Raw genomic sequence first — 57,671 nt, forward strand, 5'->3', positions numbered from 1 at the left:
CGGGCCCGGCCGGGGCGTCCGCCGGGAACCGGGGGTCCGGTACCGGCACGGTTTCGCGGCCCGCCGCCGGCTCGCCCGCCCTCGGACCCTCGGCCGGGAGGCCGGGCGTTCGCCGGTCGCCGGGCCGGGCTGCGGCCGGCTGCTCGCGCGCGGTCCCTTGGTCCCGGCCCTGCGGTGTGCGCGAGACCGCTCCGGGCGCGCGGCCGTCCGCGCCCGCGGGCAGGGCACCCTTCAGCAGCGCGGTCGGCAGCAGCACCACCGCAGTGCTGCCGCCGTAGGGAGAGGTGCGCAGCTGCGCCTTGATGCCGTGACGGGAGGCGAGGCGGCTGACGACGAACAGCCCGAGGCGGTCGCTGTCGAAGAGGTCCAGTGCCTCGGACTCCTCCAGCTTCCGGTTGGCCTCGGCCAGGGCTTCCGTCCCCATGCCCAGCCCGCGGTCCTCGATCTCCAGCGCGTAGCCGTTGCCGACGTATTCGCCGGTGATGCGGACCTTGGTGTGCGGCGGGGAGAACTGGGCGGCGTTCTCCACGAGTTCGGCGAGCAGGTGGGTGATGTCGGCGACGGCCGCGCCGAGGACGGCCGTCTCGGGCAGCTGCCGGACCTCCACGCGCGCGTAGTCCTCGATCTCGGAGACGGCTGCGCGCACGACGCTGGTCAGAGGGACGGGTCTGCTCCACGCACGGCCGGGTGCGGCGCCGGACAGGATGATCAGGCTCTCGGCATGGCGGCGCATCCGCGTGGTGAGGTGGTCGAGGCGGAAGAGGTCGCCGAGTTCGCCGGGGTCGTCGGCGCGGCGCTCCATGGCGTCGAGCAGGGCCAGCTGGCGGTGGACAAGGGTCTGGCTGCGGCGGGCGAGGTTGACGAAGACGCCCGAGATGCCGCCGGCGAGTTCGGCGCGTTCGACGGCGGCGCTGAGCGCCGCCCGGTGCACGGTCGCGAGGGCCTCGCCGACCTGTCCGATCTCGTCGTCGGTCGCGGCGCCGGGCGGTGCCTCGGCCCGGATGTCGATCTGCGCACCGGTGCGCAGCCGGCTCATGGCCTGCGGCAGTTTGCGCCGGGCGATCTCCAGTGCGCTGTTGCGCAGGGAGACGAGTTCGACGACGAGCGCCCGGCCGATGCGCACGGAGATGACGAGGGACACGGCGACGGCGGCGAGGCCGAGGAGCACGGCCGCGCCCGCCGGGGTCAGCAGCCCGGCCGCGACGGGGTCGGCGTCGCTCTTGGCGCTGCGGCGGGCGTCGGTCCCGATGCCGAGGAGCCCGTCGCCGACGGCGGTGCGCGCCTTCGCCCAGGCGTCCGCGGACACGGCCGTGGCCGCCGCACGGCCGGGACGTGCCGCGGCCACGCGCTGCTCCGCGTCGGCCAGTTGCCGGTAGGCGGGCCGGCCGGAGAGTGCGTGCCAGGCCGCGCGTGCGGGGCCCCGCAGATCGGCCACCGCACCGTCGGTGAGTGCCGTGCGGGCCGCCGCCGCGCCGGTGAACATGCGCAGCCGCTGCGCGTCGAAGGAGCCGGTGAGCCGGGCCGAGGTCACGAGAACGTCCTCGCGGGCGAGCATCTCGCCGGCCCGGTCGAGTTCGAGCAGGACGCGGGCGTCGGACGCGCGGCCGCCCTCCTGGACGCCGGCGACGGCACCGCCGACGGCGAGGCCGGCGGTGACGACGTCGTTGTAGGTCTCGTACGCGGTGTTCCAGGCGTTCCTGTCGCCCTCGGCGGCCCTGCGCGCCGGTCCCAGCTTCTCCGCGAGTGCGACGAACGCACCGAGGCGCGCGGCCACTTCGCTCGGCGCCTCGCCTCCCGCGGCGACCGTGTTCCCGCCGTCGAGGCGCAGCCGGCGCGCGGCGTCGTCGGTGCGCCGGGACGCCGACCGGAGTGCGGCGCCGCGGTCGGCGGAGGGGGCGGCGATGCGGTGGAGTGCGGCGCGGCGCTCGGCCTGCACGGCGGCGACGAGGGCGGCGACCGGTTCACCGATCTGCTCGTCGATGCGCTGCGACTGGCGCAGGCGCGCCACATCCTGAGCGGTCGTCACGGTCGCGAAGCCCCAGAGTGCCAGCAGGGACACCACGGGCACCATCAGCAACGAGATGACCTTGGCCCGTACGGTACGGGGCCGCGGGAGGAGGCGTCTTCGGCCGGCGGGACGGGCGGGAGGCCGCGGCTGCCCGGACCGTTGCCCGGTGTGCTCGACCGCGGGCGCCCCGGCGTGTGCGCGCCGTCGGCGGGCCGCCGGCCCGGTGGACGGCGGGGTCGGGGGCCGGGTCTCGTCGCCCGGGCTCCTGCGGGGTGTGCGCATGTCCTCCTCGTTCCGGATGCGGACCGGCGGCTGGGCCGTCGGCCGGTCAGGCGCTCGCCGTGGTGGTCGGGGCGGCAGGGGGTTCGGTGGTGCGTTCGGGCGCCGGGGGAGGTGCTGCGGTGTGCGGGGTGGTCACCGGGGCCGCGGCGCCCTGGCCTTCGTCGGACTCCTCGTACCGGCCGGCCGAGGCGTAGGCGGCGCGTTCGCCTCCTGTCGGGGTGAGCGCCACGAAGGCCGAGGTGACGAAGAGGTAGGAACCGAGCCCCACGGCGAGCGGGAAGATGAACTGCATCGCTCCGGAACCGGGCAGCCGCCCAGCGGCGGGCGTCACCTCCACGGAGACGGCGAGCATCCCGGTGTAGTGCATGCTGCTGACGGCGGCGCCCATGACGAGTGAGGCGACCGCGACGGCGAGGGGCGACTTGATGTTGAGGGCCGCCCACAGGGCCGCCGTGGCGGCGACCACGGCGATGGCGACGGACAGGGCGACCAGCAGGGGGTCGTAGTGCACGCTCCCGTGCAGTCTCAGGGCGGCCATCCCCATGTAGTGCATGCTCGCCACGCCGAGGCCGGTCGACAGGCCGCCGACCAGCAGGGCCCGTAGCCGGTCGCGGCCGTAGCCGACGCAGAACACGCCGGCGCCGACGACGAGCATGGCGACCAGCAGGCTGAGGACGGTCAGCGGCACGTCGTAGCGGATGTCGGTGCCGCGGACGGCGAAGCCGAGCATGGCGACGAAGTGCATCGTCCAGATGCCGGTGCCGATGGCGGACGCGGCGGTGAGCAGCCAGTTCCGGCGGGTCCGGCCGGTCGTGCCCAGGGCGCGCACGGTGCAGCGCAGTCCGAGGGCGGCGCCGATGACGGCCATCAGGTACGACAGCGCAGGCGTCAGCAGGCCGAAGGCGGCGTGGTCCAGGTGTCCCATGGGCCAGGGACGCTAGCCCCCCGGGAGGCGTGCGCCGGGCGCACTTCGCAAGCTGATGGAATATGACGGAGAGATGTTCCTGAACGATCGTGCACCGTCCGAACATGTGCACAGAACGGCCGGGTGACGCGCCGGCCCCTCGTGCCGGATCATGGACGCATGGCCGACGACCACACGAAGGTTCAGGAGTTCTTCGGCGCGCGTGCCGCGGGCTGGGACAGCCGTTTCCCCGACGACGGACCCGCGTACGCCGCCGCCGTCGCGGACCTCGACCTGCGTCCCGGCGACCGGGTGCTCGACGCCGGCTGCGGCACTGGGCGCGCGCTGGAACCGCTGCGCGCCGCCGTGGGTCCGCGCGGCAGCGTCGTCGGCGTCGATCTCACGCCCGAGATGCTGCACGAGGCCGCCCGGGCGGGACGCGGGCGCAGCGGGCTGCTGGTGCTCGGTGACGTGGGCCGCCTTCCGCTGCGCTCCGGATCACTGGACGCCGTGTTCGGCGCGGGGCTGATCTCTCACCTGCCGGACCCGGCGGAGAACCTGCGCGAGCTCGGCCGGGTCGTGAGGCCCGGTGGCGCGCTCGCGCTCTTCCACCCCATCGGACGCGCCGCGCTCGCCGCCCGCCACGGTCGCACGATCACCGACGACGACCTGCGGGCGGAGACCAACCTCCGTCCGCTTCTGGCCGGTTCGGGCTGGCGGCTGACCTCGTACACGGACCGGGACGACCGCTTCCTGGCTCTGGCGGTGCGCGAGACCGGGTCCTGAGGCGGCGGGAGCGGCTCGGCGGCAACGCCCCGTTCGGACACACGCTCCATCCGTTCGAACCGCTTGCGAAAGTGGAACACTTGAGGAGTCGGCGGCATCCGCCGCTCCCTCTCCCAGGGGAAGGTGGTCCGAGTGTTCGACCGGTTCCGCAAGTGGTTCGTCGCCCGTCCCGCGCGCCCGGCCCTGCCGTCCGGCCACGGACGTCCTCCCCAGCACAACGTGTTCGAGGCCGCCGCGACCTATGTGGCGGCGAGCGTCGAGGACGACTGGGACCGGATAGACGAGGCGGCGGGCTGGGTCGCGCCCGACGCGCTGGTCTTCGGCATCAACGAGCTCGCCTGCCGCGCGGTCATCGCCCTCGCCCGTGAGCGGGACGAACCCGTGGAGGCCGTCGCGCGCGGTCTCCTCGGCCTGCCCGGAGCGGAACCGTCCCGGCCGATTTAGTTCCGAGAACCCTCGACGCACCGGTTACCCACTGGTTAAGGTGCGCCGACGAACGATCGGACGGGGAGGTTGCCGTGGCCGGGGCGGAAGAGGCCGTCGACGACGACGCGCTGTATGTGCTGACCGCGGTACTGCTCACACCCGCGCAGTTCCCCAGCGTGCTCGGGGACGACTATCCCGCCGCCTGCGGGGCCCTGGGCCTCGAACCGTACGCCGAGGGGTACGGGCTGGTCCTCGGGCAGGACGCGGACGGCGCCCGCTGGACGGTGGTGGTCGACGACGTGTCCCTCGTCGCGGTGGCCATCGCCTCGTGGGACTGCGGCATGGAGTACGACCTGTCCCCCGACGAGCGCTCGATGGTGGCCGCGCTGCCGGGCTGGCCCCTGGCCGTGGCCGTTGCCGCGCCCAACCTGCCCTCGCCGCACGACCCTGCCCCCGAGGAGGGCGACCGGCCGCCGCTGGCGCCGCCGGACACGCGCCGCTGGGGTCCGGCCCAGCGCAGGCTGGGCGCGGACGAGATCGCCCTGCAGTGGGCGCAGTGGCGCGAACAGACCGGCCTTGCCAGACCGGACGGCGCTGACTCCGCCGGGGCGCCAGGGCCCTCCCGCGCGGCGGAGGCGGGCGCCGGGACGGCATCGGGCGGGCTGAGCGAGGGAGTACGCCGTGCGCTCGGCGAGGCCCGCGCCTACACCGAGTCGGCCCCGCCGCCCGGACGGGTCCGGTCGTCGTTCGCTCCCGGCGGGGCGCGGACGATCCGTGCCGACGGGCCCGGCTGGTCGATGGTCGCGAGGACGGACGACATCGCGTTCGTCCTGCTCGACGAAGAGCCCGGCGAAGTGATCCCGGTGGGACGCGGGCCCGAACTTCCGGGTCTGCTCGAGGGGTTGGAGAAGGTCGCCGTCCACCCCGCGTGACCGCTGCCACGGCCCGGCCTCACCCGCGCGCCGCGGACCTGGGACCGGGCTGACGCCCGGGCCCGTCTCGGGCGCGGCGGTCTCAGACCCGTTCGAGCGGGCGGTGCGGGCCCTCGGGGAGTTCGACGTCGATCAGGTCGCCCGGCCGGACCATGCCCCCGGTCCTGACCACGCCCATGATTCCGGCCTTGCGCACGACTGCACCCGACTCGTCGCGTCCGACGACCTGCTTGAGCAGGCCGTCCTGGAAGGCGTCGATCTGCAGGCAGGGATTGCGCAGGCCGGTCACCTCGACGACCGCTTCCGGGCCGAGCCTCAGCAGTGTGCCGACGGGGAGTGACAGCAGGTCGATCCCCGTGGTGGTCACGTTCTCCCCGAGATCGCCGGGGGTCACCTCGAAACCGGACCGGGCCACCTCGGCGAACAGTTCCTCGTGGATCAGATGCACCTGACGGAGGTTGGGCCGGGTCGGGTCCTGCGCGAGGCGCGACCGGTGCTTGACGGTGACGCCCGCGTGGACGTCGCCCTCCACCCCGAGCCCCGCGAGCAGCGTGATGCTGTCGCGGTTCGGCTTGGTGAACGAGTACTCCCCGTTGCTGCTGACCGCTGCTACTGCCGCACCCATCGTCGAGCTCCCCTCCCGTTGTCGCTGATCTCGCGGGTCAATGATCGTCCACGCCCCTGTCCCTCCGGGAAGCATGACGATCCGCACACGGAAGCGGGCCGCACGGATGCGGCCCGCCCCGCCCCTCGGGGTCTTCGTCCGCCGGTCAGCGGCCGATCTCGCGCCGGGAGACTCGGCGCAGCCTGCGGCGCTGACCCGGGTCGAGCATCAGATACGCCACGGCCGGCACGCCGAGCACCACCAGCAGCGACTGCCAGAATCCGATCAGCGGCATCAGGAGCAGGCCGACAGCCACTCCCCCGATCACGATCTTCGTACGTGTCGACATTTCCGTAGCCTCCTCCGCGGCTGTGGCCGCTCCTGTGGGAGGAACGTTCGCGCCCGGCCGCCGGTTCCCCTGTGCGCCGGTGCGCAGCGGTCACGCGTCGAGGCGCAGGGGCTCGCCCACGTCGCGCAGATGCCCCAGGGCCTGTCGGTACGAGTCGATCAGCCCGGTCTCCGTGTACGGAACCGCCAGGGCGCGGCAGTGGGCACGCACCAGGGGCCGGGCGAGGGCGAGGTGGGGCCGCGGCATGCTCGGAAAGAGATGGTGCTCGATCTGGTAGTTGAGGCCGCCGAGAAACCAGTCGGTGACGGGGCCGCCCCTGATGTTGCGTGAGGTGAGGACCTGGCGGCGCAGATGGCCCCAGTCCTTGCCGTGCTCGCCGTCGGGCATCTCCATGCCCTTGTGGTTGGGAGCGAACGCCATGCCCAGATGGAGCCCGAGGACCATCTGGTGCAGCAAGCCGAAGACGAGGGCCCGGCCGAGCGGCATGGCGGTCAGCAGCAGGGTCGTGTACGCGGTGACATGGGCGAGGAGCAGGGCCGCTTCGACGGCCCGTTCACGCGGGCTCTGGCGGACCGAGGGCGTGCGGGAGAGGACCGCCCGGAATCCGTACACCTTGAGCGCGATGCCTTCGAGGGTGGTCAGCGGGAAGAACAGCCACGCCTGATGCCGGGTGAGCCATCCTCGCAGGCCCTCGCGGCCCGCGGCGTGCGCGGTGGTGAAGACCAGGACGTCGGGCGCGACATCGGGGTCCTTGTCCACGTGGTTGGGGTTGGCGTGATGCCGGTTGTGCTTGTCGTTCCACCATTCCTGGCTCATGCCGAGGAGCAGATTGGCGTGGACGAGCTGGATGAGCCGGCTCCTGCGGCGGTCGCCGGTGATCTGCGCGTGCCCGGCGTCATGGCCGAAGAAGGCGGCGCGGGCGGAGAACAGGGCAAAGAGCGGGGCGAGCAGGAGCACCCACCAGGAACCGCCGGTCAGCGCCATGCCGGTGATCATCGCTGCCAGGGCCAGCAGGTTCACGGTGATGCCGCGGGCGTACCAGCCCGGCCTGCGTTCCAGGAGCCCTTGCTCCTTGACGGTCCGCAGCAGCGGGGCGAACTCGCTCCCCACTGCCGCGGGGCCAGGGGCTGCGACGCCTGCGCCGCGGGTGGGTGGCGCGGCGGCGGGGGCCGCGAGGGTGGCGGTGGGTTGGGGCATGAGGTCTCCGTCTGTGGGTGTGCGGGCTGATGGCTGGGGCGCGAGCTGCTGACGGCCGAAGGGTGGGTCGAGAGAGGGAAGAACCGAGGGGCCGGCCGCCGGCCGCGCAGGGATGTCGGGCGGTCGGTGCCGATCCCACCGCCGCCGCGACCTGCACCCACCGTAGGGATCGCCGTACCCGGTGGGCCATGACGGCACCACCCGGTTCGTTCGGGGGCATGCCCGCCCCCCGGGGTGGTGCCGACTGCACCCTCTGTCGTCACGCGCCGCCCGTCCGTGACCCGTGTCACACCCGGATCGGGCCCGTCCGCAGCTCGCCGTGAGGTACTCTCGGCGGCTCCGGACCTGAGTAGTCAAATTTGAGGAATGCGTCTTCGCTGTGCACATGGCCCCCACGGCAACGCCGTCTCCGCCCGCCGAACTCACGCTCTCCGTATCCGCCGTCTCCGCCCTCGCCCGCTGCCCAGCGCTGTTCCTGGCGGATGATCCGGCCAGGGCCGGACGCGTCGCCTTCCTGCTCCCGGACGGTGACGACGCGCCGGCCACCGAGTACCGAACCGGTGAGCGCGGCACGATCACCGTCGTCACGGAGGCCGTGCACACCGCCGACGCACCGGCACTGCTGCTGTCCGTCGCCGACGCGCTGCCCGTCCTGACCCGCGCACGCGCGCTGTCCGGCGCCTCAGACGCGGCAGCGTTCTGGGGGGCGGCCGCGGTGTTCGCACTGCAACTGACCGCCCGCGGCCTGCTGTTGCCCGGGCTGAGCGCCGCCGACAACGACGCCTGGCGCATGGGGCCGCTCACCCCCGAGGACCTGGACCGGCTGCGAACGCTGGCGGCGTCCATGCCTCCCGCAGCACACGCGGTGCCTCTCGACCCGGCGGCCGACCCGCTGATGCTGCCGGAACCGGAGCGGCTGTTGCGGCAGTTCGTCGACGCCGTGGCCGACGGACTGCCCCGCAGCCCCGCGGCACCGCTCGCGGCAGGCGGCCCGGCGTTCGCGGCACAGGAGCCGCTGCGACTCCCCGACCAGCGGGAGTGGGCCGCCGACATCGCGGCCGGGCACGACGCGGGTGTGCGATTGTCCCTGCGTATCGAGGTCCTGGGCCTCGACACGGCCGACTCGGACGGCGGCACCGGCCCGTCCTTCCGGGCCGTGGTGCAGATGCACAGTGTGAGCGACCCGGCGCTGGCCGCCGACGCGGCGGACGTCTGGGCCGGCACGGGCGCCTCGGCCGCTGCCTTCGGACCCCGCGCCCGGCTGGACGCCCTGCTCGCCCTGCGCCGTGCCGCGCGCGCCTGGCCTCCGCTCGCCCCGCTGCTGCACGCCGCCGTCCCCGACGCGATCGAACTCGCCGACGAGGACATCGCCGAACTGCTCGGCGACGCAACGCGCGCGCTCGCGGCGACCGGGCTCCAGGTGCACTGGCCACGGCAACTGGCCCGGCGTCTCACCGCCCGCGCTGTCGTCGGCCCGGTCGACGGCGACTCGGCGGACAGCGCAGGCGCAGACGCGACGGCCCGGGAGTCCTCCGGGCTGCCGTCCTTCCTGTCGGCCGACGCCCTCCTCGCCTTCAACTGGCGCTTCGCGCTGGGGGACACGCAGCTGACCCGGTCCGAGCTCGACCGGCTCGCCGCGGCGGGCCGGCCTCTGGTGCGCCTGCGCGACGCATGGGTGCTCATCGACCCCGAAGAGGCGCGGCGGGCCCGGGACAGCCAGGACCGCAAGGTGGCACCGATCGACGCGCTCGGCGCCGTGCTCACCGGTTCGGCGGAGGTCGACGGCCGGCGTGTCGAGGTGACGGCGGCCGGTCCCCTTCAACGGCTGCGCGAACGGCTCACCGACCCGGAGGGCGGGCCGCAGGAGGTCGCCCAGCCCGCGGCGCTGGCCGCGACCCTGCGCGACTACCAGCTGAGGGGCCTCAACTGGCTCCACCGAATGACGTCTTCGGGCCTCGGCGGGTGTCTCGCCGACGACATGGGACTCGGCAAGACCATCACCGTCGTCGCGCTCCATCTGCACCGGCAGACGGACCCCTCGGCCGCCGGACCCACCCTCGTCGTCTGCCCCACCTCCCTGATGGGCAACTGGCAGCGGGAGATCGAGCGTTTCGCACCCGGCACGCCGGTGCGCCGATTCCACGGCTCCACCCGCTCGCTCGACGCCCTGGTCGAGGGCGAGGTCGTCCTCACGACGTACGGCACGATGCGGCTGGACGCGGCACGGCTCGCCGAGGTGCCGTGGGGCATGGTCGTCGCCGACGAGGCCCAGCACGTGAAGAACCCGTACTCGGCGACCGCCCGGCAACTGCGGACCATCGGCGCCCAGGCACGCGTCGCGCTCAGCGGCACACCCGTCGAGAACAACCTCTCCGAGCTCTGGGCCATCCTCGACTGGACCACGCCCGGCCTGCTCGGCAAACTCGGTACGTTCCGGACCCGCTACGCCCAGGCGGTGGAGGGGGGAGACCCCGCGGCCGCCGCCCGGCTCTCCGCGCTCGTGCGGCCGTTCCTGCTGCGCAGGCGCAAGTCCGATCCGGGCATCGCACCCGAACTGCCGCCCAAGACCGAGACCGACCGGGCGGTGTCCCTCACCCCGGAACAGGCCGGACTGTACGAGGCGGTGGTGCGCGAGACCCTCGCCGCGATCTCGGAGGCCGGCGGCATGGAGCGGCGCGGTCTCGTGGTCAAGCTGCTCACCGGGCTCAAGCAGATCTGCAACCACCCCGCGCAGTACCTCAAGGAGGAGCGGCCGAGGATCGCGGACCGCTCCGGAAAGCTGGAACTGCTGGACGAGTTGCTGGACACGATCCTGGCCGAGGACGCGAGCGTGCTCGTGTTCACCCAGTACGTGCGGATGGCACGGCTGCTGGAGGAGCACCTGGCGGCCCGGGGCGTACCGACCCAGTTCCTCCACGGCGGTACGCCCGTCGCCGAGCGCGAGGCCATGGTCCTGCGCTTCCAGAACGGTGACGTGCCCGTGTTCCTGCTGTCGTTGAAGGCAGCGGGCACAGGGCTCAACCTCACCAGGGCGGAGCATGTCGTGCACTTCGACCGCTGGTGGAACCCGGCCGTCGAGGCGCAGGCCACCGACCGTGCGTACCGCATCGGCCAGGACCGGCCCGTGCAGGTGCACCGGCTCGTCGCCGAGGGCACCATCGAGGACCGCATCGCGCAGATGCTGGACCGGAAGAGGGAGCTGGCGGACGCGGTGCTCGGCTCCGGCGAGGCGGCGCTCACGGAGCTGACCGACGCCGAACTGGCGGAACTGGTGGAACTGCGGGGGAGCGGACGATGAGCGGAACACCTGACGTGGAGCTGACGTTCGACGCGCTGCCTCCCGAGCGGGGCAGGGGCTTCGCACAGACCTGGTGGGGACGGGCCTGGCTCAAGGCGCTGGAGGACACGGCGCTGGACGGCGAGCAGCTGAAGAAGGGCCGCCGGCACGCGCGCGAGGGGGCGGTCGGCGCGGTGTCGGTGCGGCCCGGCCGGATCACCGCGGTCGTCCGTGACCGGGACGGCACCGCGTACCGCAGCGACGTGCTGCTGCGGGAGCTCGACGAGGCGGAGTGGGACCGGTTCCTCGGCACGGCGGTGGACCGGGCGGGGCACATCGCGGCCCTGCTCGACCGGGAGATGCCCCCGCATCTGGTGGAGGACGCGGCCGCGGCAGGGGTGGAACTCCTCCCCGGCATCGGCGATCTGGAGCCCAAGTGCACCTGCGACGCCTGGGACCACTGCTTCCACACGGCCGCGCTGTGCTACCAGGTCGCACGGCTGCTGGACCAGGACCCGTTCGTGCTGCTGCTGATGCGGGGCCGCGCGGAGCGAAGGCTGCTGGACGAGCTCCAGGCACGCAGCGTGGCGCGCGCGAGTACGCCGTCGCCGCAGTCGCCGCCGCAGGACGAGCCCCCGGAGGTCACGGGCGTACGGGCCGACGAGGCGTTCGCGGCCCGGGACATCCTGCCTCCACTGCCCCCTCCCCCGCCCCTGCCCGAGGAGGCCGGGCCCCCGCCGGCGCTGGACACGGAAACCCGCCCGGCGCCCGGGATCGACCCGGATGCCCTGCAGTTCCTCGCGGCGGACGCGGCCGCGCGCGCCCGCTCGCTGCTGGCGGCGGCGCTCGCCCCGGGCCACGAGGAGGCTGGGCCTTCCCCCGTGCTGACCCCCCGCCAGGACGCGGTGCGCATGGCGGCGTCGTCCCCCGGGCCCGTCATCGAGGGGCGGATCGCGACGGGCACCGGACGCAGTGGTGCGGAGCTCGACCTCGCCGTACGGGCGTGGCGGTACGGCGGGGCCGCCTCGCTCGCCGTCCTGGAGGACGACGTCACGCCCGATCCGGCGTCGGCGGCACGAGCCGCGGCGGCTCTCGACGCGGCGTGGGCCGAGGGGGACGAGTCAAGCCGCCCGCGGCTGCGGCCGGCCGGCGCGGCACGCTGGACGGTGGTCGGAGCGCAGGTGCAGCTGCGGCTGGGCCCGGACGGCCGCTGGTGGCCCTACCGCCGTGAGCGTGCGGTGTGGGCGCCGGCGGGTCCCGCGTCCGCGGATCCGGCCTCGGCGCTGGCGCTCGCGCTGGGCGAGCGCACGGCGGAGGACTGACGCACCGCCTCCCGATGCCCCTCCCCGGCGAGCCGCCGCCGACCGGCGTCTGCGACACCAACCACACCTGCGAGGTGCCGGGCGCCACGCACACCGACCCGGGCCCTTACTGGGACTGGAGCCGCTACATCCGGCTCGTCGACTTCGCCTGAGGGACCGCCCGGAACGTCGGGCCGCACGACCGGCGCACGGTCCTTGTCGGACCCCGCCGACCGGGTGACGATGGGCGCGGGAGGGCGATGTGAGCGATCCGTGGGTGGCCCTGGAATCCGGCGCCGATCCGGCCGAACGCAGCGCGGCGCTGCGCCGGGCGTACGACGCCTATGTGACGGGGGGCCGTGTCGAGGTGCCCGTACGGCCCGAGGTGGCGGACTCCTGGCGGCGCTCAGCGCGCGCCCGGGTCAGCCCGGAGGGCATGGCGGGCGTGGACCTCGACGGGGAGGACCTCGGCGCGTACCGGGACAGTCACGCACTGGCCCGGGTGATGCCGGTGATCCGTGAACTGACCGGCGCGTACGCGACGGACGGCGGGCACCTGGTGGCCGTCTGCGACGCCCACGGCCGGCTGCTGTGGGTGGAGGGACCTCCGGCGACGCGCCGGAAGGCGAGCCGGATGAACTTCGTGCCGGGTGCCCGCTGGGCCGAGGCGGTCGCGGGCACGAACGCGCCCGGTACGGCGATCACCGTGGGGCGGCCGGTGCAGGTGTTCGCCGCCGAGCACTTCCGCAGGCCCGTCCAGTCGTGGACGTGCGCCGCCGCCCCGATCCACGACCCGGCCACGGGCCGCGTGCTCGGCGCGGTGGACATCACCGGCGGGGACCAGCTCGCCCACCCGCACAGCCTCGCGTTCGTCGGGGCCGTGGCGCGGGCCGCCGAGTCGCAGCTGGCCCTGCTCGCCCCGCCGCCCGCGGCCGAGGCCCTGCGGCTGACAGCGCTCGGGCGGGACGAGGCGTTGCTGACCGTCGCAGGCCGCAGGCTGCGGCTCAGCCGCCGGCACAGCGAGATCCTCGTCGTCCTGGCCGGCCGCCCCGACGGCATCGGCGGCGACGAGCTGCTGGTCGAGCTGTACGAGGACGAGACGGTCACCCCGGTGACCCTGCGCGCGGAACTGTCCCGGCTGCGGCACCTGCTCGGCCCCGGCCTGCTGCGCTCGCGCCCCTACCGGCTCGCGGCCCCGGTCGACGCCGACTTCGACACGGTGACGCGGCGGCTGGCGTCCGGTGCCGTGACCGATGCGGTGGGGGTGTACGCGGGTCCGCTGCTGCCGACGTCGCAGGCGCCCGCGGTGGTCCGGCTGCGCGGGCGCCTGGAGAACCAGCTCCGTGCGGCGCTGATCGCGCGCGGTGATCCGGCGCTGCTGGCGGACTGGGCGTACAGCACGTGGGGCGAGGCCGACCTGCCCGCGTGGCGGGCGCTGGCGTCCGTGCTGCCGCCCGGCCGGCGGGCGGCTGCCCTGGCGCGCGTGGCGGAGCTGGACGCCTGGCAGCGCGGGTGACGGCCGTGCGGCGGGGACGGCCGCGGAGGCGACGCCGCGCAACCCGGTTGCAACGTTCCGCTTCCTAGCCTCTGCGCAAGCGCCGCCCAACGGCGGGCGGCGCCCCCACCGGGAGGCCCAGGACATGACCCGATACGCAAAGCCGAACGCCGAAGGCTCCGTCGTCTCCTACGCGTCGCGCTACGACCACTGGATCGGTGGCGAGTACGTCGAACCGGCACGCGGCCAGTACTTCGAGAACCCGAGCCCGGTCGACGGCCGCCCGTTCACCGAGATCGCCCGCGGCACGGCCGAGGACGTCGAGCGCGCCCTGGACGCGGCCCACGCGGCGGCGCCGGCGTGGGGCCGCACCTCGGCGGCCGAACGCGCGGGCATCCTGCTGAGGATCGCCGACCGGATGGAGGCGAACCTCGAACAGCTGGCCGTCGCCGAGACGTGGGACAACGGCAAGCCGGTGCGCGAGACGCTGGCCGCCGACATCCCGCTGGCGATCGACCACTTCCGCTACTTCGCCGGGACGCTGCGCGCCCAGGAGGGCTCGCTGAGCGAGATCGACGACGACACGGTGGCGTACCACTTCCACGAGCCGCTGGGTGTGGTCGCGCAGATCATCCCGTGGAACTTCCCCATTCTGATGGCCACATGGAAGCTGGCGCCCGCGCTGGCGGCGGGCAACGCGGTCGTGCTGAAGCCGGCCGAGCAGACCCCGGCGTCCATCCACGTGTGGCTGAGTCTGGTCGCCGACCTGCTGCCGCCGGGTGTCCTCAACATCGTCAACGGCTTCGGCGTGGAGGCGGGCAAGCCGCTGGCGTCGAGCCCCCGGGTCGCCAAGATCGCGTTCACCGGCGAGACCACGACCGGGCGGCTGATCATGCAGTACGCCTCGGAGAACATCAAGCCGGTCACCCTGGAACTGGGCGGCAAGTCCCCCAACATCTTCTTCGACGACGTGTGGGCCGCGGACGACGACTTCCGCGACAAGGCGCTGGAGGGCTTCACCATGTTCGCCCTCAACCAGGGCGAGGTCTGCACGTGTCCGTCGCGTGCGCTGATCCAGCGCGGACGCTACGGGGAGTTCCTGGAGGCCGCGGTGGTCCGCACGGAGAAGATCGTGCCCGGACATCCGCTCGACACGGACACGATGATCGGCGCCCAGGCCTCCAACGACCAGCTGCAGAAGATCCTTTCGTACCTGGACATCGGCCGGCAGGAGGGCGCCAAGATCCTGACGGGCGGTCAGCGCATCGAGTACGGCGGCGAACTGGCGGGCGGCTACTACGTGCAGCCCACGATCTTCGAGGGCGACAACAGGATGCGGATCTTCCAGGAGGAGATCTTCGGCCCGGTCGTCGCGGTCACGTCCTTCACGGACTTCGACGACGCGATCGCGACGGCGAACGACACGCTGTACGGCCTGGGCGCCGGCGTCTGGACCAGGGACGGCAGCACGGCGTACCGGGCGGGCCGGGCGATCCAGGCGGGCCGGGTGTGGACGAACTGCTACCACGCCTATCCGGCGCATGCCGCGTTCGGCGGCTACAAGCAGTCGGGCATCGGCCGCGAGACGCACAAGATGATGCTGGACCACTACCAGCAGACGAAGAATCTGCTGGTGTCGTACTCGCCGAAGAGGCTCGGCTTCTTCTAGAGACAGGAGAAGGGTGCCTGACGTGGGCTTCCGCCCGTCAGGCGCCCTTCACGGCACACTGCTGCGGATGATGCGCCCCGAGATCACGTCCACGAGCGGGTCCTTCAACTGAGCGACGATCCGACTGATCGCGTTGACCAGGGCCCCACGCCATTCTCCGGTTCCCCGGAGTCGAGCGCGGCCTCGGCGTGCTCCAGGAGCCGCGAAGACCGTCAGGGCTCACTGCCGGGCTGCCATTTGTCGAATACCCAGCCTGGGTGGGAAGTGCCGAGGTAGGGCAGGTGCGCGTCCCAGTCCACAGCTGTCAGTGACTGAACCTGTTGCAGCGTGATGCGACGGGCCGAGTCGATGTTGAACCCCCAGGAGAAGCCGACGAGCGGCAGCACACGCCGTTCAGTGTCATCCATCGGTGTCCATGCCAGATAGCTGTGGGCCGTCCAGGCCAGCGGGTCTCGCCTGGCCCGTGACGGTGCGTCAAACAGGGTGGGATTGATGCCGAAGAAGGCGTACGGCGACGGCGCATCCTCGAACAGGTAGAACGGGTCCATGTCGAAGGCGGCCCCGGCGGAGGAGTTGTCCGTCGAACGCACCAGCTGAACCCAGCCGAACAGTGCCCGATAACCCTTGCCCGGACAGTCCACCTCAGCGGTGCAGCACGGGAATCCATCGGCTGAGGGGTGCTTGCCGATCGCAGCAGGATCATCGACGCGCTCCAGCGTCACCGTCACCGCACCCTGCAGGTCGTCGCGTGAGAACGGAATGATCACAACGTCACTCTGCCGCTCGGACACGTCCGCGACAAGGGCCGGGCCAGGGCCAATGCCCCTGCGCCTCCTCGACGGCGACTTCCCACACCGCGCACTGATGCAAGGCACCGACATCCCCACCCGGACGCCGGAGCCGTCGAGAGCGACCTGCGGGCACTCGCGCGGGCGCTCGCGCAAAGCATGACAGGCCCGGTTGGCAGGGCGGTGCAGACCGCGATGCACTCCGACGCGGGCCGGCTGCCGGAGATCGCCGAGGCGCGGCGGCGGCTCTTCGCCGACCGGTTCCGGCGTGCCGAGCCCGTGATCACCCGCGCCATCGAGCGAGGCGAACTCCCGGCGGAGACCGATCCGGTCGAGCTGCTCAAAACGCTGGCCGCACCGATCTACTTCCGGTTGCTGGTCAGCGCTGAGCCGATCGAGGAGGGCACCGCCGACCAGGCCGTGCGGATCACGCTCGCCGCCGCCCTGACACAGGGCTCCGCCGTAGCCGTCAAGGCGACCGAAGCGGACGCAGGTCAGGCATGAACAGTCGAACCAGCGGGACCGTATGGATCCGGGTCAGCGGAGAAGGAACCCGCCCGCACTGTCGACGGGCCGTACGTGACCGGTGGCTGATCGGGATGCGGCGCCTGCGCCGGCGTATCGGCGACGTCGCCGCAGGCTGCACGCGGCACGGGGGCGGCGGCCGGTGGAGCGTGGGAGGGGCTCCGCCGGCCGCCGCTTCCGTGCGTCAGGCCCTGACGGGCTGCTCCGGCAACGCGGCCGCACGCCGCTGTCCCGTGACGCTTCCCAGCCAGCCGAGCAGGAACGCGGCGGGCAGCGACACCAGGGCGACCGTCTGCAGCGGGAACCAGGCGATGTCCCACTCGGGGAACAGCGCCATCGGGCTGCCGGAGAAGATGGGGCTCAGGACCTGGAGTCCGATCGCGCAGCAGAGACCTCCGTACAGCGTCCACAGCAGCCCCCTGCGCGTGAATCCGCGCCAGAACAGCGAGTACACCAGCGCCGGGAGCAGGCAGGAGCTCGCCACCGCCAGGGAGATCGTGGACAGGAAGCCCATGTTCCACCCCTGCACCCACACCGCGAGGCAGATGCTCAGCACCCCGACCAAGGCGGACGCGATACGGGCCGCGGCCACCTCCCGGCCCTCGGTCGTGCGCCCGCGGCGGACGACGTTGGTGACGAGGTCGTGGGCGACCGAGCCGGCGGCCGCCAGCGTCACGCTCGCGACGACTGCCAGCGTGGTGAGGAACACCGCGCAGGAGACCAGCACGACGAGCCATGCCTCGCCGGTCTGCGCCGACGAGCCGCCCGCCAGATCGGCGGTGAGCATCAGCAGGCTGCTGGTGGCCCCGGGGTCGGCGGCGAGGATCCCCGGGGCGCCGATCAGCGCCGCGGCCCCGAATCCCAGCACGGTGGTGAGCAGGCAGATGGCACCGACGATGGCGATGGTGTGGCGGACCGTACGGCGTGCCGCGGCGGCGTCGGGCGCGGTGTTGAGCTGGGTGGCGACATGGGGCATGCATGCGACGCCCAGCACCACGGTGATCATCAGACCGATGAAGTCGAGCGTCCCCTCGACCGGGCTGCTGGCGGCGAACCGCAGGCCCGGACGCATATAGCCCTCGGGACGGCCGCTGCCCCGCCCGGCGGCCTCGATGAGGGAGTCGGGGCTCCAGTTGAAGCGGTGGAGCAGCACCGCCGCCACGGCCACGGCCATGGCGAGCAGGATCACCGTCTTGAGCACCTGGATCGCGATCATGCCGCGCATCCCGCCGAAGGCCGTGGCGCAGACGACGAGGGTGCCGATCATGACGATGGCGGTCTGCTCGGCGCCGGGACCGGACAGGCCGAGCAGCATGGCGGTGGTCCTGCCCGCGCCGGAGAGCTGGACGATCAGATACGGGACGCACGCGCTCAGCGTGACGACGGCGACCGCGATCCTGACCGCGGGCCCCGGGGTCCGCAGGGCGAACGTGTCGCCGAGGGTGTAGGTGCCGCGTTCCCGCAGCGGGCCGGACAGCAGGAGCAGGACGCCGAGCGACAGCACGGTGCACATCGCGATGAACAGGCCGTCGAAGCCGAAGACCGCGACGGCTCCCGTCGTGCCGAGCACGGTCGCGGCGGAGAGGTAGACGCCGGTGAGGACGAGGGCGCCCTGGACGGGCCGCAGCCTGCGGCCCGCCGTGTAGAAGTCGTCGACCCGGTCCCGCTCGGGGCCGTTGAGCACGCAGATGAACAGGATCGGGACGATGAACGCGAGGAAGCCGACGAGAACCCAGGAGCGGGTGCCCGTGTCCAGGTCGAGGGTGCCGGGATCGCCTGCGGCGAGCATGACCTGAGGAAGCATCAGTGCTCCTCCTCCGACTCGTACGCGGCCCTCTCCTGGGCGGCGCGGTCGTAACGCGCCGCCGTCCACAACAGGAGCGAGCCCTGCGCGAGAAGCGCGACGACGCCGAGGTTGACCTGTCCGGCGACACGGGTGGCCAGCAGGTCCTCTGCGGCGCAGGCAAGCAGGAGATGGACCGCGAAGGTCAGTCCGTTGACGAGCGCGAAGGATCTGCCCGGCCGGTGGGGCCGGGGTCTTTGATGGAACGCGGGGGTGTACTGATGGGCGTGCTGATGGGCCATGGAGCTCTCCTGGCGGCAAGGGATGCGCGTGCATCGCCTCGCTCGGGCGATGCATGGCGAGGGCATTGCCCCTGACGGCACTGCCCCCTGATGAGGGCTCACCAGAGCACGTACCGACCGGTCAGTCCATGCGCTTCGGGCACCCCGTTGTCCGTTCCCAACGCCGTAGGGGCGCGACTGTGCTGGTGCCCATTCGGCCATCCGCGGTAAGGAATCCGGCCACGGTGATACGCGTGCGGGGAGCTGTCCACCGCCGTGAAGCCGTACGCGTGCCAAATGGCAGTACTCCCGTGCGTACCACGCGTGCCGGACGGGCGTACCGCCGTGCGGCTTCAGCTTTCCGGGTCGGAGTCCCAGGCGTCCCCGCAGCCGAGGACGGCCGCCGGCCCGAGCAGCTGGAGTGTGTCGAAGGCGAGCGTGAGCCGTACGAGATCGCGGGGGCGGGACAGTTCGAGACCCGTGATCTGCTCGAAGCGGCGCAGCCGGTTCAGCACCGTGTTGCGGTGGCACAGCATGTGCCGGGCCGCCTGGACCGCGGAGCCGCCCTTCTCGATCCACACTCCGAGCGTGTCGATCAGCGTTTCGCGGTCGGCGGGCTCCAGGACGTACAGCGGCCGGAGCACCCGCAGGGCCAGCTCGGCGGACAGGTCCGGCCGTGAGACCAGCAGACCGTCGGGCAGACGGGCGTCGAGCCGGGCGACCTCCCCGTCCGCGCGGCAGGTGCGCAGGGCGAGTCCGGCCATCTCCCTCGCCCGGGGCAGGTTCTCCAGCCCGTGGACGACGGGGCTGATGCCGATGCGCATGCCGGGTCCGGCGTCGAGGGCGGAGGCGAGCGCGTCGAGTGGGTGGTCGCCGAGGTGGGCGACGAGCACATCGCGCTGTGCGCCGGCGTGGCGCAGGACGCGCATGCCACGGATCTCCGGGACGGCGTCGGGTGCACGGCCGAAGGGCGGCGTGGCCCGCAGCTCCGCCACCGCGAAGCGTCCGTCGGGCGGCAGATTGAGGATCGACGCGGCGTCCTGGATGAACGCCGGGTCGTTACGGCTCTCCAGGACGGCGGCGAGGATCAGGCGCACCCGCTCGTTGTGCCGGCTGGCCACGCCCGTGGCGACGTGGCGGTAGGCGTCGGCGACCAGGACGGCGTCGCGATTGTTCATCTTCCACACCAGCTCCGCCACGCGCACGAGGTGACGCTGGTCGCCGAGCCCGTCCCGCTCCACGACGCTGATGATCCCGTTCCAGACCTCCGAGCCGGCGACCCGGAAGGCGTGCATCACCTCGTCGAGGGGGCGGCCCTCCTCGGCACGGCGTATGCCGAGCTCACGGGTGTATCGCTCGATGTCCACGATGCGGCCCGGATCGAGGGCGGCCTCCAGCCCGAGGCGGATGCCGGTGTGCGCGGACTGCTTGAGGTCGGGCGGCGAGAGTACCGGGTCGGCATAGTGCGGCACCTCGGTGCGGATCTGGTGCACCACGGAGTCGGTGAAGGAGGCGCCCTGCACAAGAAGGCGCCGGCAGGCGTGGTCGAACAGCTGGAGCGGCGAGGAGTCGGCGGCGGCTTGGGGCAGCGGACCGACGGTGGAGACGGTGGTGACGCGGGGGCGGACCGCGCCACGGACGGAACTGGTGTGCATGGACCCTCCAGACGGACGGGGCGTGCAAGGACACCACGGCGGGTCGCCATGTCTTGTGCTGCGCGGGGCGCAGGTACGGGTGCTCCACCGGTCGGCGATCGGCGTGTGGCGGCGGCGCACCCTTCAAGGAATCCACATGCTAAGCAGTCGGTCATCCTTTGGGGCGAGACCTCCGCCAAATCGTGATGATCCACGCACAGGAGGAGGTACGGATTGTGCCCCCTCACAAGCGGGCCGGTCGCCGGCTGGGAACTGACAGCGGCTCGTTCCCAGCCCATGGACGCCCTGCCCCCGCCGTGTTCTCGTAGCGCTCCAGTCCGGCGCCCGTTCGCCGAGGAGCAAGGAGAACGCCCTGATGAGCCCACCAGAGACCGAGGCCGGGACCCTCCGGGTCAGCGATCTGCACGTCAGCTACGGACGGTCCGTGCAGGCGCTCCACGGGGTGTCGCTGACCGTCCCGCAGGGCCGGATTGTCGCCGTGCTCGGCTCCAACGGCGCGGGCAAGTCCACACTGCTCCGGGCGGTCTCCGGGACCCTCGCGCTGCACCGCGGCACGGTCGACAGCGGCACCGTGCACTTCGACGGCGTACGGCTGAGCGGCGACGCCGCCCGGGCAGTCGCCGCCGGGGTGGTGCAGGTGCCCGAGGGTCGGCGGATCTTCGGCGCCCTGTCCGTGGAGGACAACCTCAGGGCCGGGTTCCTCGGGTCGGCACGCCGCTCGCGCGCCGAGCTGCGAGCCGCCCGCGAGCGTGTCTTCACGCAGTTCCCGGTACTGGCCGAACGTCGGCGGCAGGCTGCCGGGCTGATGTCCGGCGGAGAGCAGCAGATGCTCGCGATGGGCCGCGCGCTGATGGCCGGGCCGAGCTTGCTGCTCCTCGACGAGCCCTCGCTGGGCCTCGCGCCCCTGATGGTCCGGCGCATCGCGGAGATCATCCGCGAGATCAACGCCCAGGGGACCTCGATCCTGCTCGTCGAGCAGAACGCCGCCATGGCCCTGGAACTGTCCGACCGCGCGTCGGTGCTGGACGTGGGCCAGGTGCGGCTGGAGGGGGCCTCGGCCGATCTCGCCGCGGCGGACGAGGTGCGGCGGCTGTATCTGGGCGAGACCCACGAGACCGGCTGCGGCGCGCCCGACGCCGACGCGCGGTACGCGACGTCCGCGAGCACTCCGTCCGTGACCGGACCGGGACTGACCGAACTTGGCAGGTGGAACGGATGAGCATCGACGCGACGGCCGCCACCCCCGAGGCCGCCACGACCCCCGGACCGGACACGGGGCCCGACCCGGTCCCGGCCCTCACGGTCGAGAACCTGACCGTGCGCTTCTCCGGCCTCGTCGCCCTCGACGACCTGTCCTTCACGGTCCGGCCCGGCACGATCCACGCCCTCATCGGTCCCAACGGCGCGGGCAAGTCCACCTGCTTCAACGTCATCTCCGGCGTCTACCGAGCCACCGCCGGAAGCGTCCGGTACGCGGACCAGGACCTCACCCGCCTCGCACCCCACCGCATCGCGCAGCTCGGCGTCGCCCGCACCTTCCAGAACATCGTGCTCACCCACGGGACCGTCGCCGACAACCTCATGCTCGGCCGCCACCGGCTGACCCGGGCGGGCTTCACGGCGAGCGCGCTGCGACTGCCGCACACGGTGCGCGAGCAGCGCCGCCACCGGGAGCGGGCGGCTGAGATCGCCGACTTCCTGGGTCTCGGCCCCGCGTTCGACAAGCCGGTCGGCGGGCTTTCGTACGGCGACCGCAAGCGGGTGGAAATGGCGCGCGCGCTGTGCATGGAGCCGCAGTTGCTGCTGCTCGACGAGCCCGTCGCCGGCATGCACCCGACCGAGCGCTCGGCGATGGCCGAGACGATCGCCCGGGTCCGTGACGCCCTGAACATCTCGATCCTCATCGTCGAGCACGACATGGGCCTGATCATGCGGATCGCCGACTCGGTGACGGTGCTCGACTTCGGCCGGCTCATCGCGGACGGACCGCCCGAGCGCATCCAGAACGACCCGGCCGTCATCAGCGCGTATCTCGGCACCCCGGTCCAGGAGACAGAGCCGGGTCCTCAGCCCGGCCCGACACGCGAACCAGAACCCGGTCCGGCACCCGATCCAGAGCCCATCCCGGCACCCGAGCCGGGGCAGGAGAGCGAACCGGACACCGAGCCGGACCCGGAACCTGCCACGGCCGCCGCCTCGGACCCCGCCAAGGACACCGAGCGCGACTCGGAGGAAGAATCATGATCAAGCTCACTGAAACCGTCCTCAACGGACTCGCGCTCGGCTCCGTCTACGCGCTGATAGCCCTGGGCTTCGTCGTGATCTTCAAGGCGTCCGGCGTCATGAACTTCGCGCACGGCTCCCTGCTGCTCTTCGGCGGCTATGCCACGGCCCGCCTCCACGACGCCATCGGGTTCATCCCCGCCGTCCTCGTCGGCGCCGCGCTCGCCGCAGCGCTGGCCGGCCTGGTGCAGCTTCTGGCCACCCGCGGCCTGCGCGGCGCGGAGATCCACACGCTGACGATCCTCACCATCGGCGTGGACGTCCTGCTCAGCACCGAACTCAACCGGCAGATCGGCGCCGACTACCTCACCATGGGCGACCCCTGGGGCGCCGATGTGACCCGGCTCGGCAGCATCACCGTCGCCGACGCGCGGATGGCGAGCATCGTCGTCGCGGTCGTCGTCATCACCGCCTTCTTCGCCGCCTTCCGTTGGTCCCGCTGGGGCCTGTCCATGCGGTCCGCGGCCGCCGACCCGGAAGCCGCGGCGCTGATGGGGATACGACTGGACCGCGTACGCCTCATCGCCTGGTGCGTCGCCGGGGCACTGGCCGCCATCGCCGCCGTGTTCCTCGCCGCCTTCCCCGCACCGGGACTCGACCGTACGACCAGTCACATAGCCCTGAGTGCCTTCCCCGCGGCGATCCTCGGCGGCATGGACTCGGCCGTCGGCGCTCTCGTCGGAAGCCTGGTGATCGGCCTCACGGCGGCGATGGCCGCCGGCTACCAGAACGAACTGAGCGTCCTGGGTGCCGGATTCTCCGATGTGGCCCCCTACCTCGTGATGGTGCTCGTGCTCCTGGTCAGGCCCACCGGTCTCTTCGGATCGAAGGAGCTGACCCGTGTCTGACACCCGCGCCGTCACCGAAACCACCGGCGACACCACCGAAAGCACGGACACCGTGACGGCCTCCGCCGCCGCTGCCCCCGATTCCCCGTCCGCCCCCGGCAGGTGGTCCGGCAAGGTCTTCCCGCGCGGGCGGCGTGCGGCCACCCTCGCCGCAGGCGTGCTGGTCCTGCTGGCCCTGCCCTTCTACGTCACCTCGTTCTGGCTCCAGACGGGCCTGTTCGCCATGGCCGCCGTCATCGGCGCCATCGGGCTGAACCTGCTCTCCGGGACGACCGGACAGCTCTCCCTCGGCCACGCCTTCTTCCTCGCCGTCGGCGCGTACGGCTATGTGTGGCTGGCGTCCGAGCCGTCCGGCACCGGCTCCAGCAGCCTGTACGGTCTCGGGCTCCCGCCGGTCCTCGCCTTCGTGCTCGCGATCGTGCTCGCCGGAGCGGCGGGCGGCCTGTTCAGCCCCATCTCCGGCCGGCTGCGCGGCATGTACCTGGGCATCGCCACCCTCGCCCTGGTCTTCCTCGGCCATCACATGATGCTCAACGCCCCGCATGTCACCGGCGGCTTCAACGGCCGTTCCGTACCGCCGCTGGACATCCTCGGCTTCTCCTTCACCGACACCTCCCCCGACGGGCTCGCCGTCCTCGGCGTCCCCTTCGGCGGGCTGGAGCGCCTGTGGTACGCCGGCCTGGCCCTGGTGGCCGTGGCCTGGCTCGCCGCCCGCAACATCCTGCGCGGACGCCCCGGCCGCGCCCTCGGCGCCGTACGCGACAGCGAGGTCGCCGCCGCCGTGATGGGAGTCCATCTCACCCGCTACCGCGCCTCCGCTTTCATCGTCTCCTCGATGTACGCGGGTGCCGCCGGCGCCCTGCTGGCCCTGGTGTTCAAACGCGTCGTCCCCGACCACTTCGGCCTGCTGCTGTCCATCGACTACCTCGCGATGATCGTCATCGGCGGCCTCGGCTCGGTAGGCGGCGCGGCCTGCGGCGCGGTCTTCGTCGCCCTGATCCCCCACCTGCTCACCAAGTACGCCGACGACCTACCCCTGCTCACCGCTCCCGGCACCACGGGATCCGGCGTGTCCCCGGGCGACGCGGCCCGCTACCTCTACGGCACCGCGATCGTCCTCGTCCTGATCTTCGCCCCCGGCGGCCTGGCCGGACTGGCCCACAGACGGCCGCGCCGCAAGGGCGACGGCTCCCCCCGCACCCGGCGTTTCCCTCTGCGCACCCGCACCACCCCGAAGGAGCACACCCCGTGAGAAACACCCGACTTGCCCCGGCCGCAGCCGTCATCGCCGCACTCGCCCTGAGCGCCACGGCCTGCAGCACCAAGAGCGGTACCAACGCGGACAACGCCGGCAGCGACGGCATCAAGACCGGCCCCGGAGTGACGGAGAAGACCATCACCCTGGGCGCGCTGACCGACCTCACCGGCCCGTACGCCTCTCTCGGCAAGAGCATCGTCAACGCCCAGCAGCTGTACGTCGACCAGCTCAACGCCTCCGGCGGCATCTGCGGCCGGACCGTCAAGATCACCGTCAAGGATCACGGCTACGACGTCCAGAAGGCAGTGTCCGCGTTCACCGAGACCGAGCCGAACGTGGCCGCCGTGTCCCAGATGGTCGGCTCCCCGGTGGTGTCCTCACTGTCACAGGAGCTCGAGTCCAAGCACCTGCTCACGTTCCCGATGGCCTGGGCCTCCACCCTGCTGGGCCGCGAATACGTCCAGGTGGTCGGCTCCACCTACGACATCGACATGATCAACGGCGTCGACCACGTCGTCCGTACGTCCAAGTTGAAGGCGGGCGACAAGATCGGCCACGTCTACTTCGAGGGTGAGTACGGCGAGAACGCGCTCGCCGGTGCCACCTACGCGGCGAAGAAGGCGAAGCTGACCGTCGTCGGGCAGAAGATCAAGCCCACCGACCAGGACCTGACCGCCCAGGTCACCGCGCTCAAGCAGGCCGGCGTCAAGGCGATCCTGATCAGCGCCGGTCCGCGTCAGACGGCCGCCCTGGTCGGCACCGCCGCCGCCGCGGGCTTCACCGTCCCGGTCCTGACCAGCTCGCCGGGCTTCGCCCCGCAGCTGATGGCGACCCCGGTCGGCCCCGCCCTGGAGAAGATGCTCCAGGTGGTGAGCCCCGCCGCGGCGTTCACCGACAACCCCGCCATGCAGAAGCTCGCCAAGGACTACAAGGCGAAGTACCCGAAGGACCTGCTCGACCCGGGTGTCGTCAGCGGCTGGAACGCGATCAGCGTCCTCGGCGAGGACCTCAAGGCGGCCTGCAAGGCGAAGGACCTGACGCGCGAGGGCATAGCGGCGGCCCACCGCAAGCAGTCCAAGCTCACCGTGCTCGGTGTGCCGCTGAACTTCTCGGACCGCACCAAGCCGGCGACGTACCAGTCCTTCATCCACAAGCCGGCGAAGACGGCCCCCGGCGGCCTCGTGAACGTCGAACCGGCCCACGAGGTTCCTGCGGCGAAGACCTACAGCCTGCCCAAGGGCTGAGCCGCCCCGACGGTCCGGATGCTGACCGGCAGGTCAGCATCCGGACCGGGAGGAATGCCCTTCCGGTCCCTCGGCTCCCCCCGATTCAGGGGGAGTTCCCGGGGACCGGACTCGTGATCCCTCAGGTGATGGGTTCAGCCTCCTACGGCCTTCGCCCAGCCCCGGTCGACCGTCACCCTCGCCTTCTCCAGTTGCGCGTCCGTGGGGAACTGGGGCTCCCCCTCGACCGTCGGCAGTTTTGCCGCGGCGTCCTCGTCGAGGGTGCCGTCCTCGCGCATGGTCTCCATCAGTACCGGGCGGGCGTAGCCCTTGAGCCGGAGGTTCTGGCCCGTCGCGCTGAAGAGATACTCCTGCCACAGGCGGGCCGCCGCCGGGTGCGGGGCGTTCTTGTTGACGGCCAGGGCGTAGTACTGGGCGAAGCTGCCGTCGAAGGGGATCGCGACCCGCCAGTCCACACCCTTGTCGCGGAACCGGTCCGAGTAGTCGAGGTTGACGTAGTCCCAGTCGATGCTGATGGGTGTCCTGCCGGTCTCCACCGCGGCCGAGGTCGACTCGACGGGGTTGAAGTTGCCTCGGTCGTTCAGCTCGGCGAAGAAGTCGAGGCCGGGGCGGATGTCGTCGAACGACCCCCCGTTCGCGAGGGCGGCCGCGTAGACGCCGGCGAAGGCGGTGTTGGAACGGGTGGGGTCGCCGTCGAGCGAGACTTTCCCCTTGTACCGGGGCTCCAGCAGATCGGCGAAGGTCCGGGGGCAGGGCTTGACGCGGTTGGCGTCGCAGCCGATGGAGATGTAGCCGCCGTAGTTGTTGTACCAACGGGCCTCGCTGTCCTTCTGGTTGTCCGGGATCGAGTCGTACGCTGCGACCCTGTACGGCGCGAGCAGGCTCTGCCGGGTCGCTGTCCGGGCGAACGTGTCCCCCACATCGATGACGTCGGGGGCGTCGGCGCTCTTCCCGCTCTTTTTGATGGCGTCGATCTCGTCCTGGCTGGATCCCTGGGGATCGTCGACGGTGACCTTGATCCCGTACTTCTTCTCGAAGTCGTCGATCAGACCGCCGTAGTCGGCCCAGTCGCGCGGAAGCGCGATCGCGTTGAGCGCGCCCTCGTCCTGCGCCGCGGCGATCAGCTTGCTCATGCCCCCCGCCTCCTCTGCCGAGGTGGCCACCGACGGCTTCACGGGTGTGGCCTTCGGCGTCTCGGCGCAGGCGCTCAGGACCAGGAGGGTGAGGCAGCCTGCGGCGGCCGCTGTTCGGACACGAGGTGCAGTCACGATGGCTCCAGGACGCTGAGGGTCGGGAAAACGCGGGGGCGGGCACGAGCGGTTGTCACCGGGGCAGGTCCGGCTTTCGCCGGATGAGACGCGTCCTCGGGGTGACGAGCAGTGGCGCTGAGCGGTCTTGCGACGAGATGCGGCGGGTGGCATCCGCGGCGGGGCGCCACGGTCCCGGCACATACCCGAACAGTTGGTTCAGGCAGCCGCGATGCTCCGAGGGCGCAATCCGGCTCGGCGCCGCCTCCGGCCGCCGCACCGATCGTTCCGGCCGGAGGCACGGCGGCGGGCCGAAAGCCGTGACCCCGCCCGTGGGGCGTGACGGGCGAGCGGTCGTACGGCGACTTCGCGATGCCCCTCACCGTGCCGCGCCGTTCTGTTCCCCGCCTTCGCCGGAAAGCGGCGCCTCCTCGTCGAGCAGGATCTCGGCGAGTCCTTCCACCGAGGGGCCGGCGGCGCCGTGGAGGGACAGCTCGGCCCAGATGACCTTTCCGGTGGGCGTGTAGCGGGTGCCCCAGCGTTCGGCGAAGCGGGCCACAAGGAAGAGTCCGCGGCCGCCCTCGTCGGTGACCTTGGCCCGCCGCAGTCGTGGTGAGGTGCTGCTGCCGTCGGAGACCTCGCAGATCAGGACTCGGTCACGGAGGAGCCGGACGGTGATGGGCTCGGTGCCGTACCGGATGGCGTTGGTGATCAGCTCGCTGAAGACGAGTTCGGCGGCGAAGTCGATCTGCTCGAGGCCCCATTCCTGGAGCCGCCGGACACAGGCAGCGCGGACCGGGGCGACCGCCGCCGGATCGCGGGGCACCTGCCATTCGGCGATCCGGGTGGGATCGAGCCGGTGTGTGCGGGCCACCAGCAGCGCGATGTCGTCACGGGGCCGGTCCGGCATCATGGCGTCGACGACCGCGGCACAGGTGTCCTCCGGGGAACGGTCGGGTCCGGCCAGCGCGTCGCGCAGGGCCCTCATGCCGACGTCCAGGTCACGGTGCCGGTCCTCGATCAGCCCGTCGGTGTAGAGCACCAGCCGGGAGCCCTCGGGAACGGTCAGCTCGGCGCTCTCGTCGGGCAGTCCGGTCCCGAGGCCGAGCGGCGGGGAGATCGGCAGCTCGGGGAAGTCCACGCTCCCGTCGGGGTGGACCACCGCCGGTCCCAGATGGCCGGCGGTGGCGACCGCCAGTTGCCCGGAGGCGGGATCGTATACGGCGTACAGGCAGGTCGCGCCGGTGATCCCCTGACCTTCCCCGTCGGCGGCGGCCTCGTCGCTGTCGATCTGGGTCACCAGTTCGTCAACGCGGCCGAGCAGTTCCTCCGGCGGGATGTCCAGGACGGAGAAGTTGTGCACGGCGGTGCGCAGTCGTCCCATGGTGGCCGCCGCGTGCAGACCGTGCCCCACGACGTCGCCGACGACCAGCGCGACCCGGGCACCCGACAGCGGGATGACATCGAACCAGTCCCCGCCCACCCCGGCCCGGGCGGGCAGATAGCGGTAGGCCACCTCCAAGGCCGTCTGCTCGGGCACCCGGCTGGGCAGCAGGCTGCGCTGCAACGTGACGGCCATGGTGTGCTCGCGGGTGTAGCGGCGGGCGTTGTCGATGCACACCGCCGCCCGGGCGGCCAGCTCCTCGGCGAAGGACACGTCCTCCTCCTCGAACGGCGGGCTGGCGTTCGCCCGCCAGTAGTGGGCCGCTCCGAGCACCACCCCCCGGGCGCGCAGCGGGACGAGGATCAGGGAGTGGATGCCGTGGTCCAGTACCCGGCGGGCGCGGTGGGGGTCCTGGGCCCGCCAGCCCTCGGAGGCGCTCAGGTCCTCCACCAGGACCGCTCGGCCGTCGGTCGCGCCCGCGGCCATGGGGTGGGCGGCGACGAAGCGGATCAGCTGGCCGGCCGGGTACAGCAGATGGTCCCCCTCCAGGCCGACGACGGCGGTGCGGCGCATCTCGGTGCTCACGCCGGAGGGCTCCTCACCGCGCAGGACCGGGTCCAGGAGCTCGACGGTGGCGACGTCGGCGAAGCGGGGGACCGCTACCTCCGCGAGTTCCTCGGCGGTGCGCGTGACATCCAGGGTGGTCCCGATCCGCACGCCGGCGTCGTAGAGCAGCTCCAGCCGTTGACGCGCGGTCTCCGCTCTGCCGGAGAGAGCCTGCAGTTCGGTGGTGTCCCGCAGCGTCACCACCCTGCTCGCCCGGGCCTGGGGAGCGGTGAACCGCTTGTTGACGGCGAGGAGCCGGTCAGCCGCCAGGTGCACCTCGTCGGTGGCCGGGCGATCGGACGTGAGCAGCCCGGCGAGGTCGGCGTTCAGCCCCAGCGCGCTCACCTGGCGACGTTCCGCATCCTCCGGGAGGTCCAGCAGGCGGCGGGCCTCGTCGTTGGCCAACAGCAGGCGGCCGTCACCCCCGACGATCAGCACTCCTTCCCGTACGGCGTGGAGGACCGCATTGTGGTGCTCGTACATCCGCGTCATCTCGGCGGGGCCCAGGCCGTGGGTCTGCTTCTGGAGGCGACGGCTCACCAGTGCCGATCCGCCCGCGGCGAGGGCGAGTGCCCCGGTCGCGACCCCGAACAGGACCGGCAGTTGCTGGTTCACCCGGTCCTGCACGTTCCCCACAGTGACGACGCAGGAGACGATGGCGACGGCCGAGTTGCCGTTGTCCTCGACGGGGACGGCCGAGATCACGGAGAGCCCCAGGGCACCCTGGAAGGTCCTGGTGAACGACTTTCCTGCCGCCGCTTCCGCGTAGGGGCCGATGACGTGCTTTCCGATCTGCTTCGGGTCGCTGTGGGTGAGGGTGATCCCGTCCGGCCGGTAGACGATGACGGCGTCGACGCCGGCGGCCCTGCGAACCGCCTCGGCGCTCGGCTGCAGCACCGCCGTGGGGTCGGGACTCTCCAGTGCCGCGAGGAGCCCTGGTGATTTCGCGAAGGTCTCGGCCGCGGTGAGCGTCCGGTTCCGGGCGTCCGCCATGCTGTCGCGGCGCGCCTGCAGTAGGAGGGCCACCAGCGCGGCAACGACGACCAGCACCACAACCGCCAGCTGCAGGAGGAACACCTGGCCGGCGAGGCTGCGCACGCTCAGCAGGGAGCGCAGGCGCCGCAGCGACCGCCGCGCGCTCCACCTACCGGGCGCCTGATCACTCCCGGGCGACTTGGGCGATCTACGCCCGATTCGCCCCAAAAATTTATGCATGGAACATTTCTATCGCTCTCGGCTACCGATCACGGGGCGATCGGGGGAGGACGGTCACGGTGGAACCGCCGGGCGTCTCGGCCCGCCGCGCCCGGACGGGCATCCGGCCCCGAAGTCGCCTGCCGGAAGTCGGGCGCGCGCGTGATCCGGTCCCGCAACCTCCAGCAAGGAAGTGGCGTGGCGGGTACGAGGTCCGCTACGTCGTCCACGTCCCGGTCCGCGAGGGACACCGCACCCCCACCGGTCGCCTGCCGCTGCGCAGGATCCACTCATGGTCGTCGTGGGCGGCCTGCGCACAGGTTCGCGCCCAGCGCGGTCCCCGGCCACTCGCGGGCGTGGCCGGGGGCGCTGTCCTACGGCCCGAGCAGTGACTGTTCGGTCCAGACGGTCTTGCCCTCGCGCGAGTAGCGCGTGCCCCAGCGCTCGGTCAGCTGGGCCACCAGTAACAGGCCGCGGCCGCCCTCATCGGTGGTGCGGGCGCGACGCAGGTGCGGTGAGGTGTGGCTGGCGTCGGCGACCTCGCAGACGAGACATCGTTCACGGATGAGTCGCAGGGTCACGGGGCCGCTGGCGTAGCGGTAGGCGTTGGTGACCAGTTCACTGGCGATCAGTTCGGTGGTGAACGCCAGGTGTTCCAGTCCCCATTGGGTGAGTTGGGCCGCGGTGAGCGCTCTGGCCTGGGCGGCGGCGGTTGGCTGCAGCGGCAGTTGCCAGGAGACGACGTTCTCCGGTGGCAGTACACGGGTGCGTGCGATGAGCAGGGCGATGTCGTCGGCGGGCTCAGCGGACACGAGGGAGTCGACAACCGCCTGGCACGTCTTCTCCAAGGCGTCCCTGGGGCGTGTGAGCGCTGTGCGCAGCCGTTGCAGGCCCGTGTCGACGTCCATGTGGCGTTCGCCGATGAGTCCGTTGGTGTAGAGCGTGAGCAGGCTGCCCTCGGCCAGTTCGATCTCCCGGGTCTCGAACGGCAGGCCGCCCAGGCCGAGCGGTGGGCCGGGGGGCAGGTCGAGCAGGGCTGCCTGTCCGTCCGGTGTGGTCACGACCGGTGGGGGGTGACCGGCGCGCGCCGCGGAGCACTGCCGGGAGACCGGGTCGTAGACGGCGTACAGGCAGGTGGCGCCGACGATCTGCTCGCCCGCGGGTCGTTCGCCGGCTGTCTCTTGTTCCGCGGCAAGGAGGTTGACCAGGTCGTCCAGTCGGGAGAGGACCTCGTCCGGTTCCAGGTCGAGGGTGGCGAGGGTGTGCACGGCGGTACGCAGCCGGCCCATCGTGGCAGCGGCGTGCAGTCCGTGGCCCACCGCGTCGCCGACGACGAGGGCGACCCTGGCCCCGGACAACGGAATGACGTCGAACCAGTCACCGCCGGGACCGGGGGCCGTACTGGCCGGGAGGTAGCGAGGGGCCACTTCGACGGCCGGCTGGTGCGGAACCGTCCTCGGCAGCAGGGTCCGTTGCAGGGTGGACGCGGTCTGCTGCTGTTGGGTGAAGCGTCGGGCGTTGTCGATGCTGACGGCGGCGCGCGAGGCGAGTTCCTGGGCCAGTGTGAGATCGTCCGCCTCGAACGGCTCGGGGTGCCGCGATCGCCACAGGCTCATCACACCCAGTACCAGGCCGCGCGCGGCCAGCGGCACCACGATCAGGGAATGGGCCGAGAGGTCCGGTGCGTGCTCGCCCTGGCGCGGTTCTGCCAAGAACCAGTCGGGCGAAAGGACCGGTTCGAGGAGGGGACGCCCGTCGGCCAGGCAGCTGGCCTGTGGTGTGCCCGGTGCGAACTCCACAGGCTCCCCTTCCAGGTGCGCCGGGTCGGGCTGCTGGGCCATGACGCCGCGGACCGCGACCCGTGCGACGGGCCCCGGCAGCGCCTGTGCCGGCTCCTCGCCGCGCATCACCGGTTGCGACAGGTCCACCGATACGTGGTCGGCCAGGTGGGGAACCATCACATCCGCGAGTTCGGAGGCGGTCTGTCGCACGTCGAGCGTCGATCCGATGCGGGCACCGGCCTGGGCGAGGAGCGCCAGGCGAAGTCGGGCCCGATGGCGTTCGGTGACGTCCTCGATCGTCTCGGCCACCCCCAGGACCCGGCCGGCGGGATCTTCCAGTCGGAAGGCCGAGACGGACGCGGCCCGCACTCGTGTCGGATCCCGCTGCAGGCGGGCGTACTGCTCGGTGGAGACCAGTGATCTCCCGGTCTCCATCACCTGGCGGACCCGGTCCACGGATTTCCGTGCGTCCTCGGCGACCAGCAGGGCGCCCGTGGGCATTCCCCGAAAGGAAGCGACCGGGATTCCGGTGAACCGTTCGATCGCCCTGTTGACCCGCAGAATCGTCATCTCGGGGCTGTGGACGGCCAGACCGATCGGACACCGGCGGAACAACCCGTCGAGAACCGCGCGGTCTCTCTGCCACTCGAGGACCTCCGCCGCGGGCGCCCCGACGAGGAACCATTCGCGGACATGGTCACCGCGCAGCAGCGCACGTGCCCGCAGACCCATCTCCACGAGCCGCCCGCTGCGATGCCGCACCGCCAGTACGCCGAACCAGCCTCCGTCTCTCCTGCACGTCGCCGCGGCGTGCTCGGCGGCCCGCCGGTCGCCGGGATCGATCAGGACGTCGAAGACCGGACGGCCGATCACCGCCGACTGCGGGTAGCCGAGCAGCTCCTGGGCCCGCAGGCTCCAGCCGACCACGGTTGCCCGGTCGTCGAGCACCGCCGAGGCGGCGTGGTGCAGGGCGAACGGATCGTCCCCGCTCTCGCTGAGCACCGTCATCCGCTTCTCCACCCCGGACACCACCTCGTATCGGATACCGATGTTCCCCCCTGGTTCTCGCACGCGGCCGGCAACCGGCGTGACTCAGACCCGGGTGGGTCGCTCCCTGCTCCAACGACCGGTGCGGGGACCAGGCTGATGCCATGTGATGTATTGAACTCCGGTCAGGGCCGACACCCCGCCGGGCACCGTGTCACGGCGTGGCGGCCATCACCCGTACGGGTCCACGGTGGATCCGCCCTGCCATCCACACCACAGGGGCTGGGCCCCGGTCTTTGTCACCAGGTGTCCACCCGTCCCCCGCGGCTTGCCTCCCCGGCAGCCGCCCGGTGCCCGTCCAGAGCGGCCAGCACCCACTCACGGGAAGCGGCCGGGTCGATCACCGCGTCGATCTCCAGTGCGGCAGCGGCGTTCACTGCCTTGCCATGCTCGTACAGCTCGGCGACGCGCTCCTCGAAAGCCCGCTGCCGTGCCTCCGCGTCCTCGATCGCGGCGAGCTCCTTGCGGTAACCGAGGCGCACCGCGCCTTCCAGTCCCATGCCGCCCAGCTCGCCGCTCGGCCAGGCGGCAGTGGCCAGCGGGACGCGGGTCGAACCGCCCATCATGGCCATCGCACCGAGCCCGTACGCCTTCCGGAGGATCAGCGACACCAGCGGTACGCGCAGATGGGCGCCGGCCAGGAAGAGCCGGGCGAAGTGGCGTACCGTCGCGGTCCGCTCGGCATCGGGTCCCACCATGAAACCGGGCGTATCGCAGAGGGAGACGATCGGCAGCCCGAAGGCGTCACAGAGCTTCAGGAAGCGGGCTGCCTTGTCGGCGGCGTCCCGGTCGATCGCCCCGCCGAGATGGCCCGGGTTGCTGGCAAGGAGCGCCATCGGGCGCCCTTCGACCCGTATCAGTGCCGTAATGACCCCGTTGCCGAAACCCTGCCGCAGCTCCAGCACCGAACCGATGTCCGCGAAGCCCTCCACGACGTGCCGGATGTCGTAGGCGCGGCGCCGGTTCTCGGGCACGGCATGACGAAGCAGCCGCGGATCCGGGGCCTGCCAACTCTCCTGCGCACCCTGGAAGTAGGACAGATAGGCACGGGCCACACGCACCGCCTCCGCCTCGTCCGCGACGGCGACGTCCACGACGCCATTGGGCACCTGGACCGACAGCGGGCCGACTTCCTCGGGCGTGTACACACCGAGACCGCCACCCTCGATCATGGCGGGACCGCCCATGCCGATGGTTGCCTCCGGCGTCGCGATCACCACGTCGCAGCAGCCCAGCAGCGCCGCGTTGCCCGCGAAGCAGCGCCCCGAAGCGATACCGACCAGCGGCACCGAGCCGCTCAGCCGCGCCATCTGATGGAACGTCATCACATCCAGTCCTGCCACGGACGTGGTGTCCGTGTCACCGGGGCGGCCACCGCCGCCCTCGGCGAAAAGCACCACCGGGAGCCGCCGCTCGCCCGCGAGCTGCAGCATCCGGTCGGTCTTGCGGTGGTTCTGCAGGCCCTGGGTGCCCGCGAGGACCGTGTAGTCGTACGACATGGCGACGACCGGGGATCCGGCGACCCTCCCCGTACCGGTCACCATGCCGTCGGCCGGGGTCGAGACGATCAGGTCCTGCAGTGAGCGCCGTTGGCGCTGTGCCGCGACGGCCAGTGCCCCGAACTCGGTGAAACTGCCCTCGTCGCACAGATCGGCGATGTTCTCGCGGGCCGTACGTCGGCCGATCCGGTGCCGCTTGGCGACCGCCTCGGGCCGGTGTTCGTCCAGTGTGAGGGCGTGCCGCGCCCGAACCTCCGCGAGTTCGGGGCGTACGGCGTCGAGATCCACGGCCGCGGCTTCCGACTCCACGGTCCCGGCGCCGTCCGCGGGATCCAGCAGAACCAGCGGCGCTCCTTCAAAGACGGCGTCGCCCACCGCCACGAGCACGGCACGTACCGTTCCGGCCCTCTCGGCACGTACGACGTGCTCCATCTTCATCGCTTCCACCACGAGCAGCTGCCGGCCGGCACCGACCGGCTGCCCTGCCGTCGCGTCGACGGAGACGACTGTGCCGCTCATCGGTGCCGCCACCGTGCCGTCGGCACCGGTCACGGCATCCGGCGCCGCGGACGGTCCATCGGACCACCCTTCGACCTGCCCGCCGGCAAGCCGTCCGGTCAGCTGCTCGACGAAGCCGGTGTCCGTGCCGCCCGCGACGAACTCCGGATCCCGAAGCACCGCGTTCAACAGCGGGATGCCGGTCCGTACACCCTCGACGCCGAACTCACCGAGCGCCCGTCGAGCCCGCTCGCAGGCCGCCGCGAAACCCGAGCCCTCCGGGACCCGGGCGATCACCTTCGCGAGCAGCGGGTCGTAGCGCGTGCCGGTGGTGTCCCCGGTCCGCGTCGCTGTGTCCACACGCACACCAGGGCCCGTCGGCACCTCGAACCGGTTCAGTGTGCCGGGCTCCTCGGCGTACACGCGTGCCTGGACGGCGAAACCGCGCGGCGGCGCCGGTGTCCCGCCGAGGCCCAACGAGGCCAGCGTCCGACCGGCCGACAGGTGGATCTGCACGGCGACCAGATCGACACCCGTCACCTCCTCGGTGACCGTATGCTCCACCTGGAGGCGTGGGTTGGCTTCGATGAAGTGGAACTCCTCGCCGCTGACGAGGAATTCGAAGGTTCCGAGCCCGGTGTAGCGGGTCTCGCGCGCCATCCGAAGGGCGCTGTCGAGCAGCCGGTCGCGCACCCTCGCGCAGAGGGCCGGGGCCGGGGCGGTCTCGATCAGCTTCTGGTGGCGCCGCTGGGCGCTGCAGTCGCGCTCCCAGAGATGGGTCACGGTGCCGGTCGTGTCTCCGAGCACCTGCACCTCGATGTGGCGGGCGCCCGCCAGCAGCCGCTCCACGTACAACTCGCCGCGCCCGAAGCCCTGCTCGGCCTCTGACCGGCAGCGTTCCCAGGCCTCCTCCAGCTCGTCGGCGCCCCGGACCGCCCGCATTCCGCGCCCGCCGCCTCCGCCGACGGCCTTGACCATCACGGCGCCACCGGGCCCGAGTCCGGTCAGGAATTCCCGTGCCTCCGCAAGACTCGTCGGCCCGTCGGTCCCGGCGAGCACCGGCACTCCGAGCCGCCCTGCCAGCGCCCTGGCGCGGCCCTTGTCGCCGAAGAGCGCGATCACCTCCGGATCGGGGCCGACGAACACGATGCCCTCGGCCGTGCAGCGCGCCGCGAAGTCCGCGTCCTCGCTGAGGAAACCGTACCCGGGGTGCAGCAGCCCGCACCCGGCTTTGCGGGCCGCTGCCAGCACCGCGGCGCCATCCAGATACGCGGCGGGCCCCGTGCCGGGCAGCGGATGCGCCTCGTCGGCGAGACGCACATGGGCCGCTTGCGCGTCGTCCTCGGCGTACACGGCCACCGTCCGCAGCCCCGCTTCCTCCGCAGCCCGCAGCACCCGTACGGCGATCTCCCCGCGATTGGCGACCAGTACGGCGTCAGAACCCATGAGCCCTCCAGCAAGTCCGGCACGAGGCAGCGCCGCCATGCTCATTGACATTGGCGCCAACGTCAATATGCTCGCCGCGTGGCACGCAGACAACAGCCCTGGGCGACCAGAACCGCACGCGACCGCACCGACGCACCGGCCCGGACCCAGCTCCTCGACGCCGCGGAGTCGGTCTTCGCGCGCCGCGGCTACGGGCTCGCGACCATCGCCGACATCACGGCCGAGGCCGAGCTCTCGCGGGCGAGCTTCTACGTCTACTTCGCCTCGAAGGAGGAGATCTTCCGCGTGCTGGCGGTCCGCGTGCGGGACGCGTTCCTCGCCGCCCAGGACGTGCCGGGCGTCGACCTGGACGACGCCGCCGCGGTCGCCGAGGCGTCCACGGCCGCCTTCATCTCCGCCTACGCCCGGCACCTGCCGCTGCTGCGGCTGCTCGAGCAGCAGGCGCAGACCGACGGTGACGTCAAGGAGTTGTGGGAGGAGATCCAGGAACGCCCCGTCCACCGTGCCGCCCGCTACATCCGCAGGCTCAGCGCCGATGGCCGGCTCGCCCCCGTCGCCGATCCGCTCGCCGTCGCCCGTGCCGTGGGCGGTATGAGCATCCAGTTCGCGCGTCTCGTCGCCCAGCGGCCGACGGAGTACGACGCCGCCGTCCGCGATGTCACCGCCATGTATCTGCACCTGCTCGGAACAGGAGCCGCACCATGCGAACCAGCCGGACCGAGGAGTACCTGAACGACCTGCGCGCCCGTCAGGCGAGGTCCCGTCAGGGGAGGCAGCCGGAGACGGTGACCCATCGCGCGGGCGAGCGGACGGTGCCGGGGTACGTACGCCACTGGGCCGAGGTGACGCCCGACAGGGCCGCGCTCGTCTTCGGCGGTCAGGAGCTTTCTTACCGCGAACTGGACGATACCGCCGACCGGTTGGCCGGCTGGCTGGACGCCCACGGTGTGCGCCCCGGCGACCGCGTCGCCGTCTTCCTGCCCAACAGCCCTCACTTCGTGGTCGCGTTCCTGGCCGTGCTGCGTCTCGGCGCCGTGCACGTCCCGGTCAGCCCGATGTTCAAGTCGGCCGAGCTGCGGCACGAACTCGCGGACGCGGGCGCGGAAGTCGTCATCACCGCCGGCCGTCTGGTTCCCGTACTGGAGGAGGTGCGGGAGGCCACCGCCGTGCGCGAGACACTGCTGCTGGAGGACTGGCAGCAGGTGCTGGACCACCCGCCCCTCGGCCGTGTCGCCGACGATCCGGACGCGCTCGCCGCCCTCAACTACACCGGCGGCACCACCGGAATGCCCAAGGGCTGCGAGCACACCCAGCGCCACATGGTCTACACGGCCACCGCCATCCAGGGCGGCATACCCGGCGCCGCCGACGGCATCGTCTCGCTGTGCTATCTGCCGGTCTTCTGGATCGCGGGTGAGAACCTCGGCATCCTTGCGCCCCTCGTCTCCGGCGGCACGAGCGTCCTGCTGGTCCGCTGGGACCCGGCGAAGGTTCTCGCCGCCGTCGAGCGGTACCGCGTCACCACGATGGCCGGCACCGTCGAGAACTACCTCGAACTGCTCGACCACCCGGACTTCGCCGCCCACGACCTGAGCAGCCTCACCGCCCCGCTCACCGTCTCCTTCATCCGCAAGCTCACCCCGGACATCCGCGCCCGCTGGCGCGCCGCGGTCGGCCCGGACAGCGTGCTGCGCGAGGCCTCGTACGGCATGACGGAAACACACACCAGCGACACCAGCACCCTCGGCTTCCAGGACGGCGACCGGGACCTGCTCAGCGACCCGGTCTTCTGCGGACTGCCCGTCCCCGGCACCGACTTCATGGTCACCGACTTCGCGACCGGCGAGCCGCTGCCGCTCGGCGAGCGCGGCGAGATCGTCGTCCGCGGGCCGTCCGTCCTGACCCGCTACTGGAACGCTCCCGAGGACACCGCCGCCGTCCTGCGCGACGGCTGGTTGCACACCGGCGACATCGGCAGTCTCGACGAGGACGGCTGCCTCCACTATCTCGGCCGCCACAAGGACATGATCAAGGTCAAGGGGATGAGCGTCTTCCCCACCGAGGTCGAGACGCTGCTGGCCCAGCACCCGGGCGTGCTCGCCGCCGCCGTGGTCGCGCTCGACGACGAGACGTTCGGCCAGCGCCCGTACGCGTACGTCCGCGCCGTCCCCGGCAGCGGGCTGACCGCCGGGGCCCTGCACGACTGGGCGACCGAGGCCATGGCCGCGTACAAGGTCCCCGGGATCGAGCTGGTCGACGCCTTCCCGATGACCGCGACCGGCAAGATCAGGAAGACGGAACTGACCGAGCGGGCCACTCGTCCGCGGCATGCGCCGTGAACTGCGGTGGGCGGCCCGGCGTTCAGCCCGGTTGCCACCGCTGGGGACCGTTCTCGGTGCGCGGACTGTGCTGGGTTTTATAGGAGTTTCCTCACGCCGCGAGCCCCACTGATTCTTGTAGGAACCTATGAAGAGCCGGGCGTGGCCTGCCGGGGCTTTCATGCCTTCCACTCCTAGCTGACTGTACCGGGTTGGCTGTGTACTCCTCGTACAAGTTGCAACGAGACAAGGCGAGTTGCAGCGAACCAGGGGGATCGGTGCCGTGCGCCCCGCCTCCAGCCATGCCCTTCGGGGCCGCTGGATGCGAGGGCCCGGCATCGGACGCGACACGCATCGCGGGCCGTACCGGCGTGAGGGCAGCCACCGACTTGGAACACTGTCGGCTGACCCCTGCGCTCGATCCCTCTGACGTTTCGTCGAACGAGGGAGAGAGCCTTGAGCAAGTCGTCGACCGGTCGTCGTATCGAATCGCCTGGCCCGGCCTGGATATCACCGTCACCGCGGAACTCGACGACCGCAACACCGGCATCAAGTACGGCACGCCGACCGAGCCGATGCCGGCCTCCCCCGTGGGACAGATCCGCGAAGAAGACCTCCCCGCCCTGAACGAGGCCAGGCGCGCCGAATACCGGGACGCCGTCCCCGGGGCCACCCACGTCGACGGCACCTCCCGGGTGCAGACCGTCACCGACGCCGCCACCCCCCGGCTCGCCGCGCTGCTGCGCCGCTTCACCGCCCTGACCGACGTCCCTGCCTGATCAACGCCTCGTTCGACGTCGCAGGCGAACCGATCGTGTGCAGTCCACCGACGCCGTCCACTGCTTTCTGTCCACCGAGATCGACTACCTGATGCTCGGCAACCATCTCGTCACCAAGACGGAGGCCACCTCGTGACAACGCCCCTCTCCCCCGCACGCGCCCCGCAAGCCCTGAACGAGGCGATCAGCGGCGGCATCGGCGACAGCCCGCTCCGCCCGGACGGCACCCTCAAGGTCAGCGGCGAGTACGCCTACTCCTCCGACCTGTGGGCGGAAGACATGCTCTGGGGCGCCACCCTGCGCAGCCCCCACCCGTACGCCCGGATCAACTCCATCGACATCGGCCCGGCCCTCAAGCACCCCGGCGTGTACGCGGTCCTCACCCACCAGGACGTCCCCGGTGAGAACGTGTACGGGCTGAAGGTGTCCGACACCCCCGTCCTCGCCGAGGACGTCGTCCGCTACCAGGGCGAGCCCGTCGCCCTGGTCGCCGCCGACCACCCCGAAACGGCCCGACGCGCCCTCGCGAAGATCGTCGTCGACTACGACGTACTCGAACCGATCACCGACCCGGAGCGGGCCGCGCACGACACCACGCTGCCCAAGCTGCACCCCGGCGGCAACGTGGTCCGCTACCAGCCGATCATCAAGGGCGACCCCGACGCCACCGCCGGCGTCGTCGTGTCCGACGTGTACACCCTCGGCATACAGGACCAGGCGTTCCTCGGCCCGGAGTCCGGTCTGGCCATCCCCGACGAGGACGGCGGCGTCGACCTGTTCCTGGCCACGCAGTGGCTGCACGTCGACCAGAAGCAGACCGCCCGCGCACTCGGCCTGCCCCTGGACAAGGTCCGCTTCACGATGTCCGGTGTCGGCGGCGCCTTCGGCGGACGCGAAGACCTGTCCATGCAGATCCACTGCTGCATGCTGGCCCTGCGCACCGGCAAGCCCGTGAAGATGGTCTACAACCGGTTCGAGTCGTTCTTCGGCCACGTCCACCGCCACCCCGCGAAGATGTACTACGAGCACGGCGCCACCGAGGAAGGCAAGCTCGTCTACGTCAGGGCACGCATGTACTTCGACGGCGGCGCCTACGCCTCCAAGACCCCCGTCGTCGTCAGCAACGCCACCTCGCTCGGCACCGGCCCGTACGAGGTGCCCAACACCAGGATCGAAGGCTGGGGCCTGTACACGAACAACCCTCCGTGTGGAGCGATGCGCGGTCTCGGCGCGGTACAGCCGGCGTTCGCCTATGAGCTGCAAATGGACAAGCTCGCCCAGGCCCTCGGCATGGACCCGGTACGGCTGCGTCAGATCAACGCCGTCGAAGAAGGCTCCACCATGCACACCGGGCAGGTGCTCGACTCCCCGGCCCCGGTCGCCGAACTCCTTCAGCGCCTCGAACAGATCCCCCTGCCGGAGGAGGACCGCAGCGCACCGGCGGACGTGCGGAATCTGCCGGGCGGCGTGTCCAACACCACCCACGGTGAAGGCATCGTCCGGGGCGTCGGCTACAGCGTCATCATCAAGAACGTCTCCTACGCGGAAGGCGTCGACGACTACTCCACCGCGCGGGTGCAGTTGCAGGCCATCGCCGGTGAGCCGGTCGCGACGGTGCACACCGCCGCAGCTGAAGTCGGGCAGGGCCTGATCACCGTGCAGCAGCAGATCGCCCGCAGTGAACTCGGTGTCGAGCGGGTCACCATCCACCCGGCCGACACCAACGTCGGTGACGCCGGATCGAGTTCGGCTTCCCGCCAGACGTACATCACCGGCGGCGCCGTCCGCAACGCGTGCGAAGCCGTCCGCCAGGTGGTCTTCGGCCGGGTCGCCCAGCGCTACGGGGAGAACGCCGAGGACCTCACCCTGTCCGGCGGCAAGGTCATCTCCACCAGCGGCTTCGTCGTCGACCTCGCCACCCTCCTCGGTGACGAGGTGATCGAGGAGACCCGCGAGTACCACCACCTGACGACCTACCCGATGGACCCCGCCACCGGGCAGAGCCCCCGTGTCCACGTCCAGCACGCCTTCGCCGCCCACCGCGCCGTCGTCGACGTCGACACCGACCTCGGCCTGGTCAAGGTCGTCCAGCTCGACTGCGCCCAGGACGTCGGCAAGGCCATCAACCCGGACGCCGTGGTCGGACAGATCCACGGCGGCTCCACCCAGGGGCTCGGCCTCGCCGTGATGGAAGAGATCAAGGTCAAGGACGGCAAGATCCGTAACCCGTCGTTCACCGACTACCTGATCCCGACCATCCTCGACACCCCGCCGATGAACGTCGACGTCATCGAACGCGCCGACCCCAACGCCCCCTACGGCGTGCGCGGCGTCGGCGAGCCGCCCACCATCTCCGCGACCCCGGCGATCGTCAACGCCATCCGCAACGCGACCGGCCTGAACCTCACCCACACCCCGGTCACGCCCGAGCACATCGCCGTCGCCTGACCCACAGGCCCACCCTGCCGGGGGTGGCCGCTGTCGGCACTGACCGACCATGCCCACCCCCGGCCCCGCCACACGCCACCCAGGGGCCGGCTGTGCCCGCACAGGGCGGAGCACCGCGGGGATGGCATCCACCACCGAAACACCCACACCCTTCCCGAGAAGGAGCAGTCATGACCGCGCACACCCAAGAGGCCGGCGTCCACGAGTTCGAGCGGGCGTGGCTGGAAGAGGCGATCCAGCTGGCCACCACCAGCGTGGCCAACGGCGGCGGCCCGTTCGGCGCGCTGATCGCCAAGGACGGCGAGATCATCGCGACCGGCAACAACCGGGTCACCTCGACCCTGGACCCGGTCGCGCACGCCGAAGTCAGCGCCATACGCGCCGCCTGCCGGCAGCTCGGCGAGTTCACGCTGGAGGGCTACACCCTGATCACCTCGTGCGAGCCGTGCCCGATGTGCCTTTCCGCCGCTCTGTGGGCGCGCGTGGACCGGGTCGTGTTCTCCGCCGACCGGCACGACGCCGCAGTGGCCGGATTCGACGACCGCGAGTTCTACGACCTGTTCGAGAAGAGGCCCGCGTCGATGTGGCCGATGGCCGTCGACCAACTGGACCTCCCGAACCGGACGGCACCGTTCGACGCGTGGGTGGCCAAGGCCGACCGCGTCGACTACTGATGGGGAGCTCCCTGGTGGAGATCAACACCGGCCGGTGAACCAGGCGACGAACAGGCCCGAGGGGGCCGCCGCGGTGGCCCCCTCGGGCCGGCCCACCGACACAGGCACACCGACAACGCGCGTGCTGCTGCGCCACGGCGAAACACTGCTGACGCCCCGGAAACGGATCTCCGGAAGCGGTGGCACGGACCTGGGCCTGTCGCAGGCGGACAGCAACAGGCCCGCGCGACAGCCGACCTGCCGGCCGCGCAGGGCAGCGTGCGGGCGGTCCCCTTTACGCGAACCTGCCGGACCCCGGACCGTCCACTCCCTGCCGCACCGTGGCCGCCGGCTCACAACCCGTTCTCGACCGGCAGGCGGAACCCTAGGGCGTGATCCAGTTCGGCGGTGATCAGCCTGAGGGCGCCGCCGCCTGCTGCGAGAAGCCCGATGATCAAGAGCCTCGAGCGCCGCCGCGTTGTTACGGCGCCATCTCGTACGCCCCGGACAGTGCCTCCACACGCTCCCACACCCGCGCCGAGCGGGCCTGGTCGGCGGCCGGGCGCCGGATCGCGCCGAGTGCCCAGATCTGCTGCCGCTCAGTGGCGGAGTCCTTCCCGTGCAGCTCGACGGCGTGCGCGGAGAAGTCGCGTACGAGCACGGCGAACAGTTCGTCCAGCACGTCCTCGTCGAGGCCGGTCAGGCGCGCCTGCTCCAGGATCAGCTGACCGTGGACGACGAGCGCGAACAACTGGCCGACGGAGAGCAGGAGATCGAGGTCGCGGCTCTGTTCCTCGTCCGGGGCGGCGGTGGTGACGAACTCGCACAGCGCGTCCGCCTGCTCGCGGAGGAGGGCGACGTTGGGCAGCTCCGCATAGGCGTCGTAGGCCGCGCGCCAGTCGTGGAAGCGGACGGAGCCCAGGCCGCGGGCCGGTCCCTGCTGGAAGAGGAAGGTGTCGTCGGCCGCGTCCAGGCGGGTCGGGACGGGCGCGTACTCGGCCGGATCCAGCAGGTGGTTGCGCATGAACTTGAGGATCAGCGCGAGATTGACGTGGACTGTGCCCTCCAGCTTGGGCAGGCCGCGGATCTCGACGGCCGCCTGGGCGAAGTAGTTGTCCTTCTCGAAGCCCTTGGCCGCGATGACGTCCCACATCAGGTCGATGACCTTCTCTCCCTCCGTGGTCACCTTCATCTTCGTCATCGGGTTGAAGAGCAGGTAGCGGCGGTCGTCGGGACCCGCGGTGCGGAAGTAGTCGACGGCGCGGTCGCTGAAGAGCTTCATGCCGACGAGACGGACGTACGCGTCGGTCAGCTCGCGGCGCACGTGCGGGAAGGCGGTGACGGGGCGGCCGTAGAGGATGCGGTTGTGCGCGTGGGTGACGGCCTCGTACATCGCGTGCTCGCAGATGCCGATGGAGGCGGTGCAGAGGTTGAACTTGCCCACGTTCACGGTGTTGAGGGCGGCGTCGAAGGCGGCGCGGCCCGTGTGCAGGACGTCGTCCGGGCCGACCGGGTAGTTCTCCAGGCGGAACTCGCTGACGTACTTGGAGGAGTCGACGACGTTCTTCACGAGGTGGTAGCCCGGGTGACGGCTGTCGGCCGCGAAGAAGACGTATCCCTCCGGGCCCTCGATGTCGGTGCGGCGGCCGAAGACGGAGACCAGCCCGGCGGCGTTGCCGTTGCCGATGTAGTACTTGGAGCCGCCGGCCTTGAAGCCGCCGTTGCCGTCGGGCTCCAGCAGCATGTCCGTCGAGTAGATGTCGGCGCCGTGCGCCTTCTCGGAGAGGCCGAACGCGAACACTTCGCCCTGGGCGAGGAGTTCGGCCGCACGGGCACGGGCGGTCGCGTTGCCGCTCTGCCAGACGGGGCCGAGGCCGAGGATGGTGACCTGCCACGCGTACCAGTAGTCGAGCCCGTAGAAGCCGAAGATCTCGTTGAGGGCGGCGATGCGGGCGGTGTCCCACCGCTTGTCCTGGTGCCCGTCGGCGGCGGCGGCCGGGGTGAGGAAGGTGGCGAACAGCCCCTCCTTGCCCGCGAACGCGAGGAAGTCAGCGAGCCAGGCCCGGGAGCGGTAGTCCTCGATCAGCCGGCGCTTGCCCCGCTCCTCGAACCAGTCGACGGTGGCGCGCAGCAGCCTGCGGGTCTCGGGGTCGAAGTGCGCCGGGTCGTAGGTGCGCGGGTTGAACAGCAGGGTGTCGGCCATGGAGGGGCGCCTTCCGAGGAGTTGGGAGTGAGGGTTGCCGGTCGGGAGGAAAGGACGGGCAGTTCAGGTACGCGGGTGTGACGCGACGAGCCGGTGGACGGTGGCGAGCACGTCGTCGAGCCAGGCGATCGTCATCCGTTCGTACGCGATGCCGCCGCGCAGCACGACATGCTGCAGTTCCTGGCCGGCGTCGGGCGCCGCGGGGGCCTCGGGCCCGGTGAAGTCGCGTGCTTCACCGGCGAGGTAGTGCGCCAGCCGGTCCCTGTGCACCTGGCGGTGCCGCTCGACCTCGCTGATCAGCGCGGCCGGGTCGTCGAAGGCCGCGCCTCGGATCTTCACGGCGAGATCGTGCCGGAGGCTCTCGGGTTCGATCGGTTCGTGCAGCCACTCGGAGAGGGCGGTACGGCCGCGCCCGGCGACGGAGTACTCCCTCTTGTCCGGCCGGCCCTGCTGTGCCACGTCGCGGACGTCGAGCAGGCCGTCGCTCTCCATGCGCTTGAGCACGCGGTAGATCTGCTGGTGGGTGGCGGTCCAGAAGTAACCGATGGACCGTTCGAAACGCCGGGCCAGCTCATAGCCGGAGCCCGGCTTCTCCAGAAGCGAGACGAGTATCGCGTGTTCGAGCGCCACACGGCGATCCTGCTATGCAACTCGTTGCATAGACAAGCGGCAGTGCCCGGGTGAGACACGGCTCACCCGGGCGCGCCTCGACCGGCCCGTCCCCCGTCGCCGAGGTGCGTCAGAGGTCGGGCCCGTCCTCCGAAGGAACGCGCACGACCAGCAGAGCGACGTCGTCGTCGTTGTCGTCGGGGCGGGCTCGTTCCATGAGGAGGTCGGTGAAGGCCTCCAGAGGCCGGTGGGCCAGAGCGGCGGCATTCCGGCGCAGCCTCTCCAGGCCGTCGTCGAGCGAACGGCCGGGGGATTCGATCAGGCCGTCGGTGTAGAGCACCAGTGTGGACAGTGGCGGCAGAACGACCGTTGCGTCCTCACGGGGCATGCTGACGTGGGAGCCGAGAAGGATGCCGTGTCCGTCGTCGAGGTAACGGCTCTGACCGTCGTACGCGACCAGCAGAGGCGGCGGGTGGCCGGCGTTCGTCCACCGAAGCATCCACTGCCCGTCGGCGTCCGTCTCCAGCCGGCCGAGGATCATGGTGGCCATCTCGACTTCCGAGATGTGCGACAGGGCCTCGTCGACATGGCTGACGACGACGCTGGGCGGTTCTTGCTGCGACCAGGCGTAGGCCCGCAGGATGTTGCGGAGCTGGGCCATGTCGGCCGCCGCGTCCAGGTCGTGCCCGACGACGTCGCCGATGACCAGCGCGAGGGCCTGGTCGGGAAGGCGGAAGGCGTCGTACCAGTCGCCGCCGACCTGTGACGCGTGCGGCGCGGGCAGGTAGCGGGCGGCCATTTCCAGGCCCGGTACACGGGGCATCTGGGGCAGCAGGTGGCGCTGCATGGTCTCGGAGACCTTGCGCTGCCGCTGGTAGAGACGTGCGTTGTCCAGGGCCAGACCGGCGCGGCGGGTGATGTCCTCAAGCAGTGGGATGTCGGTGCCTGTGAAGGGGTCGGGGCGGTCGGATCTGCCGAGGGTGAGAGCCCCGAGGACCTCGCGCAGTCCGCGGATGGGCGCGATGACCGCGGAGTGCATCCCCGTGCCCTCGAAGAGCCTGCGCTGTTCGACCGCTATGCCGGAGTCGGGCGGCCCCTGATACGTCTCGGGCGTCGCCAGGGTCGACCCCCCGCCCCGCAGCGCCCGGGACAGCGGCTGGGGAGAGGCCGGGGGCACCGGTGGCATGGCCCCCTCCAAGTCCTCGCGGCGCACGAGCCGGCCGTTCTCCTCGTGCGCGACCACGGTGCGCCACACCTCGTCGTTGTCGCTGATCAGGTCGATGATCGCCCAGTCCGCCAACAGGGGAACGACCAGTCGCACCAGTCGGTCCAGCGCCTCGTCGACGTCCAGGGTGGAGGTGAGCTGGGTGGTGGTCTCGGCCAGCAGCGCCAGACGTTCGAGCTCCGGCAGCAGCTCCATGCTGAGGGCCGGGCCCCGCAGGTGCCGCGCGGCGGACTCGTGCTCGTGGAACACCACCAGGGCGCCCACTTCGTCGGCGCCGAGGCGGAGCGGGCTCACCAGCCAGGACATCGACAGCAAGGTCCCGTCACCGCGCTCGAAGTAGGCCAGTTCCTCCTGCCGGGTTCGCCTGGCGACGAAGGCTTCCATCATCGGGCACCGGCTCCTGGGAATGGTCATCCCGTTGCCGTCCCGGTGGAGCAGATCATGCGCGTCCCGACCGAGCAGATCCTCGGCGCTCCGCCCCAGCAACGCCTCGGCCTCGCCGTTCACCGCGACGATGGCCCCGTCGGCATCCACCGCGTACGCGCCGGCCTCCAGTCCGGCCAGCCAGCTGCCCAGTCGGTGCTGCGACGCGGCGAACTGCTCCGCGTCCCTCGCCCGACCACCACTTTGCGCACTCATGTCCCCGCACCTCCGCACTCGAGCCGGCACTGCGACACAGGCGGTCCTACTCGACGTGGGCGATCTGGATGAGGTTGCCGCAGGTGTCGTCCAGCACCGCGGTGGTGACCGGGCCCGTCTTCAGGGGCTCCTGGGTGAACCGCACGCCCAGCCCCCGCAGCCTGGTGAACTCCGCGTGCACGTCGTCCACGGCGAAGGAGGTGGCCGGGATGCCGTCCTCGACCAGTGCCGACGTGTACGGCTTCACGGCGGGGTGGCTGTCCGGCTCCAGCACCAGTTCCGTGCCGTCGGGGTTCTCGGGAGAGACCACGGTCAGCCACCGGTGCTCACCCAGCGGGACATCGTTCTTCTTCACGAAGCCCAGTACGTCGGTGTAGAAGCGCAGGGCTTTGTCCTGGTCGTCGACGAAGACGCTGGCCAGGTTGATTCTCATGGCGTTCGCTCCGGTGCGTCGGGCCTGAGCCATCGGGCGATGATGCGCTCAAGCGGTTCGGTGTTCAGGTCGTGGAACTTGTAGCGACCCTCGCGTCGCGTCCGTATCAGGTCCGCGTCTTCCAGCACCGCGAGGTGCTGGCTGATCGCCTGGCGGGACAGCCCGAGTCCGTGTTTGGCCGTCAGCCGTGCACAGATCTCGAACAGGGACTGTCCGTCCCGTTCCACCAGCTCGTCGAGGATCCGCCTGCGGGTGGGGTCGGCCAGAGCCTTGAAGACATCACTCGCCACAGCCCCATCGTAGGCAAGCATCCACTTGCCTAACAAGGCGTGGGACACCTCCGTCGGCCTGGCCCGAGAGACGCACGAGGTCGTCAGTGGTCCGGGAGCCGGGCCCAGAAGTGGTTGACGATGTCATCGATGTACCGTCGCCCGTTCTCGCCGGAGGCGATGGCGCCGCCGGCCCGGCTGAGGGTGGCGGCCATGAGGGTCTGGTACTCCTGATGCATGGCGCGCAGAGGTTCTTGCAGGTCGCGGCGCTCCATGGAGACGAGGCGGGCGATGGCGCGGATATGGGCCTGCCAACGCGTGGAGACGGCTTCGGTGAGGAGGCGGGCCAGTTCGCCCTCGAGCCCGGTGATGGCGATGAAGTCGCGCGGAGGGAGATTCAGGACGGTGCCGAGAGCGGCGGACTGCCGTTCGTCGCCGGTCCATCGGCCGGTTTCTTCCATGTGGTGATAGGCATCGAGGGCGACGCCGGTCGAGCGGGCGACGTCCTCGGCGGCGAGTCCGCGGGCGAGGCGGTGTTCCCGCAGGGTGCGGGGGGCGCCCATGAGATCGCGAGGGGCGCACCACAGGGCGCCGGCGAGGGCGGTGAGTTCGTTGGCGGAGGGCAGGGCGGTGCCGCGTTCCCATGCGGCGATGTGGTCGGGGGTGATGTGGGTCATGCCGTAGGAGGCGCGCATGCCGTAGGCGACGTGGCCGGGGCCCATCCCGAGTTTCTCGCGCAGAGTGCGGGCAGCGCGCGCGTTGAAGGGGAGCGGTGGATGCACAGGCTGAGAGTAGGCAGTCACCGGGGGTGAACTCCATGGCCGCTGTCGCCCGCATCCCGTTTTGGCGGGATAGGTCGTCGGCGATTCTGTAGGAACCGACAGGGGCGGTACGAGAAGTCAACCCCTGGATACCGCAAGGTAATTGAGATCACGTCGCTGACGCGTATGATCCGCTTCCCAGGTGCCGCATGTGTGTTCGCACAACTGACTGCCACACGCTCCCGGCGCCACCGCCATGCCTTCCCCTCGCACCTGCAGGTCCAGGAGACGCAGTCATGCAGACCAGCACGACCGGCCCGGCCGACGCCGGGGCCACCAGAGCCCATGGCCCGCTCGACCGGTTCTTCCGCATCAGCGAACGCGGCTCGACCTACAGCCGTGAGGTACGCGGCGGGTTCGCCACGTTCTTCACCATGGCGTACATCCTGGTGCTCAACCCGATCATCCTCAGCAGCGCCAAGGACAAATTCGGCGAGCAGCTGGACGCCGGCCAACTGGCCACCGCCACGGCGCTGGTGGCCGCGGTCATGACCGTCATCATGGGTGTGGGCGGCAACCTGCCGCTCGCCCTGGCCGCGGGCCTGGGCATCAACGCCGTCGTCGCCTTCCAGGTCGCGCCCCTGATGAGCTGGGACGACGCGATGGGCCTCGTCGTGCTCGAAGGCCTGTTGATCTGCGTCCTGGTCGTGACCGGTCTGCGCGAGGCCGTCATGCATGCCATCCCGCAACCCCTCAAGCAGGCCATCAGCGTCGGCATCGGCCTGTTCATCGCGTTCATCGGTTTCGTGGACGCCGGGTTCGTCACCCGTATCCCGGACGCCGCGAACACCACCGTGCCCGTGCAGCTCGGCACCGGTGCCCTCACCGGCTGGCCCATGCTCGTCTTCTGCCTCGGTGTGCTCCTGACGATCGTTCTCCTCGCCCGCAAGGTCAGGGGCGCCATCCTCATCAGCATCGTCCTGATGACCGTCGTCGCCGTCGTCGTCAACACGGTCGCCGACGTCAAGACCTGGGGTCTGACGACACCTTCCCTGCCCGACAAGCCCTTCGCCGCCCCCGACTTCGGGCTGCTGGGCAACTTCGACCTGTTCGGCTCGTTCGGTCAGGTCAGCGTACTGACCGTCGTCCTGCTCGTGTTCACCCTGGTCCTGTCAGACTTCTTCGACACCATGGGCACCGTCGTCGGCGTCACCGCCGAAGCCGGCCTCCTCGACGAGCGGGGTCAGGTCCCTGGCCTCGGCCGTGTGCTGCTCATCGACGGTACGGCCGCTGTTGCGGGTGGCGCCGCCTCCTCGTCGTCCGCCACCACCTACATCGAATCCGCCGCAGGTGTCGGTGAAGGCGCCCGGACCGGCTTCGCCAACCTCGTCACCGGCGGCCTGTTCGCGCTCGCCCTGTTCCTCGCCCCCGTCCTGACGATCGTGCCTCTCCAGGCCGCGGCCCCGGCCCTCGTCGCGGTCGGGTTCCTGATGATGACCCAGGTCAAGCACATCGACTGGGACCGCTACGACGTCGCCGTCCCCGCCTTCCTGACCATCGTCGTCATGCCGTTCACCTACTCGATCACCAACGGCATCGGCGCCGGCTTCATCGCCTACGTGGTCATCAAGGCGTGCCTGGGCAAGGCCCGCGAGGTCCACTGGCTGCTCTGGGGCACCGCAGCGCTCTTCCTCGTCTACTTCGCCATCGACCCGCTGGAGCAACTGCTCGGCATCAAGTGACCGCCCGGGCAGGGTGGCTCCCGTGACAACACAACGGGGCCACCCTGCCGGTGGAGTGTCGTCGACACTGCCGCAGGCCCACGGCCGGCAGGGCACCCGTCCCCGCCGGCGCCATCGCGCAGCAGACCCGCCGCTCGGCCTTCGTCCGATCACATGCGCATGACGGGTCCGGCCGGCCATGGAGGGCGGAACCGACACCGGTGTCGGCGTATCGGCTCACGTGCGGAAGGCCGCTCCCCCGACAGGGCCCCGTCCGGGGGGCGTGCAGGTCAGCCGTGGTTTTACCGATGGACGGCGCATCGGTGCACGGCGTATGTTCGCGCGGCGACCCGCCGTCGTGGGGCGCGCTTCCACACCTTGGGGGGTCATTCGTCATGTCTTCTGTCGTCGCCGCCGGGCCGAGACCCGGGCTCAAGCCCCTGACAGCATGGTCCCGGGCCGTGTACGTCACGCTCGCACTTGTCATCGCCGCCGACGTGTACTCGCTGGTGACCGGAATCCAGCTGTACGGCATGTGGGCCGATGTGGCGCGGGGAGGCTGGGTCGCCGACTCCGTGCGGCAGTACCCCGGCGTCGAGTCCCGTTACGCCTGGTCCGCAACCGGGCAGGCCAACACGCTCGTAGTCTGCGCGGTGGTCTTCATCGTGTGGTTCCACCGGGTACGGCGCAACGCCGGACTCCTCACGCCCGATGGGCACAGCAAAGCCTCGGGCTGGGCGATCTGGGGGTGGATCGTGCCCGTGGTGTGGTGGTGGTTCCCGCGCCGCATCGCCCTCGACTCCTGGCAGGCGAGCACACCGTACGCCGGCGATGCGCCGCGGTCATCCGGGAGCGGCGTCGTCAACCTCTGGTGGGCGGCATGGCTGGCCACCCAGTTCCTCGGCCAGTTCGCGGGCCGCGCCTACGGACGCGCGGAGGAACCCGACGCCATTCGGGAAGCCCTCCGCATGCTCAACGGCTGCGACATCGTGGACATCCTCGCGGCTCTCCTCGCCATCGTCTTCGTCCACCGCCTCACCACACTCCAGCAGCACACGATGGACCACCTTCCGACAACTCCCCCACTGTCGCCGCAGCCGCAGCCGTGAACCCGGCTCCGATCACCACGGCCTGCCGAGGTGGCGGATCAGGTCGCTCTGTGGCGGCCACTTCGGGCAGCCATCCAAGAGCGTCACCGCCGATTGACAACCTGACCTAATCCGCCAGGATTTGTTCCCTGTCGGTCAGGCCCGCCAGTGCTCGCGACGCGATCTCGTCGATCGGTCCGACGGCATGCACCGTCAGCAGGATGCCCGAGTAGTGGGCGAGGAGAGGCGCCGTCTGGCGGCGGTACACCTGCTGCCGGTGCCGGATGACGTCCTCGGTGTCATCCGGCCGGCCGCGGTTCAGCAACCGTGCCACGACATCCTCCTCCGGAGCCGTGAACTCCAGCACCGCATCCAGCGTGGAGCCCATGTCATCCAGCACGGCGGCGAGTTCGCGCGCCTGGGGCACGGTGCGGGGGAAGCCGTCGAGGAGGAAACCGTGCCGGGCGTCCGGTCGCGCCAGTCGCCCGCGGACCATCTCACCGGTGAGTTCGTCGGGTACGAGGCCGCCGGTGTCGAGGTACCGCTGGGCGGTACGCCCGAGTTCGGTCCGGCGGCTCACGTGCTCGCGGAACAGGTCGCCGGTGGAGATGTGGGGCACGCCGAGCTTCTCGTGGAGGATGGCTGCCTGGGTGCCCTTGCCTGCTCCGGGAGGGCCGATGAGGACGATTCGCATCAGTGGGTGCACACCTTTCAGTCGTTACCTGCGCTTGAGTCATCAGGGCACTGCGGCCCGGCTGTTGCGCCCGCCGCCCTCTCGTCACACGGCATGCGAGGGGCCGCCCGCGCCGACGGCCGGCCGGGCGCGGCGGAAGGCGCCCCGACCGTACGGCAGAGCCCGGAGCGGGGATCCGGTCACCGCGAGGCGGACGTCCTCAGTGTCGACACCTGCCCACGCCGCCCGGGCGCCGCACGCCGGCAGGCTTCGTGCACCCCGGCCGGACCACACGTTTCCGTGTCCCATGTCCCCGGTTCCCCCTTCCTCGCGCAGCATCGGTCATGCGGCCTGCGGGGAGCCACCGGTGAGCGCAGCGTTGATCAGGTCCGTCGCGGAGACGTCGTCACATTCGTTCGTGTCACATCGCGCCGACCCGATCCGTCATAGGTGTGCAACCAACGACAACGGCAGAGGAGCACACCATGGATGCCCGCTTGAACCTCTTCGGCAGCCCCACCGCAGGCACGTTCCTGAAGCACATCGTCTCGGCGGGCCGGGTGGTGTCGGACACGGCGCTGCCGGCCGCGACGCAGGAGTTGGTGAAGATCCGCGCGAGCCAGATCAACGGCTGCGGCTTCTGTCTCGACATGCACACCAAGGAGGCCGCCGCCGCCGGTGAGACGTCGGCGCGCCTCAACATGGTCGCGGCGTGGCGGGAGGCCACGGTCTTCACCGAGGCCGAGCGCGCGGCGCTGGAGCTGACGGAGCAGGGCACCCGCCTTGCCGGCGCGGCCGGTGGGGTCACGGACGAGGCCTGGGCGGACGCCGCCAAGCACTACGACGAGGAACAGCTGGCCGCCCTCGTGTCCCTGATCGCCCTCATCAACGCCTTCAACCGGCTGAACGTCATCGTCCGGCAGCCCGCAGGCGACTACCAGCCCGGCCAGTTCGGATAGAAGGGCACCGGCTCGAGGGGCCGGCCTCCAGCCGGACCCGGTGGCACTCAGGGCTGCCCTGATGCCTGAGTCGGCACCGCTCTCGTCGGGGGCCGAGGACGTCGATCGCCATGGCGATCGACGTGCCCCTGGCAGACCGGTCTCCACGCTGTACACGCGGTCCTCAAACGCGCTCGGACAGCAAGACGCGGCGACGTAGCCGGACGCGGTCCCGATCTCCAGCACGCGATGCCCGTCCTCGGCGTCGAGGAGGCCGAGCGTCAGAACTCCACGGAGACGAAGCCGTTCTCGTCGGCCGGTGCGGGTGCCAGTACGCGGTACCCGAACTGTTCCTTCAGGCTGTCGAGGTCCCAGTTGGCCGCCCTCTCACGGTAGTTGAAGACGAGATCCTTCGTCGCCCCGCCGTGCTTGAGGATCCGGGCGATGGCGATGTCGTCCGGGTGACCGTGGACCCTGCCGTTGGTGGAGATCAGATAGCGGCCGCAGTCGAGGAGGCCGAGCAGGTCGTTCGAGAGGTTCTTGGCGCTGCCGTGGTGGGCGACCTTCAGGGCGTCGATCCTCAGTCGCCCGCCCTCGGACTCGGCGCGCGGGCGGAGCGAGGCCGCCAGGCGCGGGTCGTCCGCGTCGCCGGTGAGGACGATCCGGGTGTCCTCGAACTCGAACAGCAGGCCGATGCTGGTCGGGTTGGTCGGGGAGCCGTCCCGCTTGAACGGCGTGGCGGCCAGTTCGTCGACGTCGATCACGCCGAAGCGTTCGACGCCCGGCACCGGTTCCCGCTCCAGGGGGTCGACTCCCGGGATCAGCCCGGCCTCCTGGCACTTCTTCTTCCATGGTGTGATCAGCGATTCCAGCAGACGGCGGTCCGGTGCCAGCACCTCCATCGATGAGCCGTCGTCGAACCAGGTCAGCGGATGTCCCACCTCGACACTGCGGCCGTCGAAGGCCTTGTTCCAGGGGAGGCGCTGGGTGATGAGCGCGGTGGTGAGCAGTTCCCCGTCCACCGCGCCGAAGATCTCGCGGTCGTGGAGATGGTCGAAGCCGTTGAACCACACGTCGCCGAACTCCACCGGGCGCTCCAGGTCGTCCAGCAGCGCCAGCACACCGAGGATGTGGTCCTGGTCGACGTGGGTCACCACGAGCAGGTCGATCCGGCCGCCCAGGCCGGCGAGCAGTGGTTTGATCCGCTCGTAGGTGCCGCGCCGTCCGCCGTCGACGAGGATCCGCCGGATGAACTCGTCGTTGCCGTATTCGAGGAGCAGACAGTCTCCGTCCTCCGCCGGCAGCATCGTGAGCCGGATCATCACGCACTCCCTTGCCGCAAGTCGAGAATCAGGAACGGTTCGCGTATGTCGGCCAGCCAGGACAGCCGCCGTGCCTCGTCGAGGCGGCGTACGCACTCGGGGTCGTCGGGGAAGGCGGAGAGCCCGTCGATGAGCCAGGCGAGCCCGAGCGTGTAGAACGGGATGCCGCGATCGAAGGCCTCGATCAGCCCGTCCCGGGCCTGCTGGGTCTCCGGCGAGGCCCGGCGCAGCAGCCGCACCGCCCGCAGGATCGCCCCGTCGCTGAGCCAGGGGAAGCCCTCGGCCAAGCGCTCCAGCCACGGGTCCCAGTGCGTCTCGCCCGCCGAGTGGTCGGTACCGACGAGGACATAGGCCCCGGCTGCCGCCCCGAGCGGGTTCCGGAACTTGGAGTGGAGCATGCCCTCCACATCGGTGAAGAGCTGGGCCGCGGTGTCGAGGGCGCCCTGGGACATGTACGCGAGTCCCGCTCCGACCGCCGGATCGCGGACGGTTACGGCGACGGCGCTGCCCGTCGGGCTCTGCCGCAGATTGACCAGGACCTCGATCTCGCGGTTGCCCCAGGGCAGGGGAAGCGTGACCAGGCGTACGGATCCGGCGGCCTCCACGACCAGGAACTGCCGCTCGCCGACGGGCACATCAGGGGCCGCGACGGGGCCGTTCGGACCGAACCGGTAGAGCGGTGTGACCGCGTCCACGGACACGTCGGGCGCCGGCAGGACGCGTGGCTCGCCCCGCGCGATCCGCTGGGCGACCGGGGGCACCGACCCGCTCCCCGCGAGCGCCAGCATCGACGCGAAGGACCACGTCGTGGGCGCGGAATCGCCGATCCAGGTGGCGAGTGCGGTCAGGTCGACGGCCGTCTCGGGGACGAAGCCGTCCGGTTCGGCGAGGGGGGCGACCATGGACCGTGAGGCGATCGACTCGGCGAGAGGGATCCGGCCGGGGCTGTGGTAGACCCTGCTCGGCTCGATGTTGCCCATGAGGTACTGCCAGGAGTGGGTCTCGTACGGCGAGTCCGTCATGACGAAGTCCACGGGAGTCTCCTCGCCCTCCACCGCCACGGCGTTCTCCGTGAGTACCAGCCCGGACGGCAGGGTCGCGGACACGAGGTAGCGCCCGGGTGTCACCGGGTACGACGTGGGCTTGGGTGAATCGCCGCAGGGGATCAGGATGTTGCGCCGGGTATCCCCCGTGAGGTCGGCCGAGTAGATGTCACCGACGATCACCGCGTCGTTGGACTCCCCGGCGGAGGAGAGGAAGAGCCTGACGGCGAGTGCGGTGCTCATGGTCTGGCCAATCCGATACGGAACAGCGGCGGGCGGGCGTCGAGTTCGTCCCTGCGCAGGTCCTCGGGGCCGAGGACGGCCTCGACCTGGTACCGCCCGAACGGCAGGAACAGGGCCCACTCGCTGAGATCGGGTTCGTCGCCGGGGACGGGCGGCGGGCGTCGCCGCTCCTGCTGCCCGCGGCGCCGGCAGGCGAACTCGGCGAGCGCGTTGTCCTCTTTGGGCCTGCAGCCGATGTACACCGGGACGACCGGCTCGCCCCTCAGTTCGTGGAAGCCGAAGTCGAACGACTCGGGGCTGACCGGTACCGCGGCTCCCGCGAGGGCGCCCGCGAACGAAGGCTCTCTCATGAAGCGGCCGATCGCGCGCTTCAGTGTGTCGGTGGTCACCCGCCACACGCGGTCCTCGGTGTTCTCGCTGCCGGCGCCGTCGAAGCTGCGCAGCAGCGCGTCGGTGAACAGGCTGACGCTGCCTGTGCGCGCGAAGGACTCCTCGCCGTGCAGGGTCGCGTAGATGACGGCGTGCTCACGCGGCACGAACCCTGCGGGTCGCAGGTTACCGGCGACCGGCACCCGTCCGAGGACGTCCCTGCCCACCAGCTTGTCGAGTCTGTCGGCGCCGGCCCGGCATGCGTCGACGAAGAAGACCTGCTGGGCGGCCCGGCAGCTGTTGAGTCCCCTGTGCAGCGCCTCGAAGTGCAGGGCGCCGTTCAACGGGCTGTTCCGGTCGGCGAACATGTCCGCCGCGAGCAGAGACGTGTCGAACCCCAACGAGACACCGTGGCCGCAGAAGTAGAAGACCAGCCGGGCCTCGTCGTGGTCGCCCCGGTCCTTCCACTCCGTGACGGCGGCCACGATGTTGTCGATGGTCGCGGCTTCCACCCCATGCGCCGCCTGCGTCCTCGGGTGGACGAAGGGGGCGGGAGCCGCCTCGCTCAGCAGGAGGGCCAGACTCCCAAGCGGTCTGCCCTGGTCGTGGTAGCCGTCGATCATCCAGGTGGCGAACGCGCGCGCCGAGAGCGGTGGCGAGGACAACTGTCGCATCCCCACGGCGCCCGGGTGGTCCGTCGGGGACTTCCCCCCGTCGAGATGCGTGTACGCCCCGACCCCGACGACGAGCGCGTGCGTGGACGAGGGCCCCGCGTTCTCGTCCAGATGAACCGTGAAAGCAGCCATGGAACCTCCGCGTGACGCACCGCAGGCCGACCGGAGGCTTTGCTCCTAGTATACTAAGCAGTACCCCATATGTCCCTCGGACGCCCATGAGGGGGAGACCGTCGTGGTGTGCCTGGACGGGGCGGGAAGTCAGCTCAAGGCCCGCGGCACCCCCATGTCGTCAGGCTCGAGGACAGGGAGTACGCGAGGCGCCTCACGCTCGGCCCCGGTTACGCGCTCGGCACGTTCCGGCGTGTGCACCGCCCAGTCCAGGATCTGCACCGCCGCCCCTGCCGCCTCCAGTCCTCGGCAGTCGGCGTGGTGCCTGCGGGCGATGCCGTGCAGGTCGAGGCGGGGACCGAATGCGGGGTGGGCGGCCAGCCGTCGTGCATAGGCCCACAGGTGCGGATGACCGGCGATACGGTGCACCGCGTCGGCGTCCAGGTGCCAGCGGTGCACGGTGTCGAGCTGGACCAGGGCCACCCACAACTGCACGTCGCCGATGGTGATTTCGTCGCCGAGCACGCAGTCCTGCGAGGCGAGCCGGGATTCCAG

45 protein-coding genes and 1 pseudogene (1 of these 46 running past the window's edge) are annotated in these 57,671 nt (G+C 71.2%); 22 read left to right on the top strand and 24 right to left on the bottom strand.

What is annotated here, in order from left to right; genetic code table 11:
* On the bottom strand, nucleotides 1–2,071 hold a 2,071-nt coding region (locus HW130_RS20765), incomplete at its 3' end, for a nitrate- and nitrite sensing domain-containing protein (RefSeq protein WP_375256564.1).
* A gap of 265 nt (nucleotides 2,072–2,336) precedes the next feature.
* Nucleotides 2,337–3,215, bottom strand: coding sequence for an MHYT domain-containing protein (locus tag HW130_RS20770; protein ID WP_177151159.1), 879 nt, complete (start codon nucleotides 3,213–3,215; stop codon nucleotides 2,337–2,339).
* A 159-nt stretch (nucleotides 3,216–3,374) separates the two neighbouring features.
* Between HW130_RS20770 and HW130_RS20775 the strand changes: the two genes are divergently transcribed.
* The 3 genes from HW130_RS20775 to HW130_RS20785 all read left to right on the top strand — a co-directional run bounded on the left by HW130_RS20775 (nucleotide 3,375) and on the right by HW130_RS20785 (nucleotide 5,338).
* The gene (locus tag HW130_RS20775; RefSeq protein ID WP_177151160.1) at nucleotides 3,375–3,980 is read left to right on the top strand and encodes a class I SAM-dependent methyltransferase; all 606 of its coding nucleotides are present in this window, start codon (nucleotides 3,375–3,377) and stop codon (nucleotides 3,978–3,980) included.
* 123 nt (nucleotides 3,981–4,103) lie between these two features.
* Complete coding sequence (locus tag HW130_RS20780; RefSeq protein ID WP_375256559.1) at nucleotides 4,104–4,424, top strand: hypothetical protein; 321 nt, start codon at nucleotides 4,104–4,106, stop codon at nucleotides 4,422–4,424.
* Between the two features lie 74 nt (nucleotides 4,425–4,498).
* Nucleotides 4,499–5,338: a hypothetical protein gene (locus HW130_RS20785; protein WP_177151162.1), complete on the top strand. Its 840-nt coding sequence runs from the start codon at nucleotides 4,499–4,501 to the stop codon at nucleotides 5,336–5,338.
* Nucleotides 5,339–5,420: 82 nt separating this feature from the next.
* Here the strand turns inward: HW130_RS20785 and HW130_RS20790 are convergent, their stop codons facing one another.
* The 3 genes from HW130_RS20790 to HW130_RS20800 form a co-directional block, all read right to left on the bottom strand.
* Nucleotides 5,421–5,963, bottom strand: a complete 543-nt coding sequence (locus HW130_RS20790) for an MOSC domain-containing protein (protein WP_177151163.1) — start codon at nucleotides 5,961–5,963, stop codon at nucleotides 5,421–5,423.
* A gap of 145 nt (nucleotides 5,964–6,108) precedes the next feature.
* Nucleotides 6,109–6,291, bottom strand: coding sequence for a hypothetical protein (locus HW130_RS20795; protein WP_177151164.1), 183 nt, complete (start codon nucleotides 6,289–6,291; stop codon nucleotides 6,109–6,111).
* A 90-nt stretch (nucleotides 6,292–6,381) separates the two neighbouring features.
* Nucleotides 6,382–7,488, bottom strand: a complete 1,107-nt coding sequence (locus HW130_RS20800; RefSeq protein WP_177151165.1) for an acyl-CoA desaturase — start codon at nucleotides 7,486–7,488, stop codon at nucleotides 6,382–6,384.
* 385 nt (nucleotides 7,489–7,873) lie between these two features.
* Between HW130_RS20800 and HW130_RS20805 the strand changes: the two genes are divergently transcribed.
* From HW130_RS20805 to adh, 5 genes and pseudogenes are all read left to right on the top strand, one after another.
* Nucleotides 7,874–10,786: a DEAD/DEAH box helicase gene (locus tag HW130_RS20805; protein WP_177151166.1), complete on the top strand. Its 2,913-nt coding sequence runs from the start codon at nucleotides 7,874–7,876 to the stop codon at nucleotides 10,784–10,786.
* Complete coding sequence (locus HW130_RS20810) at nucleotides 10,783–12,087, top strand: SWF or SNF family helicase (RefSeq protein WP_177151167.1); 1,305 nt, start codon at nucleotides 10,783–10,785, stop codon at nucleotides 12,085–12,087. Before HW130_RS20805 ends, HW130_RS20810 begins: the two co-directional genes overlap by 4 nt.
* 71 nt (nucleotides 12,088–12,158) lie before the next feature.
* Nucleotides 12,159–12,239 (top strand): annotated as a pseudogene (locus tag HW130_RS20815) (N-acetylmuramoyl-L-alanine amidase); the annotation flags it as partial.
* Nucleotides 12,240–12,328: 89 nt separating this feature from the next.
* Nucleotides 12,329–13,582: a GAF domain-containing protein gene (locus HW130_RS20820; RefSeq protein ID WP_177151168.1), complete on the top strand. Its 1,254-nt coding sequence runs from the start codon at nucleotides 12,329–12,331 to the stop codon at nucleotides 13,580–13,582.
* Nucleotides 13,583–13,706: 124 nt separating this feature from the next.
* On the top strand, nucleotides 13,707–15,230 hold the full coding sequence (adh, locus tag HW130_RS20825; protein WP_177151169.1) for an aldehyde dehydrogenase: 1,524 nt from the start codon (nucleotides 13,707–13,709) through the stop codon (nucleotides 15,228–15,230).
* Nucleotides 15,231–15,442: 212 nt separating this feature from the next.
* Here the strand turns inward: adh and HW130_RS20830 are convergent, their stop codons facing one another.
* Nucleotides 15,443–15,997 (bottom strand): hypothetical protein, encoded by a 555-nt coding sequence (locus HW130_RS20830; protein WP_177151170.1) that lies wholly within the window; start codon nucleotides 15,995–15,997, stop codon nucleotides 15,443–15,445.
* Between the two features lie 9 nt (nucleotides 15,998–16,006).
* Here HW130_RS20830 and HW130_RS20835 point away from each other — a divergent pair, with 9 nt between their 5' ends.
* Nucleotides 16,007–16,522, top strand: coding sequence for a TetR-like C-terminal domain-containing protein (locus tag HW130_RS20835; protein ID WP_177151290.1), 516 nt, complete (start codon nucleotides 16,007–16,009; stop codon nucleotides 16,520–16,522).
* Nucleotides 16,523–16,727: 205 nt separating this feature from the next.
* Here HW130_RS20835 and HW130_RS20840 read toward each other — a convergent pair whose 3' ends face one another.
* The 3 genes from HW130_RS20840 to HW130_RS20850 form a co-directional block, all read right to left on the bottom strand.
* Nucleotides 16,728–18,347, bottom strand: coding sequence for a cation acetate symporter (locus HW130_RS20840; protein ID WP_177151171.1), 1,620 nt, complete (start codon nucleotides 18,345–18,347; stop codon nucleotides 16,728–16,730).
* Nucleotides 18,347–18,628: a hypothetical protein gene (locus HW130_RS20845; protein WP_177151172.1), complete on the bottom strand. Its 282-nt coding sequence runs from the start codon at nucleotides 18,626–18,628 to the stop codon at nucleotides 18,347–18,349. The genes HW130_RS20840 and HW130_RS20845 overlap by 1 nt, the downstream gene beginning before the upstream one ends.
* Before the next feature lie 332 nt (nucleotides 18,629–18,960).
* On the bottom strand, nucleotides 18,961–20,262 hold the full coding sequence (locus tag HW130_RS20850; RefSeq protein ID WP_177151173.1) for a CdaR family transcriptional regulator: 1,302 nt from the start codon (nucleotides 20,260–20,262) through the stop codon (nucleotides 18,961–18,963).
* A gap of 355 nt (nucleotides 20,263–20,617) precedes the next feature.
* Between HW130_RS20850 and HW130_RS20855 the strand changes: the two genes are divergently transcribed.
* The 5 genes from HW130_RS20855 to HW130_RS20875 are packed head-to-tail and all read left to right on the top strand — an operon-like array spanning nucleotide 20,618 to nucleotide 25,895.
* A complete protein-coding gene (locus HW130_RS20855; RefSeq protein ID WP_177151174.1) occupies nucleotides 20,618–21,481 on the top strand; it encodes an ABC transporter ATP-binding protein in 864 nt (287 codons plus the stop codon).
* Nucleotides 21,478–22,506 carry an ABC transporter ATP-binding protein gene (locus HW130_RS20860; RefSeq protein ID WP_177151175.1) on the top strand — a complete coding sequence of 343 codons (1,029 nt, stop codon included), beginning with the start codon at nucleotides 21,478–21,480 and terminating at the stop codon, nucleotides 22,504–22,506. The genes HW130_RS20855 and HW130_RS20860 overlap by 4 nt, the downstream gene beginning before the upstream one ends.
* Nucleotides 22,503–23,393: a branched-chain amino acid ABC transporter permease gene (locus HW130_RS20865; RefSeq protein WP_177151176.1), complete on the top strand. Its 891-nt coding sequence runs from the start codon at nucleotides 22,503–22,505 to the stop codon at nucleotides 23,391–23,393. Before HW130_RS20860 ends, HW130_RS20865 begins: the two co-directional genes overlap by 4 nt.
* A complete protein-coding gene (locus HW130_RS20870; RefSeq protein ID WP_177151177.1) occupies nucleotides 23,386–24,645 on the top strand; it encodes a branched-chain amino acid ABC transporter permease in 1,260 nt (419 codons plus the stop codon). Before HW130_RS20865 ends, HW130_RS20870 begins: the two co-directional genes overlap by 8 nt.
* On the top strand, nucleotides 24,642–25,895 hold the full coding sequence (locus tag HW130_RS20875; RefSeq protein WP_177151178.1) for an ABC transporter substrate-binding protein: 1,254 nt from the start codon (nucleotides 24,642–24,644) through the stop codon (nucleotides 25,893–25,895). Before HW130_RS20870 ends, HW130_RS20875 begins: the two co-directional genes overlap by 4 nt.
* A 134-nt stretch (nucleotides 25,896–26,029) precedes the next feature.
* Here HW130_RS20875 and HW130_RS20880 read toward each other — a convergent pair whose 3' ends face one another.
* The 4 genes from HW130_RS20880 to HW130_RS20895 form a co-directional block, all read right to left on the bottom strand.
* Nucleotides 26,030–27,163, bottom strand: coding sequence for an ABC transporter substrate-binding protein (locus tag HW130_RS20880; RefSeq protein ID WP_375256560.1), 1,134 nt, complete (start codon nucleotides 27,161–27,163; stop codon nucleotides 26,030–26,032).
* A gap of 358 nt (nucleotides 27,164–27,521) precedes the next feature.
* A complete protein-coding gene (locus HW130_RS20885; protein WP_177151179.1) occupies nucleotides 27,522–30,347 on the bottom strand; it encodes a SpoIIE family protein phosphatase/ATP-binding protein in 2,826 nt (941 codons plus the stop codon).
* A gap of 353 nt (nucleotides 30,348–30,700) precedes the next feature.
* Nucleotides 30,701–33,115: a SpoIIE family protein phosphatase gene (locus HW130_RS20890; protein WP_177151180.1), complete on the bottom strand. Its 2,415-nt coding sequence runs from the start codon at nucleotides 33,113–33,115 to the stop codon at nucleotides 30,701–30,703.
* A gap of 278 nt (nucleotides 33,116–33,393) precedes the next feature.
* Complete coding sequence (locus HW130_RS20895; protein ID WP_177151181.1) at nucleotides 33,394–36,597, bottom strand: carboxyl transferase domain-containing protein; 3,204 nt, start codon at nucleotides 36,595–36,597, stop codon at nucleotides 33,394–33,396.
* Nucleotides 36,598–36,675: 78 nt separating this feature from the next.
* Here HW130_RS20895 and HW130_RS20900 point away from each other — a divergent pair, with 78 nt between their 5' ends.
* From HW130_RS20900 to HW130_RS20920, 5 genes are all read left to right on the top strand, one after another.
* Nucleotides 36,676–37,329 (top strand): TetR/AcrR family transcriptional regulator, encoded by a 654-nt coding sequence (locus HW130_RS20900; RefSeq protein WP_177151182.1) that lies wholly within the window; start codon nucleotides 36,676–36,678, stop codon nucleotides 37,327–37,329.
* Nucleotides 37,299–38,936, top strand: a complete 1,638-nt coding sequence (locus HW130_RS20905) for an AMP-binding protein (RefSeq protein WP_177151183.1) — start codon at nucleotides 37,299–37,301, stop codon at nucleotides 38,934–38,936. The genes HW130_RS20900 and HW130_RS20905 overlap by 31 nt, the downstream gene beginning before the upstream one ends.
* A gap of 350 nt (nucleotides 38,937–39,286) precedes the next feature.
* The gene (locus tag HW130_RS36765; RefSeq protein WP_309140503.1) at nucleotides 39,287–39,694 is read left to right on the top strand and encodes a carbamoyltransferase C-terminal domain-containing protein; all 408 of its coding nucleotides are present in this window, start codon (nucleotides 39,287–39,289) and stop codon (nucleotides 39,692–39,694) included.
* A 132-nt stretch (nucleotides 39,695–39,826) separates the two neighbouring features.
* Entirely contained in the window at nucleotides 39,827–42,142 is a 2,316-nt protein-coding gene (gene pucD / locus HW130_RS20915) for a xanthine dehydrogenase subunit D (RefSeq protein WP_177151184.1), read from the top strand.
* Nucleotides 42,143–42,312: 170 nt separating this feature from the next.
* Nucleotides 42,313–42,816 (top strand): nucleoside deaminase, encoded by a 504-nt coding sequence (locus HW130_RS20920; protein WP_177151185.1) that lies wholly within the window; start codon nucleotides 42,313–42,315, stop codon nucleotides 42,814–42,816.
* Nucleotides 42,817–43,276: 460 nt separating this feature from the next.
* On the opposite strand, the gene HW130_RS20925 is transcribed toward HW130_RS20920, so the two are convergent.
* From HW130_RS20925 to HW130_RS20950, 6 genes are all read right to left on the bottom strand, one after another.
* Entirely contained in the window at nucleotides 43,277–44,998 is a 1,722-nt protein-coding gene (locus HW130_RS20925) for an acyl-CoA dehydrogenase family protein (RefSeq protein ID WP_177151186.1), read from the bottom strand.
* A gap of 63 nt (nucleotides 44,999–45,061) precedes the next feature.
* Nucleotides 45,062–45,628: a PadR family transcriptional regulator gene (locus HW130_RS20930; RefSeq protein ID WP_177151187.1), complete on the bottom strand. Its 567-nt coding sequence runs from the start codon at nucleotides 45,626–45,628 to the stop codon at nucleotides 45,062–45,064.
* A gap of 109 nt (nucleotides 45,629–45,737) precedes the next feature.
* On the bottom strand, nucleotides 45,738–47,471 hold the full coding sequence (locus HW130_RS20935) for a SpoIIE family protein phosphatase (protein ID WP_177151188.1): 1,734 nt from the start codon (nucleotides 47,469–47,471) through the stop codon (nucleotides 45,738–45,740).
* 46 nt (nucleotides 47,472–47,517) lie between these two features.
* Complete coding sequence (locus tag HW130_RS20940; RefSeq protein WP_177151189.1) at nucleotides 47,518–47,904, bottom strand: VOC family protein; 387 nt, start codon at nucleotides 47,902–47,904, stop codon at nucleotides 47,518–47,520.
* Complete coding sequence (locus HW130_RS20945) at nucleotides 47,901–48,194, bottom strand: metalloregulator ArsR/SmtB family transcription factor (protein ID WP_309140504.1); 294 nt, start codon at nucleotides 48,192–48,194, stop codon at nucleotides 47,901–47,903. Before HW130_RS20945 ends, HW130_RS20940 begins: the two co-directional genes overlap by 4 nt.
* Before the next feature lie 83 nt (nucleotides 48,195–48,277).
* Complete coding sequence (locus HW130_RS20950) at nucleotides 48,278–48,955, bottom strand: helix-turn-helix transcriptional regulator (RefSeq protein ID WP_177151191.1); 678 nt, start codon at nucleotides 48,953–48,955, stop codon at nucleotides 48,278–48,280.
* A gap of 275 nt (nucleotides 48,956–49,230) precedes the next feature.
* On the opposite strand from HW130_RS20950, the gene HW130_RS20955 reads away from it, so the two are divergent.
* Nucleotides 49,231–50,676, top strand: a complete 1,446-nt coding sequence (locus tag HW130_RS20955; RefSeq protein ID WP_177151192.1) for an NCS2 family permease — start codon at nucleotides 49,231–49,233, stop codon at nucleotides 50,674–50,676.
* Nucleotides 50,677–51,050: 374 nt separating this feature from the next.
* Nucleotides 51,051–51,764 carry a DUF4328 domain-containing protein gene (locus HW130_RS20960; protein ID WP_177151193.1) on the top strand — a complete coding sequence of 238 codons (714 nt, stop codon included), beginning with the start codon at nucleotides 51,051–51,053 and terminating at the stop codon, nucleotides 51,762–51,764.
* Between the two features lie 106 nt (nucleotides 51,765–51,870).
* On the opposite strand, the gene HW130_RS20965 is transcribed toward HW130_RS20960, so the two are convergent.
* Nucleotides 51,871–52,437, bottom strand: coding sequence for an adenylate kinase (locus HW130_RS20965; RefSeq protein WP_218183798.1), 567 nt, complete (start codon nucleotides 52,435–52,437; stop codon nucleotides 51,871–51,873).
* 464 nt (nucleotides 52,438–52,901) lie between these two features.
* Between HW130_RS20965 and HW130_RS20970 the strand changes: the two genes are divergently transcribed.
* Nucleotides 52,902–53,375, top strand: coding sequence for a carboxymuconolactone decarboxylase family protein (locus HW130_RS20970; RefSeq protein ID WP_177151194.1), 474 nt, complete (start codon nucleotides 52,902–52,904; stop codon nucleotides 53,373–53,375).
* A 260-nt stretch (nucleotides 53,376–53,635) separates the two neighbouring features.
* Here HW130_RS20970 and HW130_RS20975 read toward each other — a convergent pair whose 3' ends face one another.
* From HW130_RS20975 to HW130_RS20990, 4 genes are all read right to left on the bottom strand, one after another.
* Nucleotides 53,636–54,676, bottom strand: a complete 1,041-nt coding sequence (locus tag HW130_RS20975) for a ComEC/Rec2 family competence protein (RefSeq protein ID WP_177151195.1) — start codon at nucleotides 54,674–54,676, stop codon at nucleotides 53,636–53,638.
* A complete protein-coding gene (locus HW130_RS20980; protein WP_177151196.1) occupies nucleotides 54,676–55,962 on the bottom strand; it encodes a hypothetical protein in 1,287 nt (428 codons plus the stop codon). Before HW130_RS20980 ends, HW130_RS20975 begins: the two co-directional genes overlap by 1 nt.
* Nucleotides 55,959–57,137: a caspase family protein gene (locus tag HW130_RS20985; protein WP_177151197.1), complete on the bottom strand. Its 1,179-nt coding sequence runs from the start codon at nucleotides 57,135–57,137 to the stop codon at nucleotides 55,959–55,961. Before HW130_RS20985 ends, HW130_RS20980 begins: the two co-directional genes overlap by 4 nt.
* 129 nt (nucleotides 57,138–57,266) lie before the next feature.
* A protein-coding gene (locus tag HW130_RS20990; protein ID WP_177151198.1) for a glutathione S-transferase C-terminal domain-containing protein crosses the window boundary here: on the bottom strand, nucleotides 57,267–57,671 show its end. The gene runs 552 nt beyond the window's last position; only the last 405 of its 957 coding nucleotides appear in the window; its start codon lies off the right edge, out of view — the gene reads right to left on this strand; its stop codon occupies nucleotides 57,267–57,269.

Source organism: Streptomyces sp. PKU-EA00015 (assembly GCF_013387495.1).
Taxonomy (GTDB): Bacteria; Actinomycetota; Actinomycetes; order Streptomycetales; family Streptomycetaceae; genus Streptomyces.

Coding starts and splice junctions, on each gene's coding strand:
- HW130_RS20770 (WP_177151159.1), bottom strand. CDS start 3,215: ATGGGACACCTGGACCACGCCGCCTTCGGCCTGCTGACGCCTGCGCTG.
- HW130_RS20775 (WP_177151160.1), top strand. CDS start 3,375: ATGGCCGACGACCACACGAAGGTTCAGGAGTTCTTCGGCGCGCGTGCC.
- HW130_RS20790 (WP_177151163.1), bottom strand. CDS start 5,963: ATGGGTGCGGCAGTAGCAGCGGTCAGCAGCAACGGGGAGTACTCGTTC.
- HW130_RS20795 (WP_177151164.1), bottom strand. CDS start 6,291: ATGTCGACACGTACGAAGATCGTGATCGGGGGAGTGGCTGTCGGCCTG.
- HW130_RS20800 (WP_177151165.1), bottom strand. CDS start 7,488: ATGCCCCAACCCACCGCCACCCTCGCGGCCCCCGCCGCCGCGCCACCC.
- HW130_RS20805 (WP_177151166.1), top strand. CDS start 7,874: ATGGCCCCCACGGCAACGCCGTCTCCGCCCGCCGAACTCACGCTCTCC.
- HW130_RS20810 (WP_177151167.1), top strand. CDS start 10,783: ATGAGCGGAACACCTGACGTGGAGCTGACGTTCGACGCGCTGCCTCCC.
- adh (WP_177151169.1), top strand. CDS start 13,707: ATGACCCGATACGCAAAGCCGAACGCCGAAGGCTCCGTCGTCTCCTAC.
- HW130_RS20840 (WP_177151171.1), bottom strand. CDS start 18,347: ATGCTTCCTCAGGTCATGCTCGCCGCAGGCGATCCCGGCACCCTCGAC.
- HW130_RS20845 (WP_177151172.1), bottom strand. CDS start 18,628: ATGGCCCATCAGCACGCCCATCAGTACACCCCCGCGTTCCATCAAAGA.
- HW130_RS20850 (WP_177151173.1), bottom strand. CDS start 20,262: ATGCACACCAGTTCCGTCCGTGGCGCGGTCCGCCCCCGCGTCACCACC.
- HW130_RS20855 (WP_177151174.1), top strand. CDS start 20,618: ATGAGCCCACCAGAGACCGAGGCCGGGACCCTCCGGGTCAGCGATCTG.
- HW130_RS20860 (WP_177151175.1), top strand. CDS start 21,478: ATGAGCATCGACGCGACGGCCGCCACCCCCGAGGCCGCCACGACCCCC.
- HW130_RS20865 (WP_177151176.1), top strand. CDS start 22,503: ATGATCAAGCTCACTGAAACCGTCCTCAACGGACTCGCGCTCGGCTCC.
- HW130_RS20885 (WP_177151179.1), bottom strand. CDS start 30,347: ATGCATAAATTTTTGGGGCGAATCGGGCGTAGATCGCCCAAGTCGCCC.
- HW130_RS20890 (WP_177151180.1), bottom strand. CDS start 33,115: ATGACGGTGCTCAGCGAGAGCGGGGACGATCCGTTCGCCCTGCACCAC.
- HW130_RS20895 (WP_177151181.1), bottom strand. CDS start 36,597: ATGGGTTCTGACGCCGTACTGGTCGCCAATCGCGGGGAGATCGCCGTA.
- HW130_RS20905 (WP_177151183.1), top strand. CDS start 37,299: ATGCGAACCAGCCGGACCGAGGAGTACCTGAACGACCTGCGCGCCCGT.
- HW130_RS20920 (WP_177151185.1), top strand. CDS start 42,313: ATGACCGCGCACACCCAAGAGGCCGGCGTCCACGAGTTCGAGCGGGCG.
- HW130_RS20925 (WP_177151186.1), bottom strand. CDS start 44,998: ATGGCCGACACCCTGCTGTTCAACCCGCGCACCTACGACCCGGCGCAC.
- HW130_RS20935 (WP_177151188.1), bottom strand. CDS start 47,471: ATGAGTGCGCAAAGTGGTGGTCGGGCGAGGGACGCGGAGCAGTTCGCC.
- HW130_RS20940 (WP_177151189.1), bottom strand. CDS start 47,904: ATGAGAATCAACCTGGCCAGCGTCTTCGTCGACGACCAGGACAAAGCC.
- HW130_RS20955 (WP_177151192.1), top strand. CDS start 49,231: ATGCAGACCAGCACGACCGGCCCGGCCGACGCCGGGGCCACCAGAGCC.
- HW130_RS20960 (WP_177151193.1), top strand. CDS start 51,051: ATGTCTTCTGTCGTCGCCGCCGGGCCGAGACCCGGGCTCAAGCCCCTG.
- HW130_RS20965 (WP_218183798.1), bottom strand. CDS start 52,437: ATGCGAATCGTCCTCATCGGCCCTCCCGGAGCAGGCAAGGGCACCCAG.
- HW130_RS20970 (WP_177151194.1), top strand. CDS start 52,902: ATGGATGCCCGCTTGAACCTCTTCGGCAGCCCCACCGCAGGCACGTTC.
- HW130_RS20975 (WP_177151195.1), bottom strand. CDS start 54,676: ATGATCCGGCTCACGATGCTGCCGGCGGAGGACGGAGACTGTCTGCTC.
- HW130_RS20980 (WP_177151196.1), bottom strand. CDS start 55,962: ATGAGCACCGCACTCGCCGTCAGGCTCTTCCTCTCCTCCGCCGGGGAG.
- HW130_RS20985 (WP_177151197.1), bottom strand. CDS start 57,137: ATGGCTGCTTTCACGGTTCATCTGGACGAGAACGCGGGGCCCTCGTCC.